The organism is Arthrobacter sp. CMU6, assembly GCF_059090205.1.
In genome coordinates this window covers 57,672-115,342 of sequence record NZ_JBNHFL010000004.1, presented here as the reverse complement: position 1 = coordinate 115,342, position 57,671 = coordinate 57,672, and the positions used below count along the sequence as shown (strand labels likewise).

At 68.0% G+C, this 57,671-nt stretch carries 49 protein-coding genes and 1 riboswitch (2 of these 50 cut by a window edge); of the genes, 29 read left to right on the top strand and 20 right to left on the bottom strand.

Annotated features, from left to right (window positions below):
• On the bottom strand, positions 1-494 hold the 5' portion of the coding sequence (locus AC5RWD_RS04090) for an O-methyltransferase (RefSeq protein WP_003805138.1). 139 nt of this gene lie to the left of the window's left edge; the window shows 494 of its 633 coding nt (coding positions 1-494); its start codon is at positions 492-494; its stop codon lies beyond the left edge, outside the window.
• A 319-nt stretch (positions 495-813) separates the two neighbouring features.
• On the opposite strand from AC5RWD_RS04090, the gene sigE reads away from it, so the two are divergent.
• From sigE to AC5RWD_RS04075, 3 genes are all read left to right on the top strand, one after another.
• Entirely contained in the window at positions 814-1,431 is a 618-nt protein-coding gene (gene sigE, locus AC5RWD_RS04085; protein WP_494018815.1) for an RNA polymerase sigma factor SigE, read from the top strand.
• An 8-nt stretch (positions 1,432-1,439) separates the two neighbouring features.
• Positions 1,440-2,372 (top strand): anti-sigma factor, encoded by a 933-nt coding sequence (locus tag AC5RWD_RS04080; RefSeq protein ID WP_494018814.1) that lies wholly within the window; start codon positions 1,440-1,442, stop codon positions 2,370-2,372.
• 90 nt (positions 2,373-2,462) lie between these two features.
• The gene (locus AC5RWD_RS04075) at positions 2,463-2,861 is read left to right on the top strand and encodes a twin-arginine translocase TatA/TatE family subunit (RefSeq protein ID WP_306924636.1); all 399 of its coding nucleotides are present in this window, start codon (positions 2,463-2,465) and stop codon (positions 2,859-2,861) included.
• 48 nt (positions 2,862-2,909) lie between these two features.
• On the opposite strand, the gene AC5RWD_RS04070 is transcribed toward AC5RWD_RS04075, so the two are convergent.
• Genes AC5RWD_RS04070 through AC5RWD_RS04060 form a run of 3 tightly spaced genes read right to left on the bottom strand, consistent with a single transcriptional unit; the run spans position 2,910 to position 6,034 of the window.
• Positions 2,910-4,037: an Mrp/NBP35 family ATP-binding protein gene (locus AC5RWD_RS04070; RefSeq protein ID WP_494018813.1), complete on the bottom strand. Its 1,128-nt coding sequence runs from the start codon at positions 4,035-4,037 to the stop codon at positions 2,910-2,912.
• A gap of 10 nt (positions 4,038-4,047) precedes the next feature.
• The gene (locus AC5RWD_RS04065; protein ID WP_494018812.1) at positions 4,048-4,767 is read right to left on the bottom strand and encodes a DUF1003 domain-containing protein; all 720 of its coding nucleotides are present in this window, start codon (positions 4,765-4,767) and stop codon (positions 4,048-4,050) included.
• Positions 4,751-6,034: a magnesium transporter MgtE N-terminal domain-containing protein gene (locus AC5RWD_RS04060; RefSeq protein WP_494018811.1), complete on the bottom strand. Its 1,284-nt coding sequence runs from the start codon at positions 6,032-6,034 to the stop codon at positions 4,751-4,753. The genes AC5RWD_RS04065 and AC5RWD_RS04060 overlap by 17 nt, the downstream gene beginning before the upstream one ends.
• A 77-nt stretch (positions 6,035-6,111) precedes the next feature.
• Here AC5RWD_RS04060 and AC5RWD_RS04055 point away from each other — a divergent pair, with 77 nt between their 5' ends.
• Complete coding sequence (locus tag AC5RWD_RS04055; RefSeq protein ID WP_494018810.1) at positions 6,112-7,059, top strand: YflT domain-containing protein; 948 nt, start codon at positions 6,112-6,114, stop codon at positions 7,057-7,059.
• Positions 7,060-7,126: 67 nt separating this feature from the next.
• Here the strand turns inward: AC5RWD_RS04055 and AC5RWD_RS04050 are convergent, their stop codons facing one another.
• The gene (locus tag AC5RWD_RS04050) at positions 7,127-8,716 is read right to left on the bottom strand and encodes an aminopeptidase P family protein (RefSeq protein ID WP_494018809.1); all 1,590 of its coding nucleotides are present in this window, start codon (positions 8,714-8,716) and stop codon (positions 7,127-7,129) included.
• A gap of 104 nt (positions 8,717-8,820) precedes the next feature.
• Between AC5RWD_RS04050 and AC5RWD_RS04045 the strand changes: the two genes are divergently transcribed.
• Positions 8,821-9,666: a PHP domain-containing protein gene (locus AC5RWD_RS04045; RefSeq protein ID WP_494018808.1), complete on the top strand. Its 846-nt coding sequence runs from the start codon at positions 8,821-8,823 to the stop codon at positions 9,664-9,666.
• 12 nt (positions 9,667-9,678) lie between these two features.
• Here AC5RWD_RS04045 and AC5RWD_RS04040 read toward each other — a convergent pair whose 3' ends face one another.
• From AC5RWD_RS04040 to AC5RWD_RS04030, 3 genes are all read right to left on the bottom strand, one after another.
• A complete protein-coding gene (locus AC5RWD_RS04040) occupies positions 9,679-10,551 on the bottom strand; it encodes a DNA-methyltransferase (RefSeq protein ID WP_494018807.1) in 873 nt (290 codons plus the stop codon).
• A 5-nt stretch (positions 10,552-10,556) separates the two neighbouring features.
• A complete protein-coding gene (locus AC5RWD_RS04035; RefSeq protein ID WP_494018806.1) occupies positions 10,557-12,227 on the bottom strand; it encodes a DEAD/DEAH box helicase in 1,671 nt (556 codons plus the stop codon).
• Between the two features lie 302 nt (positions 12,228-12,529).
• A complete protein-coding gene (locus AC5RWD_RS04030; protein WP_494018805.1) occupies positions 12,530-14,053 on the bottom strand; it encodes an RNB domain-containing ribonuclease in 1,524 nt (507 codons plus the stop codon).
• 41 nt (positions 14,054-14,094) lie between these two features.
• Between AC5RWD_RS04030 and AC5RWD_RS04025 the strand changes: the two genes are divergently transcribed.
• Positions 14,095-14,781 carry a ferritin-like fold-containing protein gene (locus AC5RWD_RS04025; RefSeq protein ID WP_494018804.1) on the top strand — a complete coding sequence of 229 codons (687 nt, stop codon included), beginning with the start codon at positions 14,095-14,097 and terminating at the stop codon, positions 14,779-14,781.
• Between the two features lie 28 nt (positions 14,782-14,809).
• Here the strand turns inward: AC5RWD_RS04025 and thiE are convergent, their stop codons facing one another.
• Positions 14,810-15,511 (bottom strand): thiamine phosphate synthase, encoded by a 702-nt coding sequence (gene thiE / locus AC5RWD_RS04020; RefSeq protein WP_494018803.1) that lies wholly within the window; start codon positions 15,509-15,511, stop codon positions 14,810-14,812.
• Positions 15,512-15,538: 27 nt separating this feature from the next.
• Positions 15,539-15,660, top strand: a riboswitch (TPP riboswitch).
• Between thiE and thiO the strand changes: the two genes are divergently transcribed.
• From thiO to AC5RWD_RS04000, 4 genes are all read left to right on the top strand, one after another.
• Positions 15,653-16,912, top strand: coding sequence for a glycine oxidase ThiO (thiO, locus tag AC5RWD_RS04015; RefSeq protein ID WP_494018802.1), 1,260 nt, complete (start codon positions 15,653-15,655; stop codon positions 16,910-16,912). It overlaps the preceding riboswitch by 8 nt.
• 94 nt (positions 16,913-17,006) lie before the next feature.
• Positions 17,007-17,243, top strand: coding sequence for a sulfur carrier protein ThiS (gene thiS / locus AC5RWD_RS04010; RefSeq protein ID WP_003805112.1), 237 nt, complete (start codon positions 17,007-17,009; stop codon positions 17,241-17,243).
• A gap of 5 nt (positions 17,244-17,248) precedes the next feature.
• Positions 17,249-18,043 carry a thiazole synthase gene (locus AC5RWD_RS04005; RefSeq protein WP_494018801.1) on the top strand — a complete coding sequence of 265 codons (795 nt, stop codon included), beginning with the start codon at positions 17,249-17,251 and terminating at the stop codon, positions 18,041-18,043.
• 62 nt (positions 18,044-18,105) lie between these two features.
• Positions 18,106-18,780, top strand: coding sequence for a 4a-hydroxytetrahydrobiopterin dehydratase (locus tag AC5RWD_RS04000; RefSeq protein ID WP_494018800.1), 675 nt, complete (start codon positions 18,106-18,108; stop codon positions 18,778-18,780).
• Positions 18,781-18,832: 52 nt separating this feature from the next.
• On the opposite strand, the gene AC5RWD_RS03995 is transcribed toward AC5RWD_RS04000, so the two are convergent.
• The 3 genes from AC5RWD_RS03995 to AC5RWD_RS03985 are packed head-to-tail and all read right to left on the bottom strand — an operon-like array spanning position 18,833 to position 20,093.
• Positions 18,833-19,135: a hypothetical protein gene (locus AC5RWD_RS03995; RefSeq protein ID WP_494018799.1), complete on the bottom strand. Its 303-nt coding sequence runs from the start codon at positions 19,133-19,135 to the stop codon at positions 18,833-18,835.
• 8 nt (positions 19,136-19,143) lie between these two features.
• On the bottom strand, positions 19,144-19,368 hold the full coding sequence (locus AC5RWD_RS03990; protein ID WP_076801574.1) for a DUF3107 domain-containing protein: 225 nt from the start codon (positions 19,366-19,368) through the stop codon (positions 19,144-19,146).
• Between the two features lie 56 nt (positions 19,369-19,424).
• Positions 19,425-20,093, bottom strand: coding sequence for a TetR/AcrR family transcriptional regulator (locus AC5RWD_RS03985; protein ID WP_494018798.1), 669 nt, complete (start codon positions 20,091-20,093; stop codon positions 19,425-19,427).
• A gap of 84 nt (positions 20,094-20,177) precedes the next feature.
• Between AC5RWD_RS03985 and moeB the strand changes: the two genes are divergently transcribed.
• Positions 20,178-21,377 carry a molybdopterin-synthase adenylyltransferase MoeB gene (gene moeB / locus AC5RWD_RS03980; RefSeq protein ID WP_494018797.1) on the top strand — a complete coding sequence of 400 codons (1,200 nt, stop codon included), beginning with the start codon at positions 20,178-20,180 and terminating at the stop codon, positions 21,375-21,377.
• A gap of 120 nt (positions 21,378-21,497) precedes the next feature.
• Here the strand turns inward: moeB and AC5RWD_RS03975 are convergent, their stop codons facing one another.
• Entirely contained in the window at positions 21,498-22,181 is a 684-nt protein-coding gene (locus AC5RWD_RS03975; protein ID WP_494018796.1) for a hypothetical protein, read from the bottom strand.
• A gap of 95 nt (positions 22,182-22,276) precedes the next feature.
• A complete protein-coding gene (locus tag AC5RWD_RS03970) occupies positions 22,277-23,644 on the bottom strand; it encodes a glutamyl-tRNA reductase (protein WP_494018795.1) in 1,368 nt (455 codons plus the stop codon).
• A 158-nt stretch (positions 23,645-23,802) separates the two neighbouring features.
• Here AC5RWD_RS03970 and hemE point away from each other — a divergent pair, with 158 nt between their 5' ends.
• From hemE to hemL, 10 genes are all read left to right on the top strand, one after another.
• Positions 23,803-24,897 carry a uroporphyrinogen decarboxylase gene (gene hemE, locus AC5RWD_RS03965; protein ID WP_494018794.1) on the top strand — a complete coding sequence of 365 codons (1,095 nt, stop codon included), beginning with the start codon at positions 23,803-23,805 and terminating at the stop codon, positions 24,895-24,897.
• 5 nt (positions 24,898-24,902) lie between these two features.
• The gene (hemG, locus tag AC5RWD_RS03960) at positions 24,903-26,387 is read left to right on the top strand and encodes a protoporphyrinogen oxidase (protein WP_494018793.1); all 1,485 of its coding nucleotides are present in this window, start codon (positions 24,903-24,905) and stop codon (positions 26,385-26,387) included.
• Between the two features lie 120 nt (positions 26,388-26,507).
• A complete protein-coding gene (locus AC5RWD_RS03955) occupies positions 26,508-27,710 on the top strand; it encodes a hypothetical protein (protein WP_494018792.1) in 1,203 nt (400 codons plus the stop codon).
• 74 nt (positions 27,711-27,784) lie between these two features.
• Positions 27,785-28,486 (top strand): hydrogen peroxide-dependent heme synthase, encoded by a 702-nt coding sequence (gene hemQ, locus AC5RWD_RS03950; RefSeq protein WP_494018791.1) that lies wholly within the window; start codon positions 27,785-27,787, stop codon positions 28,484-28,486.
• Complete coding sequence (locus AC5RWD_RS03945; protein ID WP_494018790.1) at positions 28,483-29,718, top strand: ferrochelatase; 1,236 nt, start codon at positions 28,483-28,485, stop codon at positions 29,716-29,718. The genes hemQ and AC5RWD_RS03945 overlap by 4 nt, the downstream gene beginning before the upstream one ends.
• On the top strand, positions 29,715-30,713 hold the full coding sequence (hemC, locus tag AC5RWD_RS03940; RefSeq protein WP_494018789.1) for a hydroxymethylbilane synthase: 999 nt from the start codon (positions 29,715-29,717) through the stop codon (positions 30,711-30,713). Before AC5RWD_RS03945 ends, hemC begins: the two co-directional genes overlap by 4 nt.
• Before the next feature lie 17 nt (positions 30,714-30,730).
• On the top strand, positions 30,731-31,612 hold the full coding sequence (locus AC5RWD_RS03935) for a uroporphyrinogen-III synthase (protein WP_494018788.1): 882 nt from the start codon (positions 30,731-30,733) through the stop codon (positions 31,610-31,612).
• Positions 31,613-31,654: 42 nt separating this feature from the next.
• Positions 31,655-32,635: a porphobilinogen synthase gene (gene hemB / locus AC5RWD_RS03930; RefSeq protein ID WP_494018787.1), complete on the top strand. Its 981-nt coding sequence runs from the start codon at positions 31,655-31,657 to the stop codon at positions 32,633-32,635.
• Positions 32,635-33,735, top strand: coding sequence for an LLM class flavin-dependent oxidoreductase (locus AC5RWD_RS03925; RefSeq protein ID WP_494018786.1), 1,101 nt, complete (start codon positions 32,635-32,637; stop codon positions 33,733-33,735). The genes hemB and AC5RWD_RS03925 overlap by 1 nt, the downstream gene beginning before the upstream one ends.
• Positions 33,736-33,748: 13 nt before the next feature.
• A complete protein-coding gene (gene hemL / locus AC5RWD_RS03920; protein ID WP_494018785.1) occupies positions 33,749-35,080 on the top strand; it encodes a glutamate-1-semialdehyde 2,1-aminomutase in 1,332 nt (443 codons plus the stop codon).
• A gap of 86 nt (positions 35,081-35,166) precedes the next feature.
• Here hemL and AC5RWD_RS03915 read toward each other — a convergent pair whose 3' ends face one another.
• From AC5RWD_RS03915 to AC5RWD_RS03900, 4 genes are all read right to left on the bottom strand, one after another.
• Positions 35,167-36,012 carry a MetQ/NlpA family ABC transporter substrate-binding protein gene (locus AC5RWD_RS03915; protein ID WP_494018784.1) on the bottom strand — a complete coding sequence of 282 codons (846 nt, stop codon included), beginning with the start codon at positions 36,010-36,012 and terminating at the stop codon, positions 35,167-35,169.
• Positions 36,013-36,109: 97 nt separating this feature from the next.
• Positions 36,110-36,781 (bottom strand): methionine ABC transporter permease, encoded by a 672-nt coding sequence (locus AC5RWD_RS03910; protein WP_102971944.1) that lies wholly within the window; start codon positions 36,779-36,781, stop codon positions 36,110-36,112.
• Positions 36,778-37,848: a methionine ABC transporter ATP-binding protein gene (locus tag AC5RWD_RS03905; protein ID WP_494018783.1), complete on the bottom strand. Its 1,071-nt coding sequence runs from the start codon at positions 37,846-37,848 to the stop codon at positions 36,778-36,780. The genes AC5RWD_RS03910 and AC5RWD_RS03905 overlap by 4 nt, the downstream gene beginning before the upstream one ends.
• Before the next feature lie 299 nt (positions 37,849-38,147).
• Positions 38,148-38,858, bottom strand: a complete 711-nt coding sequence (locus tag AC5RWD_RS03900; protein ID WP_353712632.1) for a 3'-5' exonuclease — start codon at positions 38,856-38,858, stop codon at positions 38,148-38,150.
• Between the two features lie 143 nt (positions 38,859-39,001).
• Here AC5RWD_RS03900 and AC5RWD_RS03895 point away from each other — a divergent pair, with 143 nt between their 5' ends.
• The 3 genes from AC5RWD_RS03895 to AC5RWD_RS03885 all read left to right on the top strand — a co-directional run bounded on the left by AC5RWD_RS03895 (position 39,002) and on the right by AC5RWD_RS03885 (position 46,268).
• Positions 39,002-39,418, top strand: a complete 417-nt coding sequence (locus AC5RWD_RS03895) for an MGMT family protein (protein WP_494018782.1) — start codon at positions 39,002-39,004, stop codon at positions 39,416-39,418.
• 107 nt (positions 39,419-39,525) lie between these two features.
• On the top strand, positions 39,526-42,822 hold the full coding sequence (locus AC5RWD_RS03890; RefSeq protein WP_494018900.1) for an ATP-dependent helicase: 3,297 nt from the start codon (positions 39,526-39,528) through the stop codon (positions 42,820-42,822).
• A complete protein-coding gene (locus AC5RWD_RS03885; RefSeq protein WP_494018781.1) occupies positions 42,819-46,268 on the top strand; it encodes an ATP-dependent helicase in 3,450 nt (1,149 codons plus the stop codon). The genes AC5RWD_RS03890 and AC5RWD_RS03885 overlap by 4 nt, the downstream gene beginning before the upstream one ends.
• Before the next feature lie 97 nt (positions 46,269-46,365).
• Here AC5RWD_RS03885 and AC5RWD_RS03880 read toward each other — a convergent pair whose 3' ends face one another.
• Positions 46,366-47,724, bottom strand: a complete 1,359-nt coding sequence (locus AC5RWD_RS03880) for a macrolide 2'-phosphotransferase (RefSeq protein ID WP_494018780.1) — start codon at positions 47,722-47,724, stop codon at positions 46,366-46,368.
• A 164-nt stretch (positions 47,725-47,888) separates the two neighbouring features.
• Between AC5RWD_RS03880 and nudC the strand changes: the two genes are divergently transcribed.
• From nudC to AC5RWD_RS03865, 3 genes are all read left to right on the top strand, one after another.
• Positions 47,889-48,941: an NAD(+) diphosphatase gene (gene nudC / locus AC5RWD_RS03875; protein WP_494018779.1), complete on the top strand. Its 1,053-nt coding sequence runs from the start codon at positions 47,889-47,891 to the stop codon at positions 48,939-48,941.
• An 85-nt stretch (positions 48,942-49,026) separates the two neighbouring features.
• A complete protein-coding gene (locus AC5RWD_RS03870; protein WP_494018778.1) occupies positions 49,027-51,159 on the top strand; it encodes an ATP-dependent DNA helicase UvrD2 in 2,133 nt (710 codons plus the stop codon).
• Entirely contained in the window at positions 51,159-51,761 is a 603-nt protein-coding gene (locus AC5RWD_RS03865; RefSeq protein WP_494018777.1) for a M48 metallopeptidase family protein, read from the top strand. Before AC5RWD_RS03870 ends, AC5RWD_RS03865 begins: the two co-directional genes overlap by 1 nt.
• A 63-nt stretch (positions 51,762-51,824) precedes the next feature.
• Here the strand turns inward: AC5RWD_RS03865 and AC5RWD_RS03860 are convergent, their stop codons facing one another.
• Positions 51,825-53,306 carry a zinc-dependent metalloprotease gene (locus AC5RWD_RS03860; RefSeq protein ID WP_494018776.1) on the bottom strand — a complete coding sequence of 494 codons (1,482 nt, stop codon included), beginning with the start codon at positions 53,304-53,306 and terminating at the stop codon, positions 51,825-51,827.
• Between the two features lie 221 nt (positions 53,307-53,527).
• Here AC5RWD_RS03860 and AC5RWD_RS03855 point away from each other — a divergent pair, with 221 nt between their 5' ends.
• Together AC5RWD_RS03855 and AC5RWD_RS03850 are read left to right on the top strand one after the other, a co-directional pair.
• A complete protein-coding gene (locus AC5RWD_RS03855; protein ID WP_494018775.1) occupies positions 53,528-54,688 on the top strand; it encodes a YlbL family protein in 1,161 nt (386 codons plus the stop codon).
• Between the two features lie 129 nt (positions 54,689-54,817).
• Positions 54,818-57,671, top strand: partial view of a UPF0182 family membrane protein gene (locus AC5RWD_RS03850; protein ID WP_494018774.1) — the 5' portion only. 137 nt of this gene lie beyond the right edge of the window; the window shows 2,854 of its 2,991 coding nt (coding positions 1-2,854); its start codon is at positions 54,818-54,820; the stop codon falls past the right edge of the window.

Below are 57,671 nucleotides of genomic sequence, written 5' to 3'. Positions count from 1 at the left end.
TCCTTGTCCAGGGCGTCATTGACGATCAGCAGGCCGCCGGTCTTGAGCAGGCGTACGGCCTGCTCCACGTAGCGGGGAAAGTTGGGCTTGTCGCCGTCGATGAACACGAGGTCATAGGCGGCGTCGGTGAGCCTCGGCAGGACATCGCCGGCACGGCCGGAGATGGTGCGGGTGCGGTTGGCCGGACTGCCGGCCTCCTGGAACGCCTCCCGCGCGGCCTTCAGATGCTCCACGTCCACATCGATCGTGGTGAGCACGGCCTGCGGGCCGAGGCCGCGGAGCAGGCAGACGCCCGAAACGCCGGCGCCGGTACCGATCTCGACGGCGGTCTGCGCCTTGGAGGCCGCGGCCAGTACAGTCAGCACGGCGCCAACGCCACGGCCAATGGGCGTTACACCAAGCTCGAACGAACGCTCCCGGGCGCGCAGCAAGACCTCATCCTCGGCAGGCAGATCTTCTGCATAGGACCAGCTCGTGGACTTATCGGCGCTCATGGATTTCGCTTTCTGGGCGGCAGGGGGCATGTCATTACAGCGTACTTGGTTGGACGGTCCCCGAGCGGCACGTGACAGCGGGGGACGCCTGTGATGGCGCATACTTTCACGCTGCGCGGTGAATGGCGAAGAAAATCCTCGGAACCCAGGCGCGAAAACCCGGCAAACAGTTGCGCTTTTAGCAAAGAGGGGCTCCGCAGTCAGGAAATTCCCAGCCAACTTTGACATGATAATAATCCGCTCATCCAAGTGGTGATCGGCGCCGAACCAATGATGTAAAGCACGTCAGGCGTTATTACATCCACGAGGGGAGTGGACGATGTCAGCATCCGTTGCGGCACCTGTCCCTGCAACTGAAGAGCAAGCTGCCGAGTGGGCGATGCCCACGTGGGAAGAAGTGGTCACCAACCACTCCGCCAAGGTGTACCGGCTCGCCTACCGCCTTACCGGCAACAAATACGACGCCGAGGACCTCACCCAGGAGGTGTTCGTCCGCGTCTTCCGTTCCCTGGAGAACTTCAAGCCCGGAACCCTGGATGGCTGGCTGCACCGGATCACCACCAACCTCTTCCTGGACCAGGCGCGGCGCAAGAGCCGCATCCGCTTTGACGCGCTCGCCGAGGACGCCGAATCACGGCTGCCCGGCCGGGAACCCGGCCCCGAGCAAAGCTTCGAACTCAACAACCTGGACCTCGACGTCCAGGCCGCCCTCGAGGAACTCCCGCCGGACTTCCGCGCCGCCGTCGTCCTGTGCGACCTTGAGGGACTGTCGTACGACGAGGTCGCCGAGGCCCTTGGCGTGAAGCTGGGCACGGTGCGTTCACGGATCCACCGCGGCCGGACCATGCTGCGTGAAAAGCTTGCCCACCGGGATCCGCGCCCGCAGCAGGCGCGCAAGCCGCGGCTGAAAATGCCCCGCATCGCCGGCATTCTCTGATCGGCGACATGCGTCAGCTACATCGCTTGCTGGAGGGGCTCAGGACCAAGACAGGGTTTCCGCCGCTTGCCGGCGGCCGGCACCGGCAGACGACGGACCATATCCGCGCGTGCGCCGAATGCGCCAGTGCACTGCACCGGCAGCGCCAGTACATTGAGCGGCTCCGTACTGCAGCAGTCCCGGCCGCCAGTGAGGAACTGACAGCGAGGCTCCTGCTCCGCACCCAGCAGCTGGCCATGGCCCCTGCCCCCGTTTCCCGGCCCAGCCGGGTGATGCTCGCGGGGCTGGCCGGCGGGGTGGCCGTCGTGGCGGCAGGGGCAGTCGCCGCCGGGGCTTACACGGTTGCGGGCGAACCCAGGCAGTACGCAGCGGGCACGGCCGCGCTCTACGGCCAGTCCGGGCATTCCCCGGGAACAGACAGCCGCCTGGCCGCGCTGCGGTCCTCCGGCTGGACCTGCCCTGAACTGCGCGCCATGGGCTTCCACCTTGTTTCCGCCAGTACTACGGTGCTGGCAGGCCGCCCTACCGTGGAACTGCGCCTCACGGACGGGCAGCACACGGCACGGATTCTGGAACAGCACCAGGGCTCGCCGGCAGCACCCTGGCCGGTCAACCCGCTCACCGGGCATCCGGCCGGCAGCGACGGATACGTTGCCGCTGAGCTGCCGGGAACGACGGCGGACGGCCAGGTATGGGTCAAGGCGGGACCGCCGTGGAGCGCGATTTACCAGACGCCGCGGAGCACCTTCACCTACGTATCGGACCTGCCCGCCACCTCGGCTGACGACGCCGTGGCGATGCTCGCAGGGGCTGGAAGTGCGGCGGGTCCAGGCATTGCGGCAGGAACGGACGCGGCCGGCGGAAGTGCCTCGACACAGGAGACTGTCGTCGACCGGGTGGAACGCGGCCTCCGCAAAATAGCCCGCCAGATGGGGCTTTGAGACGCATCCCCGTACGTGCAGCATGCCTTCAGGGGACGCTGGCCGGGCCGAAATCGTCACTGCCTCCCCGGAGAGGGTAATCTTCCTAAAGTGTTTGGAATCAACGGCCCGGAGTTTATCCTTCTGCTGCTCATCGGCATTCTGGTGATCGGCCCCCAGCGGCTGCCCGAATACACCCAGAAGCTGGCAAACCTGGTCCGTGAAGTGCGCCGGATGGCCTCCGGCGCGCGGGAACAGATCAAGGAAGAAGTCGGCATCGACATCGATGACGTCGACTGGAAGAAATATGACCCCCGCCAGTACGATCCGCGCCGCATCATCAAGGAAGCGCTCCTCGAGGACGACACCAAGCCGGTCAGCTCCGGCGGTCCTGCGGCCGTAGCCGCAGCGGCATCAGCCGCCGCGTCCCACAACGAGGAACGGCCGGCACGCATCATCGAAAGCCTGGGCGTGGGCGAGCGGGCACCCTTCGATTCCGAGGCCACGTAGCGGGTTTCCGACACGCAACGGGCCTGCGCAGTCAGCGGTCCGGCCCAGTCAGCGGGGCTGGACGTCCAGCTTCATCCCTGCCAGTCCCCGCGGCCTGGCCGCGAGCTTCCCCGCGATGCCGGACAGCGCCGCCGCTGCAGGCGTGTCCGGGCCCCCCAGGACAATGGGCATGCCTGAGTCGCCGCCTTCGCGCAGGAGAATGTCCAGCGGAATCTGGCCCAGCAGTGGCACGTCGGTGCCGGTCGACGCGCTGAGCCTTTCGGCGAGCACCTCCCCGCCGCCGGTGCCGAACAGCTCCATCCGGCCGCCGTCGGGCATTTCCAGGAACGACATGTTCTCGATGACCCCGGCCACCGTCTGTCCGGTCTGGGTGGCGATGGCGCCGGCACGCTCGGCGACGTCGGCCGCGGCGGCCTGGGGGGTGGTGACCACCAGGATCTCGGCCTTGGGCAGCAGCTGCGCTACCGAGATGGCGATGTCGCCGGTGCCCGGCGGCAGGTCCAGGAACAGCGCATCCAGGTCGCCGAAGTAGACGTCGGTGAGGAACTGCTCGAGGGCCCGGTGCAGCATGGGTCCGCGCCAGGCCACGGGCTGGTTTCCGGTAACGAACATGCCGATGGAAATAACCTTCACGCCGTAGGCCACCGGCGGCAGGATCATGTCGTCCACACGGGTGGGCGCCTGGGTGATTCCCATTAGGGCCGGCACCGAGAAGCCGTACACGTCCGCGTCCACGATCCCCACGCGCAGCCCCTGCGCCGCGAGGGAACAGGCGAGGTTGACCGTCACCGAGGACTTTCCCACACCGCCCTTGCCGCTGGCCACCGCGAAGACCTTGGTGAGGGACCCTGGCTGGTTGAACGGAATGCCCCGTTCGCCGCCGGGCCCGCGCAGCTGCTCCTTCAGCGCATCGCGCTGCGCCTGGGTCATGACCTTCAGGTCCACCTCGACGGCGGTCACGCCGGGAACATCCAGCAGCGCTGCCTCGGAGTCCCTCGTGATTGTGTCGCGGAGCGGGCAGCCGGCAATGGTGAGCAGCACCGCCAGGCGGACGGTCCCGTCGTCGGAGATCTCCACAGAGTCCACCATGCCAAGTTCGGTGATGGGGCGGCGGAGTTCCGGGTCGATGACGGTTGCCAGGGCAGCGTTGACTGCCTGCTCGAGGGTGGTGCTCATGCCGTGGTGCTCAGCTTTCGGGGGTGGTGGGTCGGTGGGCTGCCCGGCCCTGGCGCGTTTTTTCGGACTTGACCTTGGGGATCTGCTGCGTGCGGGGATTGCGTTGCTTCTCCCGCTTCTCCTTCAGCTTTTCCCGGACCAGTTCGCGCGGCGACTCATGGCTTCCGGGCCCGGACGGCTCGTGCGTGCGGAGCTCCTCCTGGGCTTCCAGCAGGTCCTCCAGCAGGCTGCGCAGTTCCGCCCGGACGTAGTCGCGGGTGGCCACTTCACGCAGTGCGATACGCAGCGAGGCCAGTTCCCGGGTGAGGTATTCGGTGTCCGAGAGGTTGCGCTCCGCCCGCTGGCGGTCCTGCTGGAGCGACACGCGGTCGCGGTCGTCCTGGCGGTTCTGCGCGAGCAGCAGCAGCGGCGCGGCGTAGGACGCCTGCAGGGACAGCATCAGCGTCAGGAGCGTGAAGCCGAGTTCGACCCGGTCGAACTGCCAGGCGGTGGGGGCGAAGGTGTTCCAGGCCAGCCAGAATACACAGAACACGGTCATGTAGAGCAGGAACTGCGGCGTGCCCATGAAACGGGCGAAGCCCTCCGTCGCGTGGCCGAACGCGTCGGGGTTCGGCGAAAACTTGGGGAGGATTCTCTGGCGGCCGCTCAGCGGCGTGTCCAGGCTTCCCTGGCCTGCCGGCTTTCCGCCCGGGCGGGTTCCCTTTGCCGTGTTCTCAGCCAATGCGGCCACCAAGCTTCCTGACCGGGGCTTCGCCGTCATTCGCCCGCCAGTCATCAGGCAGCAGATGGTCCAGGACGTCATCCACCGTTACGGCGCCCACCAGGCGGCCAGCCTGGTTGACCACCGGCAGCGAGTTCAGGTTGTACGTGGCCAGCGTGCGGGCCACTTCGCTGATGTGCGCCAGGTCCGAGAGGGGCTCGAGGTTCTTGTCCACGAGGTTGCCCAGCGACTCGAACGGCGGGAAGCGCAGCAGCTGCTGGATGTGCACCACGCCGAGGAACCGGCCGGTGGGCGTTTCCAGCGGAGGGCGGGCAATGAAGATGGACGAGGCGAGGGCAGGGGAGAGTTCCTCGCGGCGGACGTGGGCGAGTGCTTCTGCGACCGTCGCTTCAGGCGGGAGGATCACGGGCACGGGGGTCATGAGGCCGCCGGCGGTGTCTTCGTCGTATTCGAGGAGGCGCCTGACGTCCTCGGCGCCCTCGGGTTCCATCAGCTGAAGGAGTTCCTCCGCCTGGGCGGTCGGGAGCTCGCCGAGGAGGTCGGCGGCATCGTCCGGGTCCATCTCCTCCAGGACGTCCGCGGCGCGCTGGACGTCGAGGGCGGAGAGGATTTCCACCTGGTCGTCCTCGGGCAGCTCCTGAAGGACGTCCGCGAGCCGCTCGTCCTGCAGTTCGCTCGCCACTTCAAAGCGCCGTTTGTCGCTCATTTCCTGCAGCGCCTCCGCGAAGTCCGCGGGCTTGAGGTCCTCGTGGTTCGCCACGAACTGGGTGGCTGCCTGCGGTTCTGTCTTCGCTCCCTGGTGCGCGTCGGACCAGTCGATGATCATCGTTTCGTTGCGGCGCAGCCTGCTCAGGGGTGCCAGGGAATGTCCCCGCCGGACGAACAGCTTGCTCACGAACCAGTCGCCCGAGCGGTGCTGGTCCATGGCGATGTCCTCGATGGTGGCGTCGCCGCTGCCGTCGGTCAGGGTCACCCGACGGTCGAACATTTCGGCCACCACCAGGGTCTCTGCCCCGCGCTGTTCGAAGCGCCGCAGGTTGACCAGCCCGGTGCAGATGATCTGCGTCTGGTCAATGGAGGTGATCCGGGTCATCGGGACGAATACGCGCTTCTTGCCGGGAACCTCGACGACGATGCCCACTACGTGCGGGGCGCCCCGGGTTCCACGGGAGAGCACGACGACGTCACGCAACCGTCCCAGACGGTCGCCCAGAGGGTCGAAGACGTCCAGTCCGAGAAGGCGCGCAACAAAGACGCGGGTAGGATTCGTGCTCACCTCTACAGGCTACCGAGTCTGCTCTCTTTTAGCTGAATTTTCAGCTTTCACCCACCCTTATGGGCAAGAATGGGGGTATGGCTAACATTTTTGGTGCTCCGAAGGCTGCGCCCAACGGCTCGGACGAGTCGAAGACTGTCCCCAGCGGGGATACCGTCGGCTCGTATACCTCCTACCTGGACGCCCAGAAGGCCGTTGACTACCTCGCTGACCAGCAGTTCCCGGTGCACCTGGTGTCCATCGTAGGGAACGACCTCAAGATGGTGGAACGCGTGACAGGGCGCCTCAGCTACCCGCGGGTGGCGCTCTCGGGCGCCCTGAGCGGCATGTGGTTCGGCCTGTTCGTCGGCGTCATGCTGTCCTTCTTCACACCCGCCGGCGGGACGTTCTCCATCATCAGCTCCGTGCTGATGGGCGCGGCGTTCTTCATGCTGTTCGGGATCGTCACCTACGCCATGCAGCGCGGCAAGCGCGACTTCACGTCCACCAGCCAGGTGGTTGCCACCAGTTACGACGTCATCGTGGCGCTCGAGGCGGCCCACGAGGCACGGCGGCTGCTTCAGCAGCTTCCGATGACGCCGTCCGACGCCACTGCGGGTGCGCGTCCGCAGCCGCACCCCCAGCACGACTACCAGAACCAGCCCTACCAGCAGCCGGGCCGGCACCAGGGGCCGCCGCAGGGCCCGTCCCAGGGCCAGGCGCCGCAGCGGCCTGCGGGCTGGAACGATCCCTACGGCCAGCGCGGCCAGGACGCCAACGGGCAGTACGGCACAGGTCCGCAGGGCCAGGGCGGCCAGCCGTACGGCGCGGAGCAGCCGCACGGTTCCGGCCAGCAGGCCGGCGTCAACCAGCAGGGGCAGCAGTACGGCGCCAGCCAGCAGGGGCAGGGCACGGAAGGCGCGCAGCCAGCAGGTCAGCGCCCGGCGTCCGTCCGCTACCCGGACCTGCCGGACGGTCGCCCGCAGTATGGCGTACGGGTGGATCCGAACCAGGCTGACCAGGGCCGGGACGGACAGCAGCAGTAGCAAGAGACAGCAAAAAGGGACGGCCACCGGATCACCGGTGGCCGTCCCTTTTTGCGGTACAGGACTCTTAACCCTTGGCGTCGATCTCCTGGTAGATGCCGGCCATCCAGGCCTCGACGTCGCCCGCGCTGCGGGGCAGCGCCGCGCTGAGGTTCACGGGGCCCTCGGCAGTCATCAGGATGTCGTCCTCGATGCGCACGCCAATGCCCCGGTACTCCTCCGGAATGGCGAGGTCCTCCTGCTTGAAGTACAGGCCCGGTTCGATGGTGAAGACCATTCCCTCGTGCAGCACGCCGTCCAGGTACAGTTCGCGCTTGGCCTGGGCGCAGTCGTGGACGTCGAGGCCGAGGTGGTGGCTGGTGCCGTGCGGCATCCAGCGCCGGTGCTGCTGGCCGTCCTCGCCGAGGGCCTCCTCGACGGAAACCGGGAGCAGGCCCCATTCGGCAAGGCGCTCCGCGAGGACAGTGGTTGCGGCGGTGTGGACGTCGCGGAACTTCACGCCGATCTGGGCGGCCGCGAAGCCGGCGTCGGCTGCGTCGAGGACGGCTTGGTAGATCTTGCGCTGCACGTCCGAGAACCTGCCGTTGGCCGGGAGCGTGCGGGTGACGTCCGCGGTGTAGAGCGAATCCGCCTCAACGCCGGCGTCCAGCAGGAGGAGTTCGCCGGCGTTGACCTTGCCGGTGTTGCGGGTCCAGTGCAGCACGGTGGCGTTGTTGCCGGCGGCGGCAATGGTGTCATAGCCAAGTTCGTTGCCTGCCTCCCGGGCGCGGGCGAAGAAGGCGCCTTCCACGACGCGCTCACCGCGTTCGTGCGTCAGGGCGCGGGGCAGCGCCTTGACCACTTCGGTGAAGCCCTCTACCGTCGCGGCCACGGCGATCTTCATCTGCTCGATTTCCCACTCGTCCTTGGTCAGGCGCAGTTCGGAGAGTGCTTCGGAGAGCTTATCGTCGAGGGCGTCCAGCACGCCTAGGTCCAGGTTGTCCGGGTCCTTTGCTGTGTTGTAGCGGGCGGTGTCCACGAGCGCGTCGATGTTTTCGTCCACCTTGCGCACCAGGCGGATGGAGACGCCGCCGATTTCGGGGGCGCCGACGTTCTTGGTGACGGCCACCTCGAGTTCATCGATGTGGGCTGTGGGGATTCCGAGCCGTGCCTCAAACTCGGCCAGCGTGGGCCGGGGCCCGATCCAGAACTCTCCCGACCGCGCGTCGGCGTAGAACTGTTCGGTGTCCCGTCCGGCCAGCGGCCGGAAGTAGAGCGTGGCGCGGTGGCTGCCGCCGTCGTCGCCCTTTCCCTCCTCAACAGGTTCGAAGATGAGCACGGCGTCGGGCTCATGGTCCAGCCCGAGGCCGGTGAGGTGGGCGAAGCCGGAGTGCGGCCGGAAGCGGTAGTCGCAGTCGTTGGACCGGACCTTCAGGGCGCCGGCCGGAAACACCAGGCGTTCACCCTTGAACTGGTCGGAGATGGCCCGCCGCCTCTTCGCGGCGTGGCTGGCGACGGCGTCCCGTTCAGGGGTCACCTGCGGGGCGGGCGCCCAGTTGCTGGCCATGAAGGCCTTGAAAGCCGCGGAACTGGGCCGCTGGGAGCGGTTGTTGACGCGCTCTTCCAGGGGCTGGGAAGCTGTGTTTTCACCGTTGTGGGTGTTGTCTGCAGAGTTCACCGTCCCATCGTCTCACCAGCCGAGCGGCTTAGGCCAACACCGGCACGGGCGGGAGAATCATCCCATCCAGGCCATAGAGGCGCGCCATCTACTAGGCTGGGCTGGTGAGGATCGATCTGCACGCCCACTCGAATGTTTCCGACGGCACGGAAACCCCTGCTGAGGTCATGGCCGCTGCGGCGGCGGCAGGGCTGAATGTCATTGCGCTGACGGACCACGACTCCACGGACGGCTGGGAGGAAGCGTCCCGGGCGGCGATAGACAATGGAGTGGCAGTGGTGCCCGGCATGGAGATTTCCTGCCGGACGGAGCACGGGATCAGCGTCCACCTCCTGAGCTACCTGCACGACCCCACGCATCCCGGCCTGCTCGAGGAAATCACGAAGGCCAGGGAAGCCCGCCTCACGCGGGCCGAACGCATGGTCACGCTGCTGGCCGAGGATTACCCCCTGAGCTGGGACGACGTGATCCACCATGTGGCGCCGGGCGCCACGCTGGGAAGGCCGCACATCGCAGACGCCCTGGTGGCGGCGGGCGTGGTGGCGGACCGTTCCGAGGCCTTCACCTCGATCCTGACTTCCCACTCCCGCTACTTCGTCCAGCACTACGCGCCGGAGCCGGCCCTCGCCGTCGAACTGGTCCGTGCCGCGGGCGGCGTTCCTGTCTTTGCCCACCCCGTCGCCTCCGCGCGGGGACGCATCGTGGGTGAAAGTACGTACCACAACATGATCGACGCCGGCCTGGCCGGGCTGGAGGTCAACCACCGGGACAATCCGGAAGAGGGCCGGGAATTCCTGCGGAGGCTTGCCGCCCAGCACGGGCTCCTGGTGACCGGGTCCTCGGACTATCACGGCCTGGGCAAGCCGAACCGGCTGGGCGAGAACCTGACCGCGCCGGACGTGTTCGAGCGGATCGAGGAGCTGGCCACGGGCACCGCCGTCGTGCGCTAGATCCCCGGATAACTACGCGGGCGGGCAGGACGCGATTTCGGCGTGCGCGCCGAGCCGCTTGACCATGACGTCGATGGCCGGCTGGTTCTGGTCCACGCAGACGAACCGGCGGCCCATCTTGGCCGCCACAGCTCCCAGAGTTCCGGAACCGGCGAAGAAATCGAGGCACCAGTCGCCCGGACGGCTCGACGCCGCCACCACCCGTCGCACCAGGCCCTCGGGCTTCTGCGTGGGGTAGCCGGTCTTTTCCTTGCCCGTGGGGGAGACGATGGTGTGCCACCAGACATCCGTGGGCAGCTTGCCCAGCTCACGTTTGGCCGGAGTCACGAGGCCCGGTGCCATGTAGGGCTCCCGGTCCACTTCGGCGCTGTTGAAGTGGTACTTGGCCGGGTTTTTGACGTAGACGAGAATGTTGTCGTGCTTGGTGGGCCAGCGGTTTTTGGCGCGCGCACCGTAGTCGTAGGCCCAGATGATCTCGTTGAGGAAGCACTCACGGCCAAAGATAGCGTCGAGCATGACCTTGGCGTAGTGCACCTCGCGGTAGTCAAGGTGCAGGTACAGCGTGCCGTCGTCGGCCAGGAGCCGCCAGGCCTCCACCAGGCGCGGCTCGAGGAAGGACCAGTAGTCGCTGAAGGCGTCGTCATACCGGTGCAGAGCGCCCTTGATCGTGTCGTAGGAGCGGCCCTTAAAGCCCACCCGGTCGCCGTCGCCGTCGGCATTGAGCACCATCCGTGTTTCCTGGCGCTGCTGGGCCCGGCCGGTGTTGAAGGGCGGGTCCACGTAAATGAGTGTGAAGGCGCCGTCCGGCAGCGTGGGGAGGAAGTCCGCGTTATCCGCGTGCACCACCAGGTTGCTGCCGTCCGGCGCCCAGACAGGTTCAGTCATTGAGGCTATGGGGCCTCGGTGCCCGGCTGTGAGCCGGTTGCTGCAGATTCACTGCTGGAGACCACTTCGCCGTTGCGGCGGCGCGTGCGGGTGCGGTTGCGGCGCGGGCGCGGCGGCTGCTCGCCGTCAACGGTGGCCGTTGCCGTGGCAGCGGGGCCGGTCCCGGCATCCGTGCCGGAGTCGGAAGAACGACGGCGGCGCTCGCCTGAACGGCTGCCTGCGTCACTGCCGCGGCGGCTGCCTTCCCTGCTGCCGGAACGGCTGGCGTCGCGGCCGCCGGAGCGGCTGTTCTTCTTGCCGGTCTCGCCCAGGTCCTCCAGGACCTCGGCGTCCACGCCGGCGAGGGTGCGCTTGCTGCGCGGCAGCCGGCCCTTGGTCCCTTCCGGGATGTCCAGGTCGTCGTACAGGTGCGGTGACGAGGAGTACGTTTCGACCGGCTCCGGAACGCTCAGGCCCAGCGCCTTGTTGATGAGTCCCCAGCGCGGCATGTCGTCCCAGTCAACAAAGGTCACGGCGGTGCCCTTATTGCCGGCGCGGCCGGTGCGGCCCACGCGGTGCAGGTAGATCTTCTCGTCCTCGACGCACTGGTAATTGATGACGTGCGTGACGTCGTCGACGTCGATGCCGCGGGCGGCGACGTCGGTGGCCACCAGGACATCCACCTTATTGTTGCGGAACGCGCGGAGGGCCTGCTCGCGGGCGCCCTGGCCCAGGTCGCCGTGGATGGCGGCGGCGGCAAAGCCGCGGTCGACGAGTTCCTCGGCAACCTTGGCGGCCGTGCGCTTGGTCTTGGTGAAGATGATGGTGCGGCCGCGGCCGCGGGCCTGCAGGATGCGGGCAACCACCTCGGTCTTGTCCATGCTGTGGGCACGGTAGATGAGCTGGCGGATGTCACGCTTGGTGAGGCCTTCGTCATCCGGGTCGGCGGCGCGGATGTGGGTGGGCTGCGTCATGTACCGGCGGGCCATCGCGATGACCGGCCCGGGCATGGTGGCGGAGAACAGGAGGGTCTGGCGGACTGCCGGCGTGCCGGCGATGAGGGTTTCGACGTCGGGCAGGAAGCCGAGGTCCAGCATCTCGTCGGCCTCATCTAGGACCACGATCTTCACATTCTTCAGCACGAGGTGCTTCTGCTTGTAGAGGTCGATGAGGCGGCCGGGGGTGCCGACAACCACTTCCACGCCCTTCTGCAGCGCCTCGATCTGCGGCTCGTACGCGCGGCCGCCGTAGATCGTGGCGATGCGGGCGTTGCGCTTGCGTGATGCGGTCTGCAGGTCGTTGGCCACCTGGACGGCGAGTTCGCGGGTCGGCACGATCACCATCGCCTGCGGCGCGCCGGGGGCAGGCAGCTTGCCGAAGCCCGGGTCATCCTGGCCCACCACGCGCTGCAGTGCGGGTATGCCGAAGCCGAGGGTCTTGCCGGTGCCGGTCTTGGCCTGGCCGATGATGTCGTGGCCGGACAGCGCCACGGGCAGGGTCATCGCCTGGATGGGGAAGGGGTGGGTGATGCCAGCGTCGGCGAGGGACTCGACGATGTCCGCGCGTACGTTGTAGTCCGCGAAGGACTTTTCGGCTATTTCGTGCGGCTTCTCGTCCGAGATGATGGTCTCTTCCGGCTCGATGGTCTCGGTGCCGGTGTCATCGGAGAGAAGCTGGTGGGTATGCAATTCACTCACAGGGGAGTTTCCTTATTCATTTAGGCGTTGGCGCCGCCTGCTCAACGGGGCGGGCACGGGGGCCGTTCCGGAGCACGCTCAGGCGCGCAAGCAATTCCAGTGGAAGCCGATCGCGGGCTATCTAATTGCCGGCACTGGGGACCGGCGGGTGTGACTCAAGATCGCGTAGGGGCGGGCTTGTTGAATTCAAATCAAGGAAATCAACGACCGGGCATCCATTACTACCCACCCAGTCTACTGGCAAACCCGTGAATTCCTTGACTCGCGCCGCCGCGGTGGCCCGTGGTGCGCGGAGGAGCGGATCAGTCGACGAGTTCGAGGCGGATCTCCCTGGTGGTGATATCCGAGGAGAGGAGCCGGACGCGGACCCTGGTGCCGGGCTCCATTTCGCCCTCACATCTGGCCGTCACGGCCGGTTCGGCGATCTGGACCACGCCAGAGGGGCCCGAACCGTTGGCTCCCTTGCCGTTCAGGCCTTTACCGCTGCTGTTATTCCCGTTTCCGTTGCCTGCGCCGTTCCCGTAGCCGTTTTTGGCCGGCTTCGACCCGGAGATCACCACGGCATCGAACTCCTGTCCGATGTGGTTGATCAGCAGCGCGGCTTCCACGGTGTCCAGGGCGAGGCGTTCCATCCTTGCCGCCAGCTGGTCCGAATACGCCATGATTTCGGGCAGCGAGGGGAGCGCCTCCCGGGCCCAGGCCGGCACCGGCCGGTCGTTGCTCAATGCCTCACAGATGACCAGGACAAACCGGTCCACGAGCCGGCGCAGCGGTGCAGTGGTGTGGGCGTACGCCGTGCCGATGGCTGACTGGACGGCGTCCTCCGGGACGGTGCCGTCGAAATGCGTGTACGCGGCGCCACGGAAGAGCATGCCGGCCGAATGGAGGATGGCCAATTGCCCGTGGTCGGTGGGATCCAGGGTGCGCAGGTACTCGCCGTAGCTTTCCTGCCCGTCCCACGGCTTGCCCAGCGCGGCTGTTTGGCGCTTGAAATGGCTGAGCGAGCGTTCATCCGGGGCAGGCATGGTGCGCAGGATCCCCACCTTGCCTTTGAGCATCAGCGAAGCGGCGGCCATCCCGGTCATGAGCGAAATCTGGGCGTTCCAGTCCTCCACCGGAAGCTGGGGGACCGCCACAATCTGGTAGCCGCCGTCGGGAAGCTGGACAATCTCCTGCTCCGGCATGTTCAGGCTGGCCCCACCGCGGGCCCGTTCCAGGTCAACGCGCTTGCGCCCCACCTCGCGCAACAGCTGCAGCATCGGAGGGGCTGTGCCGGCATCCAGGTCTGCCTGGACACCCCTGTAGTTGAGCTTGGCCCGGCTGCGCACGGCGGCCCGGCGCACCACCACGGATGCCACCTCGGCGGCGGCGTCGAGCTCGAACTCCCAGACGAAGGCGGAGCACAGCTGTCCGGCCAGCAGGCTGCCGGCGTTCTCGCTGATCACCTCCGGATGCAGCGGTATCCGGCCGTCCGGCGCGTAGAACGTCTGCCCGCGGCGGCGGGTCTCGGCGTCGAGCGCGCCGCCTGGCTGCACGAAGGACGGAACGTCGGCTATCGCGTAAAGGATCCGGTAGCCCTCGCCGCGGCGTTCGATGAACAGTGCCTGGTCCAGGTCGGTGGACGACGGCGGATCGATGGTCAGGAAGTCCACTCCGGTCAGGTCCAGGTCCGGAAACTGCCGGTCCGCCACGGCGGCTTCGGCTTCCTTGAGCACATCCTCGGGGAACTCGCCCGGAAGCTCCAGTTCCGTCCGCAGCGCGCTCAGGGCGTCCGCGAGCGCGTTGGTCTGCTCGTGGACGCTGGGCGACAGACGATGATGTGACACGAAAATCAGGTTAGCCCGAATTGCGCCGTTAGTCTTGGATTATGGGCACATCCTCGGCTGACACCGCTCGCTACGACCGCTTCGTTGCAGACCTGTTCGGCGTGATGGCATACGGCGAATTGTCCGCGTTCGAACGGCTCTCCTCCGACGCCCGCTACTCACCCACGCTGCATGACCGGGCCGTGATTGGCAGGATCGCGGTCATTGAATTCCAGCACTACGAACTGGTGAGCGCCAAGCTGGCGGAGATGGGCGTCGACGTCGAAAATGCGATGCTGCCGTTCCAATCGGCCGTGGACCACTTCCACGAACGGACCCGTCCGGCCGACTGGTACGAATCCCTGATGAAGGCCTATGTGGTGGACACCGTCTCCGCCGATTTCTACCGCGCGGTGGCCCGGTTCGTGGACCCCGGAACGCGAGAGCTCATCCAGCAGATCCAGTCCTCGGAAGAAGCCACGGGCGTCCTCCGGGACCGGCTCAGGGGAGCGCTGGCTGACGACCCCCGGCTCGCGTCCAGGCTTGCGCTGTGGGGCCGCCGGCTCCTCGGCGAAGCGATCACGCAGGCCCAGCGCGTGGGCCACGAACACGCGTTTCTTAGCGAGCTGTTCGTCGAAGCGGAACCCGGCGCCACGGACGCCACCGCGCGCGAGTTGGTGCGGGGCATCACTGCCGAAGTCGCGGAAAACCACTCCCGGCGGATGGTCCAGCTGGGCCTGAGCGGGTAGCTCTCCGGTCTCCCCGGACCGGTCCCGCCTAGGAGACGGCTGCCGGCGCCGTTGCGTCGAGGGCGTCGAGCAGTTCCGCCGCGGCGGCTGCCGGGTCTGCCGCATCGGTGATGGCGCGGACCACGACGATCCGGGTGGCGCCGGCCGCCAGGACCTGCTCCACGTTGGTGCGGTCGATCCCGCCGATCGCGAACCAAGGCAGCAGCAGGCCGCCGACCCGTTCCTCGTCCGCTGTGCGGACCGCCTCCGCCGCGTAGCGGACCAGGTCGAGTCCGACGGCGGCGCGCCCGGGTTTGGTGGGGGTGGCCCACAGCGGACCCACGCAGAAATAGTCCAGGCCGCTGCGCCCGTGCGCGGCACCGATCGCGGCATCCACCTGGTCCGTGCTGTGGGTGGACAGTCCGATCACGGTGGAATCGTGCAGCAGCTTCCGGGCGGCGCGGAGCGGCAGGTCCTTCTGGCCGATGTGGAACACCGGCGCGCCGGCGATGGACGCGATGTCGGCGCGGTCGTTCACGGCCCAGAGCCGGCCGTGCCTGCGGGCGGCAGCGTGGACGGTTTCCAGCAGCTCCAGTTCCTCGGCCGCCTCGATGTTCTTGTCGCGCAACTGGATGATGTCCACGCCGCCGGCAAACGCCGCGTCCACAAAGTCTGCAAAGTCCCCGCGGTCCTTGCGGGCGTCGGTGCAGAGGTACAGGCGGGCGGCGGTGTGGGCAGAGTGCTGGGTCATGGCAACCACCTTAGTTCCTCTAAACTGGGCAGGTACCGCGGGAGCCCGTTACTGCTGTCATAAAAGGCGCAGGGCTGAGAGGGCGTCAGAGCCGACCGCTTGACCTGATCCGGTTAGTACCGGCGTAGGGAAGGAATTAGCGTGAACCCTGGAACAAGTGGCCCGGAATGTGCCACCCCAAGCCTTGAGGCAGATGTTGCCGTCATCGGCGGCGGCGTGGTGGGCCATGGCATCGCCTGGGAGGCGCGGCGCTCCGGCCGCTCGGTGCTGCTGATAGACGAGGCCCCCGGCAGCGGTGCAAGCTGGGCTGCGGCCGGCATGCTCGCCCCGGTCAGCGAACTGCACTACCAGGAGGAAGGGCTCCTGGAACTGATGCTGGAGTCCTCGGCCAGATGGCCGGAGTTTGCCGCCACCCTCACCGCCGGCGAAGACGCCGGGTATCTGACGACGCCGACCCTTGCAGTGGGTGTCGATCCTGCCGATCGCCGCGCCCTCATGGACCTGCGGGACGTGCAGCGGACCCACGGCCTGGACGTTGAACCGCTGACCATCCGCGAGGCACGGTCCCGGGAGCCGCTGCTCAGCCCCGGGATCTCCTGCGCGCTGGACATCCCGGCGGACCACCAGGTAGATCCGCGGAAGCTCATCCGGGCGATCGCTGCCGGCCTGGCCGGCCACGGCCAGAAGCTTGCGGCCGGAAAGGGCTACGCGGTGCAGGAGCACGCCGCCGGACTGCTCTGGGACGGCGGGCGGGTCTGCGGAGTCCGGCTGGCCGGCGGCCGGTCCGTCAGGGCAGCCGAGACGGTGGTGGCCAGCGGTCTCGCCGCAGCGCAGTTGCAGGACCTCCCGGAAGGCCTGCAGCTGCCGCTGCGCCCGGTCTACGGAGACATCCTCAGGCTCAGGGTTCCCGCGCACCTGCAGCCCCTGCTCACCGCCACAGTCCGCGGCATGGTGCGGGGCGTTCCGGTCTACATCGTGCCCCGCCAGGACGGGACCGTGGTGATTGGCGCCACCCAGCGCGAGGACGGGGTACCGGGCACCAGCGCAGGCGGCGTCTACCAGCTGCTGCGCGACGCACAGGCCCTGCTGCCGGCCGTCGCCGAGCTCGAGCTCCTTGAAGCCACCGCGCGGGCGCGGCCCGGCACACCGGACAACGCGCCGCTGCTCGGCCGGGTGCCGGACCGCGGGCAGGGGCAGGGGGCGGATGTGGCCGGCCTCATCGTCGCCACGGGCTTCTTCCGCCACGGCGTCCTGCTGACCCCGGCGGCCGCAGTGATCTGCCGCCAGCTCATGGACGGCGTTCCGGATCCGCGCTGGGCCGCGTTCCGGCCGGGCAGGTTTTCCGCCGGGACCGCGGAGCCGGTGGGAGCGGCCGCTTCCCTCAGCCCAGCTCCCGGCTGACCGCTGCCCCAACTCATTACCGCAATGAATGACCTTCCAGCAGCGGGCACTGCCACATGACCCGCGTCACATTTGACCCGAACAAGGAACCAGCATGAACATCACTCTGAACGGTATCGAACAGGAAGTAGGCGAGGGCGCCTCGGTCACCTCGCTCGTCAGCCAGGTCACGGGGCGCCGCCTGTCCGCCAACGGGCAGGCCGCCGACGGCCAGCGACTGGGTGTGGCGGTGGCGCGCAATGCAGCCGTCGTGCCGCGCAGCCAGTGGCACAGCACCGCCCTCGCCGAGGGCGATGAGATCGAACTAGTCACGGCAGTCCAAGGAGGATGAGCACGATGGCAGAAACACTGATTGAAACAGCAGACAGCCTTGTCATTGACGGGGTGGAGCTGACCTCGCGGCTCATCATGGGCACCGGAGGCGCACCGAGCCTGGACGGTCTCGGCTCAGCGCTGGTCGCGTCCGGCACCCAGCTGACCACCGTTGCGATGCGGCGTTATTCGCCTGCCGAAACTGGCTCACTCTTCCAGCTGCTGGTGGACCACAACATCCGCGTGCTCCCCAACACCGCCGGCTGCTTCACGGCACGGGAAGCCGTCATGACGGCTGAGCTGGCCCGTGAGGCGCTCGAGACCGACTGGGTCAAGCTCGAGGTCATCGCGGACGAGCACACGCTGCTGCCTGACGCCGTGGAGCTGGTGGACGCCACCGAGCAGCTGGTCAACCGCGGCTTCAAGGTTTTTGCCTACACCAACGACGACCCCGTCCTGGCGCTCCGGCTCGAAAACCTGGGAGCCTCGGCCGTCATGCCGCTGGGGGCGCCGATCGGCACGGGCCTGGGCATCCTCAATCCGCACAACATCGAGCTGATCGTGTCGAGGGCATCCGTTCCCGTGGTCCTGGACGCGGGGATCGGCACCGCCTCCGACGCTGCACTGGCCATGGAGCTGGGCTGCGACGCCGTGCTGCTGGCCACCGCGGTGACCCGCGCCCAGAACCCCGCGCTCATGGCCAAGGCCTTCAAACACGCCGTCATCGCCGGTAGGCTGGCCCGTGCGGCCGGGCGGATCCCGCGCCGTGAGCATGCCCTGGCGTCGTCGGCCATGGAGGGCCGGGCGGAGTTCCTCTAGTCCGGCCGCCTCTGCCGGCCCGGTGCTCGGCAGGCTCAACAGGTCCTGCCTAGGAGTGCGCCGTGGCCGCCAGGGACGACATCCTCACCCGACCCCAGATCGACGAAGCGCTAGCCGGGCTGCCCGACTGGCGCTACCGGCTGGGCGGCCTGGTCACCGTCTATAAGACGCCGACGGCGGCGGCCGCGCTGGAGCTGATTGCCGCCGTCGGGCGTTTGGCTGAGGAGACGGACCACCATCCGGACCTGGACTGGCGCTATAACCGGGTATTCATCCGGTTCAGTTCCCACGATGCCGGGGGCGAGGTGACCCCGCGGGACACCCGCGCCGCGGCCTCGGTCAGCGACGCCGCGTCGGAGGCAGGCGCCGAGGCCCAGCCCGGCCTGTACCGGTCGGTGGACATCGGCATCGACACGGCTGACGCGGCGGCGATTTCCGAGGTCTGGCGCGTCGCGCTCGGGTACCGGAAGGGCCGGTTCGGGGACCTCGTGGACCCGTACGGACGAGGTCCGGGCGTGTGGTTCCAGGAAACCCCCACCCCGGACGACAACCGCCTGCACCTGGACATTTACCGCTCGAAGGCCGAGTCGGCATCCGCCCTGGAGAAGACGGCGGCCACCGGGGCCTTAATGAACAGCGACCACGCACCCAAGTGGGTGGTGGTCACTGATGCCCAGGGAAACCGGCTCTGCCTGTGCACCGAGGAAGGCCAGGGGCCGGACCTGGCCGGATCCTGACACTGCAGGATCCGGCACTGGACGGATCCCGGCGTTGACGGTTTCGGGGCGGTTAGATTTTCAGCGCTGCCGTCAGCCGCTGGGTGTCCTGCTTGGCGCGGCTCCGGCCCAGATAGACCGCCACTGCCAGGGCGGCAGCCGTCCCGGCCACCATGGGAAGGACCCACGGAAGCCACGTCAGGCCCGGCCGGTAGCCAAGCCCCGCCCAGATGCAGATGATCCACGCCAGCATGCCCACCACCGCCGCGGTGCCGGCCGGCAGCAGGATGCCGTACTTGGTGTGGTGCCGGTCGTTGGCCCAGACGATGAAGCCGGCAGCAACAGTCACCAGGAGCACGATCACGAGGGACAGCACGGCTTGGCCTACAGTGCGCCGAAGCCGACCCGGCGCACTTCCTCTGCGCCGATTTCGACGTAGCCAAGGACATTGGCCGGGACGATGATCTGACGGCCCTTTTCGTCGTTCAGGCGCAGCTCGCTGCCCTTGGCGATGGCCTCGGCCACGACCTTGGCCACAGCGTCAGCATCCTGAGCCGATTCCAGCACAATTTCGCGGCCGACGTTCTGAATGCCGATCTTTACTTCCACAGCAAGGCCTCCCAGCCAGTCAAGGTTGAAATTTCAAAGGTAGTTTCAGTTGTAGTCTAGGTCTCTTTGGGGAAGCGAGAGATTCCGCGCCAAGCTAAACGGTAAATCAGGTCGCTGGCCACATCCAGGTCGAGGTTCCCGTCCGTTTCCAGCCAGTACCGTGCGCTGACCTGGGCCATGCCCGCAAGTCCGCGCCCCAGCAGCTGGGCCTCCAGCAGGGGCAGCTTGGTGTCCTCCGCGATGACCTGCGCAATGGCGTTGGCGAACGTCTTGTTGAATGTCTCCAGGCGCGAGCTGACGTCGGCGTCGTTGATCAGGTCGGACTCAAAGACCAGCCGGTGCGCCTGGTCGTCGCTGTCGATGAAGCGGTAGTAGGCGCGCATGACGGCCTGCACGCGCTCCTTGTTGTCCGAGGTGGAGTTCAGGGCGCCCAGCATGAGCTCGGTCAGCGCCTCGAGGTGGCTGTCCAGCAGGGCAAGGTACAGCTCCCGCTTCGACGGGAAGTGCTGGTAGAGCACCGGCTTGCTGACGTGGGCCGTTTCCGCGATCTCGTCCATGGCGGCCCCGTGGTAGCCGTTGGCGACGAAAACCTCCTGGGCTGCGGCCAGCAGCTGGGCCCGGCGCTCGTCGCGCGGCAGCCTGGCGGAGCGCTGTCCGGGGGCGCGGGCCGGGCCGGCATTGGATTGCGCGGCCTGAGTTCGATCAACCGGTGCATGATGAACCACTGTTGGCCTTCTTTCCTTTGCAGTTAACTTCACTTTACCCGGGGGTAATATGACCGCGCGGTATCTTCAGGCATACATTGAAGTATGGCTTCTCCGTCCACGGCAAATACAGTCCGCACGCTCCCGGGCCCCCTCGTCGATCCCGCGCCCGGGCTTTCCACCGAAGAGGTGGAGCGGTATTCCAGGCACCTCATCATTCCCGAAATCGGCGCGCTCGGCCAAAGGCGGCTGAAGAACGCGCGCGTGCTGGTCATCGGCGCGGGTGGCCTGGGTGCGCCGGCGCTGCTTTACCTCGCCGCGGCGGGCGTGGGCACCCTCGGGATCATCGACGACGACGCCGTGGACCTGAGCAACCTGCAGCGGCAGATCATTCACGGCGTCAGCGACGTTGGCCGTCCCAAGATCGAATCCGCCCGGGACGCCATCGCGGAACTGAATCCGCTGGTGGAGGTCCGCCTGCACAACGTCAGGCTCGATGCGTCCAACGCCCTGGAGCTGTTCGCCGGCTACGACCTCATCCTGGACGGGGCGGACAACTTCGCCACGCGCTACCTGGTCAACGACGCCGCCGCCATCCTCGGCAAGCCGTACGTGTGGGGATCGATCTTCCGCTTCGACGGCCAGGTCAGCGTGTTCTGGGAGCAGCACGGCCCCACCTACCGGGACCTCTACCCGGAGGCCCCGCCTGCCGGCTCCGTGCCGTCGTGCGGTGAAGGCGGCGTGTTCGGGATGCTGTGCGCGGCTGTGGGGTCGCTCATGGTGACGGAGGCCGTCAAGCTGATCACCGGCGTCGGACGTTCCCTCCTGGGCCGGGTGGCGCTGTACGACGCCCTGGGCGGCAGCTGGCGCGAGATCAGGGTATCCAAAGACCCCGATGCCCCGCGGATCACGGAACTCACCGACTACGAGGCCTTCTGCGGCGTCGCCCCGGCGGAAACAACCGACACCGAGCACACCGTGACTGCTACGCAGCTGGCAACAATGCTGGCCTCGCGGCAGGCAGGGCTGAAGGACTTCGAGCTTGTGGACGTGCGTGAGGCGGGGGAGTACGACATTGTCCGGATCGATGGCTCCGTGCTGATCCCGCAGGGGCGCATCCTGTCCGGCGAGGCCTGGGGCGAGCTGCCGCAGGACAAGGACATCGTGTTCCACTGCAAGGCCGGGACACGGTCGGCAGCCGTGCTGGCCGCGGCCCGGAAGGCCGGCTACCAGCGCGTCAGTCATCTCGACGGCGGCATCCTCGCCTGGGTGCGGGACGTGGAGCCGCAGAAACCCGTCTACTGAGCCCCGCAGCGCTGCCGGGTATCCGGGACCTTGCCGGTGATCCAGTCCAGCAGGTCCACGGAAGAAGCTGGCCCACTGGCACGGGAAGGTAGCCGTCATTGATGTGAAGGTCCAGGGGACTCATGAGGGGACTGTGGCAACGGTGAGGAGCGGCAGGGCGAGGGCCTGGGCGGTGTCATCCAGGCCGGTGTACTCGATCTCCATGGCGACGGAATCGTGCGGAGCGAGGTAGCTGATCCAGACGCGCTCGGTGGCGCCGGCGGCGATCGTGCCCGGGCCGCGGTCGGCGTCCTGCGGTGCCACGGTGATGCCGGACGGCAGCAGCTTGAGGCGCAGCTGGCCGGGGCTGAACAGGACCGGCTCGGGGCGGACATTGGTGAGCGCCACTTCGAGCACCACGACGTCGCCCCAGGTGAAGTTCCCGGGCTGCGGCCAGTCGGAGTCCAGAAGGGGGTCGCCGTGGTGGTCATCCACAGCGGTGCCCCGCCGGCTGGAAACGCGCTGCATTCCGGTCTTGCCTGCCGCGGTGGCCCTGCGCGTGCCGTCCGTGACCTGCGATATGGCCGAGGCGAGCGGTGTGGCAGCAGGCTGTCCCTGCGCATCAAGCCTGGCGAGGCGCCCGGCGTCGACGAGCGACAGCGTGCCGAACGCCGTGGAGACCCCCGCTCTGCCGCCGGGTCTGCTGCGGGAGACCACGCCGTAGGTCCCGCCGCCGGCCAGGAGGAGTGCTCCGCCTCCCACGATGAGTCCGAATTGCCGGCGGCTCAGGGGCGGAACGGCAGGTGCCGGTGACGAAAAGTTCATGGTAGCTCCCCAATATGGTGTTCACGGGCAGCTTCAATGCTGCGCGGGGAACCTATGGAAAGCTTGTGGGGACCGGTTTGTCAGAACATATGCCGTTAGGCGGTGTTCCTGCGTTCGCCGTTTTCCGGCAGGCTGGCGGCGCCCTGCGGGGGGCCCGCCGTGAGGCCGCTGTGGTCTACGGGGCACTCAGCCTTGGACGCGGCGGCCGGCTGCTCCACCGTGATGCCGTACAGGGTTTCCAGTGCTGCGACGTAGTCGTCTTGCTGGCCGTTGGACGCCAGCTCGCGGGCGCGGACGGTGGGGACGTGGAGCAGCTGCTTCACCATGCGGCGCAGCGCGAACTCCACCTCTTCGGCAGCGGCGGTACAGCCGTGGCGGGCCCGCACCTTTTCCATTTCCGCATCGAGCACGTTCATGGTGTGGCGGCGGAGGGCAACGATGGCCGAGTCCACGGACCGCGCTTCGCGCTCCTGCTCAAAAGCCTGGGCGGCGCCGGTAACCATGCTGCTGGCCTGGGCGAGCGATTCCGCCTGCTCCTGGGGTGCTGCGAGCCGCACGGACTCCAGCGTCAGCAGCTCCACGCCGTCGAGCTCGCCCACGGCGGGATCAAAATCGTGGGTGAGCGCCAGGTCGATGGCGATCAGCGGCTGCTGGGATCCGGCACGGACCTGGGCGAGCTCGGCGGCTTCCACCCTCGTGTCCGAGCCGCTGCAGCCGATCATGACGTCGGCGGCGGCCACGGCGGCGTGCAGGGTGTCGCCGTCGAGGGCGGTCCCGCCGCGGGTGGCCACGAAGGTGGCCGCGCGCCCTGATGACGAGAACACCGAGATGTCGCGGCAACCGCGTTCGCGAAGGAGGGCCATGGTGGCGCCGGCGTAGGCGCCGGTGCCGAACACCACGACCTTCTTCTTCGACCAGTCGGTCTCTTCAGAGAGGTCCATGGCGAGGTCCAGTGCCACCGAGACGATGGACAGGCCGCGGGAGCCGAGCGCTGTCTGCGCGCCGACGTCCTTGGCGGTCTTCGAAGCGGCCTGGAACAGACGGACCAGACCGGCGCTGGCCGTGCCCTCCTGCTGGGCGGTGATCAGGGCCCGGCGCACCTGCCCGGCAATTTCACGCTCGCCAACCACAGCGGAATCGAGTCCGGAGCTCACGGCGAAGAGGTGCTGGCTGACATCGGGGCCGGTGTGCGTGCTGAACGACCGGGACACGAGCTGCTCGCTCAGACCGCTGGTTTCGCTGATCTGGCCCACGAGGGCGGCGCGTGCGGCCTCCACGTCGTCGGCATGCGGCGCCTCGCCGTAGATTTCATAGCGGTTGCAGGTGGCAAGGACAACCGCACCCTTGACCGCCGGCGAACCGGCGAGGGCGGACGTGGCAATGCCAGAAGAACCGTTGCTCAGCTGAGCAACGGTTTCGAGGTCGATGTCGGCGTGTGTAGCCACCAATGAGAAAAGAACCACAGCAGGACAATCATAGCTTTTTCGCACCCGCGTAGAACAACCCTTCAAACGGATAGGCGGTGTCCGGGCCTGTGATTCCTGCCACGGCCGGATAGACCGGCCGCGGGATGACAGGCTGTCGTTATCTTTTGGGGGCGATTTTGGGCACAATCAAAGGCATGACTTCTAGCGCCCTAACACCCGCCGGTACCGGACTCGACGCAGGCCATCCGCTTCGCGACGGACGCACTGCAGACTCTCCGCTCATCACGGCGTACCGCGGCGGCAAGCCCAGCCGCCGCCCGGTGTGGTTCATGCGCCAGGCGGGGCGTTCCCTGCCGGAGTACCTGAAGGTCCGCGAGGGCGTTGCCATGCTGGACTCCTGCCTCCGGCCCGACCTTGCCTCCGAAATCACCCTGCAGCCGGTGCGCCGGCATGACGTGGACGCGGGCATCTTCTTCTCCGACATTGTCATTCCGCTTAAGCTTGCCGGCGTCGGGGTGGACATCGTGCCTGGTGTGGGGCCGGTCCTGGACCAGCCCGTGCGGACCGCCGCCGACGTCGCCGCCCTGCCCCGCCTCACCGAGGAGTCGCTGGAACCCATCCGGGAGGCCGTCCGGCTGACGGTGGATCAGCTCGGCAAGACCCCGCTCATCGGCTTCGCGGGCGCACCCTTCACGCTGGCCGCGTACATGGTGGAGGGCAGGCCCTCCCGCGACCACCTCGGTCCGCGCACCATGATGCACGCCGACCCCGAGACGTGGACGGCGCTGGCGAACTGGGCCGCCGACGCCTCCGGCCTGTTCCTGCGCGCCCAGCTGGAGGCTGGCGCGTCGGCCGGGCAGCTGTTTGATTCGTGGGCCGGGTCCCTGGGGCTGGCTGACTACACCCGCTTCGTCGCCGCGGCCTCGTCCCGCGCCCTGGACCACGTCCGCGACCTTGGCGCGCCGCTGGTCCACTTCGGCACGGGCACCTCCGAGCTTCTGGTGGCCATGCGCGACGTCGGTGTTGACGTCGTCGGCGTGGACTACCGGCTGCCGCTGGAGGAAGCCAACCGCAGGCTGGGCGGCACCGTCCCGCTGCAGGGCAACATCGATCCTGCACTGCTGTCGGCTCCGTGGGAGGTCCTTGAAGCGCACGTCCGCGAGGTCATCGCATCGGGCGCTGCCGCCCCCGGCCATGTGCTGAACCTCGGCCACGGCGTCCCCCCGGAAACGGACCCGGATGTCCTGACGCGCGTCGTCGAACTCATCCACTCCATCTCTCCGGAGTAAGGGCCGTGGCTGCGGGCAGTCATCCGGCTGCCGGACGCACGGCGCTGGTGGTCGGCGGCGGCATCTCCGGGCTCCTGGCTGCCCGCGAACTGGCACGGGCGGGGCTGAACACCACGGTGCTGGAAGCTTCAGACGCCTGGGGCGGCTGCGTGGGCCGCCACAACTTGGCCGGGCTGACCCTGGACAGCGGGGCCGAGTCGTTCGCCACCCGGTCCACCGCCGTGGCCGACCTGGCCGCTGAACTCGGGCTGGGCGGACACATCGTTGCCCCGCGCCCCGGCGGCGCCTGGGTGCAGTTGCCGGACGGTCCCCGCGAACTTCCCAAGACCGGCGTGCTGGGCATCCCGGCCAATCCCTGGGACCCGGAGGTCCGCCGCTCGCTCGGCCTGGGCGGCTCCCTGCGCGCCTCGCTGGACAAGCTGCTGCCCGCCTCCGTGGGAACCACCGCCGAGGTCTCCAGCGTCTCCGCGCTGGTGCGGGCACGGATGGGGCGCCGTGTCCTGGAACGGCTCGTGGAACCCGTGGTGGGCGGCGTGCATTCGGCTGACCCGGGCCTGCTCGACGTCGACATGGTGGCTCCCGGGCTGCGCGCGGGAATTACCCGGCACGGCTCACTGGCGGCGGCTGTGGCCGCCCAGCGCAAGGGAGCCGGGACACAGGCCACGACAACGCGGGGCGCGCCAACCCAGGGTAAACCGGCCAAGGCAGGCTCCGCCGTCGCCGGCCTGAAGGGCGGCATGCATACCCTCGTCACGGAGCTCGTGGCGGACCTGAGGGCACGCGGCGTGCAGCTGGTGCCGCGGACCGCGGCGACCGCCGTTGCGCGGACCCCTGATGGCTGGGGGATAACGGCGGGGGCTGACAGTTACAAGGCCGACACCTTGGTAGTCGCACTGGACGGCCCGTCGGCAGTACGGCTCCTCACGGCGGCGGTCCCTGCCCTGGCCGGGCGTGAACCCGGCCCCGGACCTGTGGTCAAGCTTGTGACACTTGTTGTTGATCTCCCCGCTTTGGACCGGCGGCCGCGTGGCACCGGAATCCTCGTGGCACCCCAAACCCAGGGAATCCAAGCGAAGGCCCTCACCCACGCCACCGGCAAATGGGAGTGGCTGGCGGAAGCGGCCGGACGCGGCAGGCACGTGCTGCGGCTTTCGTATGGACGCAGCGAAGGGGCATCAGGCGCCTCGGCGGCAGCTGTACCGGGACCGGAAGCGGCATCGGACGAGGAGCTCCTTGACATGGCTTTGCGGGATGCGTCAGCGCTGCTGACTGTTCCCGTCACGCGGGATGCGCTGGTGGACTGGGACGTTGTCAGCTGGGCCGGAGCATTGCCGTTTGCCGCGGTGGGGCACCGGCAGCGGGTGGCGGACGTCCGGCAGGTCTGCGCAGGCATCGACAGGCTGCTGATGGTCGGCGGCTGGCTGGCCGGCAACGGGCTCGCGGCAGTGGTGGCGGACACGAAAAAGCAACTCGCCGCTTTCCTGGCATAGCCCGTCAGGGAAGGTGTCGCGGGTTTCGGGGAGGCAGTGTCCCTGCCCGCCCGCGATACCTTCTGGCCGGCATGCCCGCAAGTTTTTCTCCGCGCGAAAATGTGTTTAGGGTCGATGACTATGGTCAATCAGAAGTCCGATGGTTTTCGTTCGCTGACTGGTTTCCATGGGGGTCTTCGGCGTGGCACGGCAGCAGCTGCGCTCGGAGCGGTACTGGTCTTGTCCGCAGGCGTTCCTGCATCCAACGCTGCCGCGTCCGAACTGCCCGCATCCGACCTGCTGACGGATCCCGGCCAGGGCGCCACCGCCGCCGATACGGGGCTGGACGCCACCGTTGACGCCGCCGGCCTTGAAGCCTGGGCGGCGGCCGCGCTGTCCCGCCACGGCAAGAGCGAAGGCACCGCCAACCACGGAAAGTCCAACAGCGGAAAGTCGGACAGCGGAAAGTCCAACAACGGCAAATCGGGCGAAAGTAAATCGGGCGACGGCAAGTCGAACGAAGGGAAGTCGGACGGCCGCCGGGCGCCCGCACCCTCCGAGCCCTCGCCATCGGAGTCGCTGCCGCCGTCACTTGCGCCCCTGGTTCCGGCGCCGGCCCCCTCGGTGACCCTTACAGCCAGCCCGACGCCCGAGCCGTCGATAACCGCTTCGGCCACCCCGACGAAGCCGGCTCCGGCACCGTCCGATCCCGGCCACACCTATCCTGGTTACACAAGCCCTGCACCATCGCCCGCTCCGACCTCCTCGGAAGCGGCATCGCCCTCCCGGCCGGCCAGGCCATCAGGTTCTCCGGTTGCCCCGGCACCTTCCGAAGCACAGCCCTCCGGCACGCCGTCACAATCCGGCAGCTGGCCGGGATCGACGGCAGGAACCGCCGGCTCTTCCCCGGCAGGGCAGGCTCCGAGCGGGCAGGCTCGGGCCGGCCAGTCGCCGGCCGGTTCAGCGCCCGGAACGGCGGGATCCGCCGCGCCGGCCGCCGGCGGCTCCCAGGGCGGTGCGGCCAACAGCTCCCCAGCGACCACCGAAAGCCCGTCCGCCGACGCCAGCCCGTTCGGGGACATCACCGGCCTGGCCGGCGGATCAGGCGCGCGGGGACGGTCGGCTGCGGGTGTCACCGGCGGAGTCTGGGGTTCGGCGCAGTTTGCGGGACCGAACAACATGGCCACGATCGGCTCGCCCTACTCCCGCGTACCGGCCGAGAGCGCCGTCATGGGCATTTCGCGGAGCGGGACCATCGAGCCGCAGGTGTGGTGGGGAGCCGGGCTGCTGGCGCTTGCCGGGGCGGCTGGTGTTGCGGCGGTCCGGATCCGGCGGGCGCTGTGAAATTAGCCACTTCTACGCGACGTAGAAGTTGAGTTTTTCGACTTAGGCCGCATGGAAGGGGCAGGATAGTAACCATGAGCCACACTCCTGCCGAATCTGTCACCAAAACCGAAGACTCAGCCGAGCAGTTCTTCACCCTCTGGACCGTTTTCAAGCGTACCGCCGAGGTCCTCCGCAGCGCCGATGCTGCCGAGGATTTCGATGCCCTGGTGGCGCGCCTGGCCCAGGGAGGGGTGACCCACCGCGGAAGCTACGACGTATCCGCCATGCGCGCCGACGCCGACGTCATGGTCTGGCTCCACGGCCCCAAGCCCGAGGCGCTGCAGCAGGCCATCCGTGACATCCGCCGCAGCAAGCTCTTCGCGGGGACCGAACTCGTGTGGTCCGCCATGGGCGTGCACCGTGAGGCGGAGTTCGCCAAGAACCACACCCCGGCCTTTTCCCGCGGCGTGGAGCCGGCCGAATGGCTGTGCGTGTACCCGTTTGTCCGCTCCTACGAGTGGTACCTGCTTCCGGAGAATGAGCGCGGCAAGATGCTGCGCGACCACGGCCTGCTGGGCCGCGACTTCCCCCAGGTCATTTCCAACACGGTCTCCTCGTTTGCCCTCGGGGACTGGGAATGGATCCTTGGCCTCGAAGCGCCCGAGCTCGTGGACCTCGTTGACCTGATGCGCCACCTGCGTTCCACCGAAGCACGCAACCACGTCCGCGAAGAGATCCCGTTCTACACCGGCCGGCGGATCAGCTCCGGCGAGATCGCCGAGGTTCTCGCATGAGTCCGTTGGACCCGCAGGAAGGCGCCGTGAATCCTGTCACCGAAGCCGGCCGGATGGCCCCCAAGGAATACGACGGCATCCTCCTCGCCTCGTTCGGCGGCCCCGAAGGCCAGGATGACGTGATTCCGTTCCTCCGCAACGTCACCCGCGGCCGGGGGATCCCCGACGAGCGCCTGGAAGAGGTATCCCACCACTACCGCGCCAACGGCGGCATCAGCCCGATCAACCAGCAGAACCGCGAGCTGAAGGCCGCCCTCGAAGCCGAACTGGCAACGCGGGGCATCGACCTGCCCGTGCTGTGGGGCAACCGCAACTGGGACCCGTACATCCCGCAGACCCTCCAGGACGCGTACGACGCCGGCCACCGCCGCCTGCTCATGCTCACCACGAGCGCGTACTCCTGCTACTCCAGCTGCCGCCAGTACCGCGAGGACATCGGCATGGCCCTGACCGAAACCGGGCTCGACGGCAGGCTGGAAGTGGACAAGGTGCGCCAGTACTTCGACCACCCCGGCTTCGTGGAACCCTTCATCGCGGGCACCGCCGAGGGAGTTGCCGAGGTTCGCGCCCAGCTGGCGGCCGCCGGCAAGCCGGACGCCCCCATCCACGTTCTCTTTGCCACCCACTCCATCCCCACCCGGGATGCCGTGGCGGCGGGCCGTTCCGAGGACGAGCCCCGTGAGTTTGCGGAGGATTCCGCCTACGTGGCCCAGCACCTCGCCAACGGCGCGGAGATCATGCGCCGCGTGGAAGCCGATTCCGGCCTGTCCGTGCCGTGGTCCCTTGTCTACCAGTCCCGGTCCGGCGCTCCGCATATCCCGTGGCTCGAGCCGGACATCAACGATGCCATCGAGGACCTCGCCAAGCAGGGTGTCGCGGGTATTGTGATCGTGCCCCTGGGCTTCGTCAGCGACCACATGGAGGTGGTCTGGGACCTCGATACCGAAGCGCTGCAGACCTGCCAGGACCTGGGCCTCGCCGCCACGCGCGTGCCCACGCCGGGGACGCACCGCCGCTTTGTCGAGGGGCTCGTGGACCTGATCTGCGAACGAACCGTAGCCAACAACATCGCGGACCGCCAGGCAGTCACCGGCCTCGGCCCCTGGTACGACGTATGCCGTCCCGGCTGCTGCGAAAACTTCCGCGGCGAAAAGCCCACCATCGCCGGGGCCGACACCACCGTGGGCCAGGGGCATGACCCCTACCCGGCCGCCGGGCGGGACGCACAGTGACAGTACGGATCGGCACCAGGGCGAGCAAGCTCGCCCTGACCCAGACGCAGCAGACGGCCGACCGGCTGGCCGCCGTCGGAGGTTTCGACGTCGAACTGGTCCATGTCAGGACCGACGGCGACGTCCTCACCGGATCGTTGTCCCAGATGGGCGGCACCGGCGTCTTCGTGGCCGCGCTGCGCGACGCGCTGCTGCGGAACGAGTGCGACGTCGCCGTCCACTCCCTCAAGGACCTGCCTACGGGTTCCGCCCCGGGCCTGGCGCTGGCCGCAACCCCGCCCCGGGTGGACGTTCGCGACGTCCTCTGCGCCCGGGACGGCCTCAAGCTGGCCGACCTGCCCAGGGGCGCCCGCGTCGGGACCGGCTCTCCCCGCCGGGCAGCGCAGCTGCGCGCCGTCCGCCCCGACCTGGACATCGTGGACATCCGCGGCAACGTCGACACCCGGCTGGGCCGCGTGCCCGGCCTGCCGGGCAATGCCACCGACGCCGTGGTTGACGGGAAGTCGTGCGACCTCGACGCCGTCATCCTCGCCGCAGCCGGACTGGAACGGATCGGCCGCCTGGACACCGTCACCGAATTCCTGGAGACGGACGTCATGCTCCCGGCAGCCGGCCAGGGGTCGCTGGCCATCGAGTGCCGCACCGCCGAGGCGCCCCGCCGGGCCGGGTCCACCGAGGGGTCGCAGGGCGTGCTCGCCCAGGCGTTGGCCGCCCTGGACGATGCCGACACCAGGCTTGCGGTTACGGCCGAACGTGCACTGCTTGCCCGGCTCGAGGCAGGCTGCGCCGCCCCCGTGGGCGCCTACGCGTACCGCAAGGGCAGCATGCTCCACCTGGAAGCTGTGGTCTGCGCCGTGGACGGCACCGCCTCGGTGCGGGACAAGCGGGCCACGGACGGACTCACCGAGGTCGGTGCCACCCTGCTCGGAATCGAACTGGCAGAGGTCCTGCTGGCAGCGGGGGCTGCGGACATCGCGGACCTGACGGCGTCCTGACCGCCGACGGCCACCGGATGGGAACGACGAGCGGGGAGAACCGGGCTGGCGGGCGCCCCCTGGAAGGGTGCCGCGTCCTGGTGACGCGAAGCCCCGAGCGGTCCGGACCCCTCGCCGAGGCTCTGCGGCTGGCCGGCGCCGTTCCCCTCCTGTTGCCGCTGACGGCCGCTGAACGCGCCCCGGACCAGGCTGCGCTCGACGATGCCTTCGCGGCACTGGGCGCCGGCCGCTTTGAGTGGCTCGTGGTCAGCAGTGCCACCACCGTCCTGGCGCTGCAGGAAAAGGCTGCAGAGCGCGCCGTGGCACTGGGCGACTGGCTTCCGGCCGGAACGCGCGTCGCCGCCGTCGGCCCCGCCAGCCGGAGGGCGCTTGAGGCTGCTGGGATTGCGGTGCACTTTGAGCCGGAGCAGGACCATTCAGCGGCCGGGATCGTCAACGGGTGGCCCGGCGGCCCCGCCGACGTGCTGCTGCCGCAGGCCGACATCGCCGCGCCTGCGCTGGCCCGCGGACTTGAGGCGAAGGGTGCCCGGGTCCGTACTGTGGTGGCGTATTCCACGGTGGACTTCCCGGCCCAGCCGGGGCGCCGCCTCGGGCAGACCATTGGGGGCCCTGGCCAGCCCGATGGCGAAAAAACGGCCGCCGCGCTCCCGCTGCTTACACCCGCCGAAGCGAAAGCCGAGGTCGACGGCGGCGTCCTGGCCGCCGTCGTCGCCGCCTCACCCAGCGCGGTGCGGCGCATCGGCGCCACCCTGGCGCCCCTCGGCTCCTGCCGCCTGGTGGCCATCGGCCCGTCAACAGCAGCCGAGGCGGAAGCGCAGGGGCTCACCGTGGCGGCCACGGCCCGCGAGGCCACGCCCGAAGGTCTCGTGGCGGCTGTCATCCGGGCGCTTGCCCCCTAAACATCCACTCATCTACAGCAGGCCCACAGTGAAGGACAGGACATGAGCTTTCCGCACCACCGCCCCCGGCGGCTCCGCACCACCCCCGCCATGCGCAGGCTCACGGCCGAGCACCGCCTAGCCCCGGCGGATCTGATCCTTCCCGCGTTCATCCGCGAGGGGCTCTCGGAGCCCAACCCGATTGCCTCCATGCCCGGCGTCGTGCAGCACACCACTGAAACCCTCAAGCGGGCTGCCGCCGAAGCCGTGGAACTGGGTGTCGGCGGCATCATGCTGTTCGGCATTCCCGAGACCCGGGACGCGGAGGGCACGGCGTCGCTGGACCCGGACGGGGTGCTCAACAAGGCCATCCGGGACGTGCGGACGGAAGTGGGGGACAGCCTCGTGGTGATGAGCGACGTCTGCCTCGACGAATTCACCGACCACGGCCACTGCGGCGTCCTGGACAGCGACGGCTACGTGGACAACGACGCCACGCTGGAGATCTACGCAAAGATGGCTGTGGCCCAGGCCGACGCCGGCGCCCACGTGCTGGGCCCGTCCGGCATGATGGACGGACAGATCGGCGTGATCCGCCAGGCCTTGGAGGACGCCGGCCACGTGAACACCGCCGTGCTGGCCTACGCCGCGAAGTACGCGTCGGCGTTCTACGGCCCGTTCCGGGAAGCGGTGGACTCGCAGCTGAAGGGCGACCGCAGGACGTACCAGATGGACGCCGCCAACCGCCGCGAGGCCATCCAGGAGGTGGAACTGGACCTTGCCGAGGGTGCTGACATGGTGATGGTCAAACCGGCCATGAGCTACCTCGACATCCTGGCGGACGTCGCCGCGATGAGCCCCGTGCCGGTCGCGGCCTACCAGATCTCCGGCGAGTACGCCATGATCGAGGCCGCCGCTGGCAACGGCTGGATCGACCGGCGGGCGGCCATCACCGAATCAGTCCTCGGCATCCGCCGCGCCGGGGCAGACATGGTCCTCACCTATTGGGCCAGCGAAATCGCCGGCTGGCTCAGGGAATCCTGATGCAGGGGGCGGCTCCGGGCCAGAGCACAGGACCCACCGCTCCGGTGGGGCCAGGACAGATCCTGCTGGGCCTGAACACGTTCGGGGACGTCGGTCTGGACGGTGACGGCGAGCCCAAGCCGCACGCCCAGGTGCTGCGGGAGCTGCTGGACCAGGCGGTCCTCGCTGATGCCGTCGGGCTTCATGCCTTCGGTGTGGGGGAGCACCACCGCCGCGACTTTGCGGTCTCCGCCCCCGAGGTGTTCCTGGCAGCCGCCGCGGCGAGGACCACCCGGATCCGGCTCGGTTCGGCCGTGACCGTCCTGAGTTCGGACGACCCCATCCGCGTGTTCCAACGCTTCTCCACCGTGGACGCCCTCTCCGGCGGCCGCGCCGAGGTGATGCTGGGCCGCGGCTCGTTCATCGAGTCCTTTCCGCTGTTCGGGCTGGACCTGGCGGACTACGAGGTGCTGTTCGAGGAGAAGCTCGAGCTCTTCGACAGGGTGCGGGTGCAAAAGCCGGTCCATTGGGAGGGCCGGACCAGGCCCGCGCTGGCCGGGCTGAGCGTCTATCCACCGCTGGAGCACCACCTGCTGCCGGCCTGGATCGGCGTGGGCGGCACCCCGGAGTCCGTCCTGCGCTGCGCGGAGTACGGCTACCCGATCATCTTCGCCATCATCGGCGGCCAGCCGCGCGCGTTCGGTCCTCTGGTGGACCTGTACCGCGACGCGATGGCCAAGTATGGCCAGCCCATGCAGCAGATCGCCACCCACTCGCCCGGTCACGTCGCTGAAACCGACGAGGCGGCCCGTGAGGAGCTGTTTCCGCACTGGCTTGCCCAGCGGAACAGGATCGGCGCCGAACGGGGCTGGGGCCCGGGAAACCGCCGTGAGTTCGACGCCATGTGCGGCCCCGAGGGTGCCCTGTACGTCGGCTCGCCTGAGACGGTGGCGCAGAAGATCGCGCTGCTCAAGCGGAACCTCGGCGTCGACCGCTTCGACCTGAAATACGGCAACGGCACGCTGCCGCACGAATCCATGATGCGCTGCATCGAACTCTTCGGCACCGTGGTGGCACCGCGGGTGGCCGAACTCCTGTCCGGTGACACTCCCGCAGACTGAAAGAATGGGAACCATGACTTCCAGCATCCCTCGCAACGAGGAACTCTTCGACCGAGCCCGCCAGCTGATGCCCGGCGGGGTGAACTCCCCGGTCCGCGCCTTCGGTTCCGTTGGCGGCACACCACGCTTCATGGTCGCGGCCAAGGGCCCCTACCTGACCGACGCCGACGGCAAGGACTACGTGGACCTGGTCTGCTCCTGGGGCCCGGCCCTGCTGGGGCACGCCCACCCGGCCGTTCTGGACGCGGTGCACGCCGCCGTGGACCGCGGCCTCTCCTTCGGTGCCTCAACCCCCGATGAGGCCAACCTCGCGGCCATCGTCAAGGAACGCGTGTCCGCCGTCGAACGGCTGCGCATGGTGTCCACCGGCACGGAAGCCACCATGACGGCGATCCGGCTGGCCCGTGGCTTCACCGGCCGCAACCTGGTGATCAAGTTTGCCGGCTGCTACCACGGGCACCTCGACGGGCTGCTCGCGTCCGCCGGCTCCGGCGTGGCCACCCTTGCGCTGCCCGGTTCGGCAGGCGTCACGGCCGCCACCGCCGCCGAGACCCTGGTGCTGCCGTACAACGACCTCGGCGCCGTCGAGGCAGCCTTCGCTGAACACGGGCCCAACATCGCCGCCGTCATCACCGAGGCGGCGCCTGCCAACATGGGCGTGGTCACCCCCGGCGAAGGCTTCAATGCCGGCCTCTCACGGATCACCGCCGCCCACGGCGCGCTGCTGATCGTCGACGAGGTCCTGACCGGCTTCCGCACCGGCTACTCGGGCTACTGGGGCCTCACCGGCGGCGCCGCCGACGCCACCGAGAAGTGGACTCCCGACCTCCTGACGTTCGGCAAGGTGATCGGCGGGGGCATGCCGACGGCGGCCCTCGGCGGACGAGCCGACGTCATGGACCACCTCGCGCCGCTGGGTCCCGTCTACCAGGCGGGCACGCTGTCCGGCAACCCGGTGGCCATGGCGGCCGGTGTCGCCACCCTGACCCACGCCACCCGGGAGGTCTACGACTTTGTGGACGCCCGGTCCCTGGAACTGTCCGGCGCACTGTCCGCCGCCCTGGCTGCGGCCGGCGTGGACCACTCCATCCAGCGCGCCGGCAACCTGTTCTCGGTGGCCTTCGGCACGTCCGAGCAGGGGGTCCACAACTACAGCGACGCCCTGAAGCAGGAGTCGTTCCGCTACGCGCCGTTCTTCCACTCCATGCTGGAATCGGGCGTCTACCTGCCGCCGTCCGTCTTCGAGGCCTGGTTCCTGTCCGCGGCGCACGATGACGCCGCGATGAACCGGATCTTCGAGGCACTGCCGGCCGCCGCGGAGGCAGCCGCCGCAGCGAAGGCCTGAACCGCCGTCGGACTTTCCAACAAAAAACTCTGGCACCCGCCGCGGCGGGTGCCAGAGTTTTTTTGCTGTCCGGTGTTCCGGTTTGCCTAGAAGGCTACGGTCACGTCGCCGTTGGGCCATTCCTTCTCGATGAAGGCCTTGACCTCGGGGGAGTGCAGGAGCTCGTCCAGCTTCTTGATGCGGGGATCGTCCTTGGACTCCGAGCGCCAGGCCAGGAAGTTGGCGTAGGGGTTGTTCTCGGTGGACTCCACGGCCAGCGCATCGGTGGTGCTAAGTCCGGCCTTGAGGATGAAGTTGCCGTTGATCAGGGCCAGGTCCACGGAGGGATCCTTCAGGTCGTTGATCAGCAGTTCAGGCTGGTTCTCGGAGAACTTCAGCTTCTTCGGGTTCTGGGCGTCAGTCAGGCCGATGACGGAGGAGTCATCCTTGATGTCCTTGACGAGGCCGGCCTTTTCCAACACCCGGAGCGCCCGGACCTGGTTGGAGGGATCGTTGGTGATGGCGATTTTGGCGCCGTCCTTGATCTCGCTGATGTTCTTGACCTTCTCGGAGAAGGCGGCGTACGGCTCGATGTGGATGCCGGCGCCGTGGCCAAAGTCGTAGCCCTTGGTCTTGACCTGGTCCTCGAACCACGGCAGATGCTGGTAGTAATTGGCGTCCAGCGAGCCGTCGCTCAGTGCGGTGTTCGGCGTCTGGTAGTCCTCGATCTCCTTGATGTCCAGCTTCAGGCCGGCCTTCGGGGCGAGGTCCTGGTTGAGGAATTCAAGGATCTTGGCCTGCGGAACGGGGCTGGCGCCCACCGTGAGGGTGACGGGCTTGGCCGGGTCAAGGGCCTGGGTGGACTCGGCGCTGGGGGCGGGGGACCCGCCGCACCCGGCCAGTGCCAGGGCCGCGGCGATGCCGGTGGCGAGGAGGGTGAGTGATTTACGCATGGGATGCGTTCCTTTCGAAATAGCCTGGATTCCGACGGCGGTGCCGGGGAGATCCTGTTCAGGTGCAGTGGGCGGCTACCCGCTGCAGTGAAGATTTTTAGCGGTGGTCCAGGCTGCGGGAGATCCATTCGCCCGTGAGCTGGATGAGCTGGACCAGGACGATGATCAGCACGATGGTGACGATCATGACCGTGACGTCGAAGCGCTGGAAGCCGTAGTTGTAGGCGAGCTTCCCGAGGCCGCCGCCTCCGACGAGGCCGGCCATGGCGCTGTAGCCCACCAGGGTCACCACAGTGGTGGTCGCGGCAGCCACGAGCGCGGGCAGGGACTCGGGCAGCATCACCTTGCTGATGACCTGCATCCGTGTGGAGCCCATCACCTGTGCGGCGTCGATCTTTCCGTGGTGGACGTCGCGCAGACAGGCCTCCACCAGGCGGGCGAAGAACGGGATGGTTCCGATGGACAGTGATACGGAGGCAGCCACCGGACCCAGGCTGGTTCCCACGAGGAGCCGGGCGAGCGGGATCAGTGCCACCATCAGGATCGCGAACGGGATGGAGCGGGTGATGTTGACGACGATGTCGCTGACGATCCGGTTGACCACCGGCATGGGACGCAGCCCGCCGGGAACGGTGACGTGCAGGAAGACGCCCAGCGGCAGTCCGACCAGCACGGTGAAGAACGCAGAGATACCCACCATCTGGAGGGTCTCGACAATGGCCTCCGGCAGTGCCTTGGCCAGGACAGGGTTGCTGAAGATCTCGTTCACTTGACGTCTCCCGTCTCGGCGGCGAAGTCGGTGTCCGCCGGGGCGAATTCAGACAGTTCCGCGTCGTCGGCGGCGGAACCGGCCAGCTTGGCGCTGATGCCGCGCGCGCGGAGGTAGCCCAGGACGGCGTCGTAGTCAGCGTTGTCGGCCAGCTGGACCCGCAGGTGGCCGAACTGCTGGCCGCCGAGTGTCTCGACACTGCCGGCAAGGACGTTCAGGTCAATGTCGAAATGCCGTGCCACTCCTGTGAGCACGGGCTCCTTGGCGCCTTCGCCGGAGAAAAGGATCTCCAGTACAGGCCCGGCCTGGAGCGCGCCCTTGATCGGTTCCGACGCCGGCAGCGGCAGAAGTGCCCGCGCCAGTTTGCTGTCGAGGTCCGATGCCACCTCGGCGAGGGGACCGGACTCGATGACCCGGCCCTTGGACAGGAGGGACACGGACCCGCAGACGCGCTTCACCACATGCATCTCATGGGTGATGATGAGCACAGTGAGTTGCAGGCGGCGGGTCAGGTCCTGGATCAGGTCGAGGATTTCGTCGGTGGTGGCAGGGTCCAGTGCGGAGGTGGGCTCATCACACAGCAGGACATCCGGGTCCGATGCCAAGGCGCGGGCGATGCCGACGCGCTGGCGCTGTCCGCCGGAAAGCTGGGAGGGGTAGGCATTCTCGAAGCCTTCGAGGCCCACAAGTTTCAGCAACTCGGCGACCCTGGTCCGGATCCTGTCCTTCGGCGCCTTCACCAGTTCCAGGGGATGGGCGACATTTCCGGCGGCCGTTCGCGAATCCATGAGGTTCGCGTGCTGGAAAACCATGCCGATACGGCGGCGGGCGGCGCGGATTTCCGAGTCCCTGACGGAGCTCAGTTCGGTACCGTCGATGTTGACCGACCCCGACGTCGGGCGGTCCAGCAGCGTCAGGCAGCGCACCAGGGTGGACTTGCCTGCGCCGGAGTGGCCGATGATGCCGTGGATGGAGCCTTTGGGGACAGAAAGGGAAACCCCGTCAAGGGCCACGACTTCCTTTTTTCCCTGACGGTAGACCTTGCGCAGGTCGGTGACTGTGATCATTTATCCTCAGGAGGTAGGACTTGGGCAGGGCATAGCACAAGCACGGTTCTGAACTAAATTATGTCAGCGCAGGGAAATGGCAGCCACTTCCGAACATCGTTCGGCATTCGCCCGGCAAGGCCGCAGGGTTGACTGTTCCTAAGCGCTTCGGCCCGTGTGATTGGTGGCTGCCTAGGGGCTTCCTGAATCAGGATGGCGGCAGGATCCCGCTGCGGGCTTTTGCCGGGAGCTGTGATCTCGGTCCCAGTGAGTTCCGTTATGTTCCCGCCGAGCTGCCCTGGTTTTGTTGCCGGCCGGACCTAGAAGCCGCCGCGGCTGGCGTCCTCAGGAGGCAGCACCGGCCAGTCGCCCTCGATGACGGCGGCGGGCTTGGTCTTGCGGAGGTACTGCTGGAAGTCGGCGGCCTGGCTGACGGCCCAGTCCACCTGAAGCTGGTGCAACTGGCTGGCCGGCATGCTCAGTTTGGGGAATTTGCCGGCCATGGCATCGAGCATGCGCAGCGTCGCCAGGGCATCCGCGGCCGATGTGTGGGCGTTTTCCAGCTCCACGCCGTACTCCTCGCACAGGGCGGTCAGCGTCCGCTTGCCCTTGCGGTAGCGGTCCACCTGCTTGTTCATGATGTACGGGTCCAGGACGGGGAACCGGCTCAGCTGCGGCACGCCGTAGCGGGCCGACTCGGCGGCCAGGACGGTGAAGTCGTAGCTGGCGTTGAAGGCGATCACCGGTACGCCGTCGTCGAAGAGCCCCTGGAGCACGGCAGCGACTTCCCTGGTGACCTCGGCCGCAGGCCGGCCGTGGCTGCGCGCGTGTTCTGTGGTGATCCCGTGGACATCGCTCGCCTCCGCCGGGATCTCAACCCCCGGATCGGCCAGCCACTCATGCTCGCGGATCACGTTCCCGGAGCTGTCCACCACGGTGACTGAGGCCGTCACGATCCGGGCGGCACGGGAGTTCCGGCCCGTGGTTTCGAGGTCGAAGGCGGCCCGGGGGAGAGTGTTCCAAGTGCTCATGGCTCCAAATTACCCGGCGGCACCGACAGTAAAGGTGCTTGCCCGCCGCGTGTCCGGCATGGTGTGGCAAGACACGGTGTGGGAAGACGCACACGGCACTCATCCTGACCGCTGATGACGCGCGCCGCCGATACTCTGAAGGCATGCGGGCGGAGTACGTGGAGGCGGTTTTGGCGGTGGTTGACCTCATCCCGGCCGGCTCGGCGGTGGCCTATGGCGACGTCGCTGAGCTTCTTGGTGCCGGAGGGCCGCGGCAGGTGGGGTCCGTGCTGAGCCACTACGGCAGCGGCGTCCCGTGGTGGCGGGTGCTGCGGGCCAGCGGGCTGGCGCCGGACGGCCACGAGTCCGAGGCGCTGAACCACTACCTGCAGGAGGGCACGCCCCTGCGCGGGGACCACCGCGGGTTTGCGAGGACGGGCGAGGGGCGGTGGCGGGTGGATCTGAGCGCTGCGCGGTGGGCGCCGTCCGACGCCGAATTTGACGCCCTGGACCTGATCGCCGAGCGGCTGGAAGCGTCGCTGCGAAAATTGTCAGTCCCGGATGATGGAATGTCCGTGTGACCGCAACACTCGACCAGACCTCCGCCGGCCAGGCGTCCGTACTTACCTCGGAACGCGACTCCGCGGGCGCTTTCTCCGCCGCCCCGTATCCGTCTGCCGGTCTTCGGTTGCTGCCTCCCCGGCAGGTGCACTCCCGTGTTCCGGTCCTCACGGCGGACCAGCTGGCCGCCGTCGAAGTGCCGCCGGGAGCCGGCCCCGTACTGGTCCCCGGAGCGCCCGGCACCGGGAAATCCACCGTGCTCATCGAGGCGGCAATCCGCCGGGTGGAGGCGGAAGGGGTGGACCCCGAACGGATCCTCATCCTCGCCCCCGGACGGCTTGCCGCGGACACCCTCCGGGACCGGTTTACCGCCAGGCTGAACCGGAGCCTGAGTACCACGCCGGCCCGTACCTGGGCCGCCTATGCCTTTGACCTCATCCGCCGCGCCAAGGCGGAGGGGCTCCTTCCGCTGTCGAAGGCCCCGCGGCTCCTGTCGGGCCCCGAGCAGGATCTCATCATCAAGGAACTGCTGGAGGGCCACGACCTGCCGGGCCTCGGGCTGCCCTGGCCGGATGACCTCACGGCAGCCCTGCCCACGCGCGGGTTCCGGCACGAGGTCCGCCAGCTCTTCGACCGCATCACGGAGGCGGGCCGCACCGCCGAGGACCTCGCCGGCCTGGGCCACTCCTGCGGGCGGCCGGACTGGATTGCCGCTGCGGCATTGTATGCCGAGTACCGCGACGTCCTTGACCTGCGCATGCCGGAGGCCTTCGATCCGGCGGGCATCATCACCGCTGCCCGCCAGCTCTTTCAGGATTTCCCGAACTTCCTGGCGGCGGAGCGCGACCGTCTCCAGCTGATCCTGGTGGACGATATCCAGGAGGCCAACCCCGCCGTCTTCGAACTCCTGGCCGATGTGGCCGCCGGCAAGGATGTCTACGTGACGTCCGCACCGGACACGGTGGTGCAGGGGTTCCGCGGAGCGCGGCCGGATCTCGTGGCTGAACTCCCGGGCCTGCTGGGCGGCGAGGAACGGGCAGTCGTGGAGAAGCCGCTGTCCCGTGCCCACCGCCATCAGCCGGCTGTGGCCCAGGCCTGGCAGGGGGTGGCGGACCGGATTTCCCTCCGGTCCGGCGGCCAGCTCGCCCGCCGCCTGGATCCGGTTGATTCCGGTCCTGCGCGTGGTGCCGCGGGCCCCGGTGACGCTGCTTCGGCGGATACAGGCACCGGTGTCTCTGCCCGGCCGGCAGGCGGCACCGTGGAAGCGCACCTACTGCCCTCGGCGGTGCATGAGTTGCGGTACGTCGCCCAAAGGATCCTCGAAGCACACCTCAGGGACGGGCGTCCGCTCGAGGACATCGCCGTCATTGTCCGGAACGGCGGCCAGCTGAGCCAGCTGCAGCGCTACCTCTCCGGCCAGGGAATTCCGGTGCGGATTCCGGTGGCCGAGTCCGCCGTGCGCGATGAGGTGGCCGTCCGTCCGCTGCTCGACGCCTACGCGGTGGCCCTGGATCCCGCGGTCCTCACACCGGAATCCGCGGTGTCCCTGCTGACATCCCGGATCGGCGGTGCAACGTCCCTCGAACTGCGCCGGCTCCGCCAGTCGCTCCGGCGGGAGGAGCTGCTGGGCGGCGGCGGGCGCTCCAGCGATTCCCTGCTCGTGGAGGCGCTCCTTGAGCCCGGCGCGCTCGGCTCTCTGGGTATCGAAGGCCGGTCGGCGCGAAGGGTCGCCCGGATGATTCAGGCCGGGCGGAAGGCCGTTGCCGAACCCGGCGCCAACGCCGAGACAGTGTTGTGGGCCCTCTGGCACTCCACCGGGCTCGCGGCGGCATGGACGTCCGCTGCCCTGGCCGGCGGACTCGTCGGAGCACGGGCGGACCGTGACCTGGACGCCATGATGGCGCTGTTCCACACGGCCGAGCGCTACGTGGACCAGATGCCCGGGTCCGGCCCGGAACAGTTCCTTGAATACCTGCTGAACCAGGAACTGCCCATGGACACCCTGGCGGCGCGGGCCCAGGTTGACGACGCCGTGGAGCTCATGACGCCCGCCAGCGCCGCCGGCCGGGAATGGCCGTTCGTCATCGTCGCCGGCCTGCAGGAAGGCGTCTGGCCCAACACCCGCCTCCGCGGCGAGCTTCTGGGCAGCACACTGTTCGCGGACGCCGTCGAACACGGAGTGGAGTATGCACTCCAGCTCGGTCCGCTGAGCCGGCTCCGGGAGATCCGTTACGACGAACTCCGCAGCTTTTCCACGGCGGTGTCCCGGGCAAAGGACGTGCTGCTGTGCACCGCCGTGTCCTCGGAGGATGAACAGCCCTCCTCCTTCCTTGATTACGTCGCGCCGCTGCTGCCTGGCCAGGAGGGGCGGGGCTACACCCCCGTGGAACGGCCCCTGACGCTGCGCGCGCTCGTGGCCGAGCTCCGCCAGTACGCCCAGCTGGACGGCCGGTCGGCCGCCGAGGCGGACGAGGCCGTGCGTGTCCTGGCCCGCCTTGCCACGGCTGAGCCTTCTGTGCCCGGAGCCCATCCGGACACATGGTGGGGGCTGGCCCCGCTGACGTCCGTGGACCGTGTTGTGCCACCGGGCGGCACCGTCTATGTTTCGCCGTCCAAAGTGGAGTCGGTGCAGAAATCCCCGCTGGACTGGTTCATCCAGGCCGCCGGAGGCGAAGCTGCCACTGACTTCGCCCGCAGCCTCGGAACACTGGTGCACGCCATCGCCCAGGATCTCCCCGACGCCAGCGGAGCTGAATACCTCGCCGAACTTGTCCGGCGTTGGCCGGCCCTGGGCATGAAGGACAACTGGGAAGGCAAGCTGGACTTCCGCAGGGCGGAAGCCATGGTCCGGAAACTGGCGCAGTACATCCTGGTCATGCGCAGCGAGGGCCGGCGCCTTGCAGGGGTCGAACAGGACTTTGAGGTGCTCCTGCCCGAGCCCGCTGCTGTTCCCCGAGAAGATGTTCCCGCCGATGAGGGTCCCCGGTCAGCGGTCCTGCGCGGGCAGGTGGACCGGCTGGAGATCGATGCCGAGGGACGGCTGGTGATCGTTGACCTCAAGACGGGCAAGCGGCAGCCGGGCAAGGCCGAACTGGGCAGGCACCCGCAGCTGGGGGCCTATCAGGCGGCCGTGCTTGCCGGGGGCTTTGACACCGCCGAAGCTGCCGGCGCCAAGCCGCAGCCCGGCGGTGCCGTGCTGGCCCAGCTGGGCACAACCACCAAGACCCCGGGTATCCAGCACCAGGACCCGCTGGACCCGGGGGACAACTGGGCGATGGAAATGGTGAACGACGCCGCCGCGGTGATGTCCGGCCACGAATTCGAGGCACGGCACGATCCCGCCAAAGCCGGTTTCGGCGGCCACGGCTGCCGGCTGCCGGAGGTATGTCCGCTGTGTGCGCGGGGAAAGCAGGTTACCGAATGAGCCGGACGGCAGAGCTGCCCGAGCCCAGGTTCAGTCCCGAAGAACTGTCCGTTCTGTTGGGTGAGAAAAACCTGCCGACGGCGGAACAGTCCGCCATCATCTCCTCGCCGCTTGCGCCCCGGCTGGTGATCGCCGGCGCAGGCTCGGGCAAGACGGCCACCATGGCAGACCGTGTCGTCTGGCTGGTCGCGAACCGCTGGGTCAAGCCGGAGGAGGTCCTCGGCGTCACCTTCACCCGAAAGGCCGCCGGTGAACTGGCCAGCCGCATCCGCGCCAAACTCAGTGCGCTGCAGCGGACGGCCAGCGGTGATGCCGGTGGTGCCGTGGCCGGGGCGCTGCTCAGCGCCGACGCCCTGGAGCCGAAGGTTTCCACCTACCACTCCTTTGCCAGCGGGATCGTCTCCGACTATGGACTGCGGCTGGGGATCGAGCGGGATGTCGTGCTGCTGGGCGGCGCACAGGCCTGGCAGCTGGCCAGTGAGGTGGTTGAGGCGTTCGACGGCGAGTACTCGCATTTCAGGGTGGCCAAGTCCACGCTCGTCAAAGCCGTCATCCAGCTTGCGGGGGAGTGCGCGGAGCACCTCCAGGACCCGGACGGTGTCCAGGGCTGGCTCATGCAGCGGCTCGCCGAATTCGAGGCCCTGCCGTATGTGGACGGGGCCAAGAAGAACCCCAGCCAGGCCGCCGGCGAACTCGGAGCCATGCTCCGGACGCGGGCCAGTGTGGCTGAACTCGTGGGGCGGTACGCGGACGCCAAAAGGGCACGCGGAGCGCTGGACTTCGGTGACCTCGTGGCGCTCGCAGCACGCGTGGCCCGCGAGGTGCCCCTGGCCGCCGAGATGGAGCGGCAGCGCTACAAGGTGGTGCTGCTGGACGAGTTCCAGGACACTTCACACGCCCAGCTGGTGCTTTTCTCCAGGCTCTTCGGGGACGGCCACGCCGTCACCGCCGTCGGTGATCCGAACCAGTCCATTTACGGCTTCCGCGGGGCGTCCGCCGGACAGCTGTTCCACTTTGTCAATGAGTTTCCGGTCTGCGGGGACGGCCAGGCAGGGACGGTGTCCCGGCGTCCCGCGCCCGTTTCGTACCTGACCACTGCCTGGCGGAACGGCCGCAACATTCTGGCCGCGGCCAACCTCATCTCGGCACCGCTCAGCGCCGCCGCGGCCCAGGCCGGCCCCGCGGGCCAGCGGTCCTCCGGTGCGGCCGTGGAGGTGCCTGCGCTCCAGCCGAGCCCGGCCGCAGTGCAGGGCCGCGTGGTGCTGGGCCGTTTTGCCACCGATGAAGATGAAGCAGCGGCGATCGCCAGGGATCTGCTGAGGTTCCGGGCCACGGACTTCGACGGCTCCTCCCCGGAACCGCGCGTCCAGCCTGCCATGGCCGTCCTGTGCCGCAGGCGCGCGCAAATGGAATGCCTCCGCAAGGAGTTCGAGGCCACGGGGATCCCGTACGAGATCGTCGGCCTGGGTGGGCTGCTGGACACCCCCGAAATCGTGGACCTTGTCTCCACGCTGCGGGTCCTGGCAGATCCGGGCCGGTCGGATTCGCTGATGCGGCTCCTGGCCGGTGCACGGTGGAGGATCGGCCCCGCCGACCTCATGGCGTTCCGGGACTGGTCCGCGTTTCTGGCCAGACGCCGCGGCATGGCCGAAAGCGGCCGGGGACCGGGCGTGAACGATCAGTCGGGTGACGAGGATCCGGAGGCTGCCGACGTCGTCATTGAGGGCGACATCACCGACGCCGCAAGCCTCGTCGAAGCCCTGGACTGGCTGCCCAACGAAGGGTGGACGTCCACGCACGGACGAAGCCTGACCCCTGCCGCCCGCGAACGGCTGCAGCGCCTGGGCACGGAACTGCGGCAGCTCCGGGCGCTGATGGGCGAGGACCTCACCACCCTGCTGGGCGAGGTGGAGCGGGCCATGCTGCTGGACATCGAGGTTGCCGCGAGGCCCGGATTCAGCATCCACCAGGCGCGGCGGAACCTGGACGCGTTCCAGGACGCGGCTGCCGGATTCCTGCAGACATCGCACCGGGTGGACGTGCTGGCCTTCCTTTCATGGCTCGAGGCCGCAGCATCGGAGGAGGGCGGCCTGGATGTGCCGCCCCCGGACGTCAACCACGAGGCCGTGCAGCTCCTGACGGTGCACGCCTCGAAGGGTCTCGAATGGGACGTCGTGTTCGTGCCGGGGCTGAACTCGGGCGCGTTCCCCAGCAGCCGTGACTCCAGGTGGAGCAGCGGTTCCGCGGCCCTGCCCTGGCCCCTCCGGGGTGACCGTGCCGATCTTCCGCAGTGGGATCTGGACCAGCCGGACCAAAAGGGGTGGCTGGACGCCGAGAAGGTGTTCAAGGGAGAAGTCCAGGCCCACGGTGAGGCTGAGGAACGGAGACTGGCCTACGTTGCCTACACCCGGGCAAAGCACGTGCTCTGGGTTTCCAGCGGAGCGTGGGTCGGCGGACGCGGCGGCATGGCGGAGATGTCGCCGTTCCTGGCTGAGCTGGCGCCGCTGGCAGAACAGAAAACAGCGGAAATCCACCCTGGCTCCGTCGCTGAGGAATCGCTGCCCCAGGAGAGTCCCCTGACCCGGGAGCTGGAGGTGGCGGCCTGGCCATATGATCCGCTGGAGGGTCCGGTGGACCCCCGCAGCGGCAACCGGATTCGGCTTGTGCCAGGGCGCAGGGCGGCCATGGACCGTGCCGCCGAACGGCTGCTCACCGAGATCGCTGCTGTCGAAACTGGTGCGCCGGGGATCCCCGAGGGCCAGGCGCTACGCCCCCAGGCGGCGAACTGGGCGCGCGAGGCCACCCTCCTTCTGGAACGCCGCGCCAGGCGGGCCCGTAGCCGCGACGTGCATCTGCCCGGACATATCTCAGCGTCCACTCTCGTGGACCTGGGGGAGGACGCCGAGGCCGTGGTCCAGCGGCTCAGGAGGCCGGTCCCGCGGGAGCCGGGCATGTCCGCGCGCAAGGGCACCGCTTTCCATGCCTGGGTGGAGGAGTACTTCGGAACGGCAGGAATGCTGGATCTTGGCGAAGCGCCCGGCTCCGACAACCATATTGACGAGGCCTACGGTCTCGACGACATGGTCGCTACCTTCAAGGACTCACGCTGGGCCCACCGGTCGCCCGCGTACGTGGAGGTCCCCGTGGAGACCCGCGTCGGTGATGTGGTTGTCCGCGGCCGCATCGACGCAGTGTTCCGGGATGCCGACGGCGGTTGGGACCTCGTGGACTGGAAGACCGGCCGCCGGCCGTCGGCAGGGCAACTGAAGACCAAGAGCGTCCAGTTGGCCGTGTACCGGCTGGCCTGGGCCCGGCTTAAGGGGGTTCCCCTGGAGGAGGTCCGGGCCGCCTTCTTCTACGTCGCGGACAACCACGTTGTACGCCCGCACGACCTCGCCTCGGGCGACGAACTGGAAGGGATCGTGGCCGCCGCCCTCGCCGGTTAGGGAGACTGTCCCGTTACGGAGACTGTCAGGTCAGGAAGACTATCGGGTTGGGCGGGAGATGGTGGCGAGGAAGGCCGGCCGGTTGGATCCGGCGGAGTCAGGTCGCCTTGGCGTCGACTACCGTCAGGGCAACGGTGGAGGTGTCGGCGCCTGAGGGCTTCGCGGCCGGGGTATCTTCCTGTGCCTCTGCCCGGTCCTGTGCCCCGTGCTCTGCGCCGTCCTGTGTCCCGTCCGCTTCGGCGTCGTCGCGTGCGCCGGCATTCTCCGCCGCGTCATCGTCCACCGCCCCCGGCGAGGAATCCTGCCCCGTCGGCTGGTCTGCATCCGCACCGGAGTCCATACCGTCCGCCGGGATGGGCGTCACCTCGACCGGGAGGGGCTGCACGTCGACCGGAATCGGCGTGACATGCACAGCCGGCATGGCCTCGGAAACGTCGGTGCCTGCCGGCGCGTCGATAAGACCGGGTGAGGCCGGTGCCTGGCCGGTTGGCGGGAAGTCGGGCTGGGCCGGCGGCAGGGGTTCAACGCTGATGGGCTGGCCGCCGTATTCGGCGATGTCATCGGCCAGCGTGGAAAGCATGCCCTCGGCCTCGGCGATCATTTCTGCGTCGCCCGCGGCGATTCCCTTGACGAGGTACTGGGCCAGGGCAAATTCGGCCGAGAGTGCGGCGCGGCGCAGCAGGTGGCTGTCCGGGGCGTCGCGGCGCTTCGCGGTGTAGTGCTTGACCACGGCGTCGACGAATTCGTGCTCATTGGATGCCACGAGCCAGGCGAGGTCGTCGGCGGGGTCGCCGATGCGCAGGTCGGTCCAGCCGGTGACGGCCGTGACGCGGTGGTCCTCGACCAGCAGGTTGTCCTCGTGCAGGTCACCGTGCACCACACAGGGATAGAACCGCCACAGCGAGACATCTTCCATGGCGTGCTCCCAGCGCCGGAGCAGGAGGGCCGGAATCTTACCCGTGGTGGCGGCCTGGTCCAGCTCGTTGAGCCTGCGCTGGCGAAACTCGTTTGGCGTGTAGCTGGGCAGGTCGGCGTTGCTCACCAGCGCGCGGGGCAGGTCGTGAATGGCCGCCAGGGCCGTCCCGATCTCCTGCGCCAGCTCCTGCGGACCCGCCGTCAGCTCTTCGACGGTTCGCGTGGCGCCATGCAGGTGGGAGTAGACGAAGGTGGTCAGGTTCTGTTGCCGCACGGTCCCCGCCACGGTGGGCATGAGGAACGGCAGTTCGGCCCGGATGGCGGGCGCGAAGGCGCGCAGCACCAGGAACTCGGTCTCCAGCCTGGTGCTTGCTTCCGCATGCCGGGGTGAGCGGACACGCCAGCGCTTGCCTTCGGCATCAAGAAGGAGGGCCGAATCAAAGTCTGCCGGGTCATCCGGGGCAGAGCTCACAGCAGTCGGGCTCAGTCCGGGGACTGCCGCGGTGGCCACAGCTGCCAGTTCGATTGGTTCTCTTCTCACGGTTCCACGGTAGATTGAGCGGCGTCCAAGACAATGATGTGTCGCGGCGAGTCTCCAGATCCGCCCAAATAAGGGATCGCCGGGGACGTCAAGACGCACTGTCCGGGCCTGCCGGATGCACTGCCGAAATGTAAATTGTCACTGCGAGTCAGTACGGTGGATACATGAGTCATGCGGAGGCCGCTGTGCCGGTCGGTCAAGCGGCGGGCACCGTCCCGGAACATCTGTTGCCGGCAGGCCAACTGCCGGCCAACCATCTCTTCGACACCGTGCTGCCGGTTCGGCCCGCAATGGTCAACAGGGGGTCGGTTGAACGGATGAGGCCCGGCCTCATTCCTGACCTGCTGGCAGCGGGAACCGCCAAAGCCATGCTCCTGTCCGGCCGGCATGCGCTGGTCCACGGGGACGCGCTCGTCCTGGCAGAGGCCGGACCGTTGCTGGACCGGCTCGAGAAGTCTGCGTCCGGCCCGGCCCACATCATCTATCTCGGCGCGGCTCTCGGTTCCGGGGACCTTCCCGCAGGAACCGGCGTCCTGCTTTTCATCCTGCCGGAACCGGTGGATCCCGGTCCGGCCGGCTTGCCCGCCGGGGCCACCTGGGAAGGCTTCCGCGACGTCGCCGCGCAACTGGATGCGACGCACACCGCACTGTTCGTTGAAGCCAGTGCCATCGCCAACTGGCACGCCACCCACACCCACTGTCCGCGGTGCGGCACCGTAACAAACGTGGAGGCAAGCGGATGGGTGCGGCGGTGCCCGGCTGACAACTCCGAACACTACCCGCGCACGGACCCGGCCATTATCGTCACGGTGGTCGGCCCGGACGGCCGAGTCCTGCTCGGCGGCGGCGGTCCGCTGGACGCAAAGAACTACTCCACGCTGGCAGGTTTCGTCGAGCCCGGGGAATCCCTCGAACAGGCCGTGGTCCGGGAAATCCAGGAAGAGGTGGGCGTGCGGGTCAAGGCGTGCCAGTACCTGGGCTCCCAGTCGTGGCCGTTCCCGGCGTCCCTCATGCTTGGCTTTACAGCCGTCACCGACGACACCGAAGCAAAGCCCGACGGCGTCGAAGTCACCAGGGCGCGCTGGTTCAGCCGGGAAGAAGTGCAGGAAGCCGTGCTCAGCGGGGAAATCGTGATTTCCACCAGGCTCTCCATCGCCAGGTCCCTCATCGAGCACTGGTACGGCGGCGTGATCCAGGACCGTCCGGCCGACGACTAACCGGCTCGCCGGCCGGCAACACACCCACCGTCCACGCCTTCATGGCGGAGCAGCCCATCCATCCCCGTACAGCAAGCAGCAAGAAGTGACGACAGAAAATCCTGATGGCAACGCCTCCCTCGAGGACCGCATCCTTGGCGGCCTCGACGCGGAGCAGCGGGAAGTGGCAACCACCCTGACCGGGCCGCTCTGCGTGCTCGCCGGAGCCGGCACCGGCAAGACCCGGGCCATCACCCACCGGATCGCCTACGGCGTGCACTCAGGGGTCTACAGCCCGCAGCGGCTGCTGGCAGTGACGTTCACGGCGCGCGCGGCAGCGGAAATGCGCAGCCGGCTCCGCGATCTCGGGGTCGGGAATGTCCAGGCCAGGACGTTCCACGCGGCCGCACTGCGGCAGCTGCAGTTTTTCTGGCCGCAGGCGGTGGGCGGGACGCTGCCCAACCTCTTGGACCACAAGGCGCAGATGATCGCCGAGGCCGCCCGCCGGCTTCGGCTGAGCACGGACCGCGCCTCCATCCGCGACCTGGCGTCCGAAATCGAGTGGGCCAAGGTGTCCATGCTCACGCCCGCCAACTACCTGGAAAACGCACAGGACAGGGGCGCGCCTGGGGGCTTTGACCTCACGGCCGTGGCCCGGGTGTTCCAGGCCTACGAGGACGTCAAGACCGACCGCAACGTCATCGACTTCGAGGACGTCCTCCTGATTACCGTGGGCATCCTGCAGGAAGACCCCAAGGTGGCGGCGACGGTACGGGAACAGTACCGGCACTTCGTGGTGGACGAATACCAGGACGTGTCCCCGCTGCAGCAGCGCCTCCTGGAACTCTGGCTAGGCGGCCGCAATGAACTGTGCGTCGTGGGTGACGCCAGCCAGACCATCTACTCGTTCACGGGAGCATCCCCGAAGCACCTGCTCGGCTTCAAGGCCCAGTACCCGGACGCGAACGTGGTCAAGCTGGTCCGGGACTACCGGTCCACTCCGCAGGTGGTCAAGCTGGCCAACGACCTGCTCGCCTCGCGCCGGAGCGGCGGACCCGCGGCCGACGCCGCATGGGCCGCGCCGCTGAAGCTGGTGGCCCAGCGGAACCCGGGACCGCAGCCGCAATTCACCGAATGCACCGACGACGAAGCCGAGGCGGCAACGGTCGCGGGCAAGATTCGCACCCTCCTCGACGACGGCGTGCCGGCGAGCGAAATCGCTGTCCTGTTCCGCACCAACGGCCAGTCGGAGGCCTACGAACAGGCGCTGGCGTCGGCCGGGATCGGCTACCAGCTGCGCGGCGGCGAGCGGTTCTTTGCCCGGAAGGAAGTCCGCGACGCGATCCTGCAGCTCCGGGCAGCCACCCGTGCCGCGGCCGAGTCCGACCCCCAGCCCCTCGGCCAGCTGGTGCGCGACATCGTCGCCTCGCTTGGTTACACGGACACCGCCCCGCACAGCGGCGGTGCGCTGCGGGAACGCTGGGAGTCCCTGGCCGCGCTGGTCGCTCTGGCAGACGAGCTGGCGCAGAACCGGGGGACGCAGTTCGGCCTTGCTGATTTCGTCAACGAGCTTCAGGAGCGCTCCGTCGCCCAGCATGCCCCGACCGTCCAGGGGGTCACGCTGGCGTCCCTGCACGCGGCGAAGGGCCTTGAATGGGATGCGGTGTTCCTCGTGGGGATGAGCGAAGGGCTGATGCCCATCTCCTTCGCGGATTCTCCCGCCGCGGTGGATGAAGAACGCCGGCTGCTGTACGTCGGCATCACCCGCGCCCGCGAGCACCTGTCCCTTTCCTGGTCCACCGCCCGGACTCCCGGCGGGCGCGCCAACCGGAAGCCGTCGCGCTTCCTTGACGGGCTGCGCCCGGACTCGGTGGCCAGCTCGGCCACCCGGGGGAGAGGAGTTGCACCGCGCCGCAAGGCTGCAGCCCCCGCTTCCTGCCGCGTCTGCGGCAGCATGCTGGCCAGCGGAGCCGAGCGGAAGGTGGGACGCTGCAGCCAGTGCCCGCCCAGCTATGAAGAGCAGACGTTCAACGCACTTCGTGAGTGGCGCAAGGAGGTCGCGCATTCCGCCGACGTCCCGGCCTTCGTGGTTTTCACCGATGCAACCCTCACCGCCATCGCCGAGGCCCGGCCGTCCTCACTTGAGGAACTGGCCGGCCTCGCGGGCGTTGGCCCGTCCAAACTGGAGCGGTACGGCGAGGCGGTCCTCGCGGTGCTGACGGAAAGCAGCACGTTCTAATGGCCGGAAAACTTGAGACCCGCACGCCTTTGACCACCCACGACGGCGCGCCCGTGGAGGTCCGCCGTTCCGCGCGGCGTCGCCGCACGGTGGCGGCCTTCTGGGAGAACGGCACCGCTGTCATCGCAATCCCCGCCCACTTCAGCAGGGCGCAGGAAGCGGACTGGGTTCACCGGATGCTGGAGAAGCTCCGCACCCAGGGGGAGAAGCGTTCCAGCGGTGCGGGGCGGCGGCCTTCCTCGGACGCGGCGCTGGCCGCGCACGCTGCACAGCTCTCGGCCCGGTACCTTGGCGGCAGGTCCGCCCCGACGTCGGTCCGGTGGGTCAGCAACCAGAACTCCCGCTGGGGTTCAGCCACCCCCTCGGACGGGTCCATCCGGCTTTCAGACAAGCTCCGGCCCATGCCGCAGTGGGTCATCGACTATGTGCTCCTGCATGAACTCGCACACCTGCTGGTGGCAGGTCATAATGCGGCGTTCTGGAAACTGCTGGAGGCGTATCCCGAAACGGAACGTGCCAAGGCCTTTCTGGAGGGCGTGTCGTTTGCCACGTCGCGCGGCCTCGCGGCCGGCGAAACAGGACAAGCGGAACCGGCCCTCTAACGACCGCTGGTTGAGCTTAACGACCGCTGGTTGAGCTTACCGAAGCTCAACCAGCGGGTACGCCTAGCTTTTCGGAGTGCCGCCCTCGTCGCCGTCGGGCTTTTCGCCCTCGCCGGTGCCGACGTCGGGCTTGCCGCTGTCGGGCCTGCCGCCTTCGCCCTTCCCGCCGTCGGTCTGTTCGCCGTCGGTGTCGGCGGGGCTGTCAAAGCCGCCGTTCAGGAGCTTCTGGAGGGCGTCGTCCACTTCGCTGTCACTGGCCTCGGCCAGCTTGCGGCGTTCGCTGAATCCCTTGGGATCGTCAAGATCCTTGGCAGTGGGAAGCAGGTCGGGATGCTTCCAGATGGCGTCGCGGCCGTCGATACCGCGCTCGGCCTTGAGCGACGCCCACAAAGTGGCGGCTTCGCGGAGGCGGCGAGGCCGCAGCTCCAGTCCGACGAGGGAAGCGAACGCATGTTCCGCAGGACCGCCGGTGGCCCGGCGGCGGCGGACCGTTTCGCGAAGCGCCGCAGCAGAGGGAAGCACCTTTTCCGTGGCGGCAGCGGTGAGCTCGTCCACCCACCCCTCAACCAGGGCCAGCGCAGTTTCCAGCTTCTGCAGGGCCTGGTCCTGTTCCGGCGTGCGCTGCGGCATGAAGACGCCCTGCGAGAGGGCCTCCTGGATTCCCTCCGGGTTGCTGGGGTCAAGGTCCCGGGCCAGCTCCTCGATCCGCGACGTGTCGATGTGAATGCCGCGGGCGTAGGCCTCAATGGCGCCGAGCAGGTGCCCGCGCAGCCACGGAACCTGCACGAACAGGCGGGCATGGGCCGCCTCGCGGACGGCGAGGAAGAGCCGGATGTCGTTTTCGGGAAGGCTGAGCCCCTCGCCGAACTTCGCCACGTTGCCGGGAAGCAGCGCCATTTCCAGATCGGCCAGCGGAACGCCGATGTCCGTGGAACTGACCACGTCGGTGGAGAGAGCTCCGATGGCCTGGCCCAGTTGCATGCCGAAGATGGCGCCGCCCACGTTCTGCAGCATGGACGAGGCGCCGCCCATCATCGACTTCATCTCCTCCGGCATCTGCTCCGTCATGGCGGTGGAGAGGGCGTTGGCCACGCTGTTGGCCACAGGCTCCGTCAGCCGCTTCCAGGTGCCGAGTGTCTCCTCCACCCATTCGGCGCGGGACCACGCCTTGCCGATGAGGCCGGTCGCGGGCAGGTCCGTGACCTGGTCCAGCCACAGTTCGGCAAGCCGCAGCGCCTCATCAACTTCGCGTGACTGCGCGGACGTGACAGAGGGGTCCGCGCTTCCGGCGGCCACACGGCGGGCGTTGTCATGGGCAAGCTTCCAGTTGACGGGGCCCTCCGAGGGCGCGCTCATCATGGCCTGCACCTGGGAGAACATCTGCGCGAGCAGGTTCGGATCGTTGGGCAGTCCGGCGGCTTTGGCCAGTTCTGCGGGGTCAATGTCACCCAGGCCCTTGCCGCCCATGAGGTTCTGCAGCATCTCCGCCAGCGGATCCTTTGGATTGTCGTCGCCGTTGGACGGATTGAGTGGATTGGAGGTCATGATCCCGCCGATCGTCGGTGTGACTATTAATCAACTTCACGCTACCCCTGTGCGGGAGCGGCTGTCTGCCGAAAGCAGTTACGTTCGCTGTAGGCAAAGAGCTAACGGCAGGCCGGGACGCGTAGTGTTAGAAGCCGGAACGTATGTAGGCTGCGCCCGGCCGTCCGCCGGGCTGCGGCCGCGGTGCAGCGCTGAATGACGCGGTGCGGAGAGGTCCTTCAGTGACGATTACCAAGGGCGGCCAGCCCGCAGAGGAGTCCCCGGCGCCTGCCGCCGGTGGCGGGAATCCCGATGGAACCGGGGAAGCCCGCCGGTCCCGGCGTGCCCGGGGCAGGGATCCACGCATCTCCGCGATGACGCTGTCCGGGCTTCTTGCGCTCGGGCTGGGCGTGACGGCCGCCGTCCTGCCGGTCCCGTATGTGGTGGAATCGCCCGGGCCCACGTTCAACACGCTGGGCACGGAAAATTCGAAGCCCGTGATCAGCGTTTCCGGCCGCGACACGTTCCCGGCCAAGGGGAACCTCGATCTCACCACCGTCTATGTCGACGGCGGCCCCAACGGTCCCGTGAGCGTCTTTGAGGCGTTCTCGGCGTGGCTTGACGGTTCCAGGGCGGTGTACCCCGAGGAACTGATCTTCCCGACCGGCGTCACCAAGGAGGAATCGCAGCAGGAGAGCGCCGTGGCCATGGCCACGTCGCAGGAGAACGCCGTGGCGGCGGCCCTGAAGGGGCTCGATATTCCATACGGGCAGAAGCTCGAAGTGGCTGACCTGTCCGAGGGGTCGGCCGCGCAGGGAAAGTTGCAAAAGGGTGACGTGTTCACCTCCATCAACGCCAAACCTGTCACGTCACTGGAGGTGATCCAGGAAGAACTGGCCGCCGGAAAGGGCAAGCCCGCCGTCGTCGTCGTAAGCCGGGACGGCAAGCAGGTGACCCAAACGGTGACGCCGGTGAAAAACCCGTCCGGACGGTACATCCTTGGCGTCCTGCTGCAGTACCGCTTCACCTTCCCGTTCGACGTGAAGATCTCGCTGGACAAGGTGGGCGGCCCCAGCGCCGGGATGATGTTCGCCCTGGGAATCATGGACACCCTGACGCCCGGGGATCTCACCGGCGGAAAACACATCGCCGGGACCGGCACCATCAGCCCCGACGGCATCGTGGGCCCGATCGGCGGCATCGCGGTGAAAATGCACGGTGCCCGGGCCGACGGCGCCTCCATGTTCCTGGCTCCTGCTGCGAACTGCGCCGAGGTTGTGGGGCACATTCCGGACGGCCTGCAGGTGGTCAAGGTGGAGAACCTGGACGAAGCAAAGTCCGCCGTGAAGCTGGCCGCCAAGGGTGCCGACACATCGGGACTTCCGGGCTGCACCAACAACTAGACTAAATCGAGGAACTAAGGCTCCGGCCCGCTCGTGGCACTAATTGACAGCCGGTGCCGGCGCTATGCAGGCCCATTCCTGAAAACTTAAAATTAAGACCAGCAACTGACACAGCTATGAGGTACGAGTTTGTCCCGTCCTGCCAGCCCCACCCCGCCCGGAAAACTCCAGACAAGGCGCGGTGCGTTGACGCCCACGCTCATCGTTGTTGCGCTGGTTGTTGTCGGGTTCATCTTCTTCGCCAACGTATGGACGGACGTCCTGTGGTACCAGCAGCTTGGCTACTTCGAGGTGTTCCTGACTGAGAACCTGGCGAGGATCGGCATTTTCGCCGCCGGTTTCCTCATCATGTTCGCGGCAGTGTTTTACGCGATCCGCATCGCCTACCACGCCCGCCCGGTATACGCGCCGGACTCCGAGATCCGGGACAACCTCAACCGCTACCAGGCGCAGCTGGAACCAGTACGCCGGGTGGTCATGATCGGGCTGCCAGTGCTGTTCGGTCTCTTCGCCGGCAGCGCCGCCTCCAGCCAGTGGCAGAAGGTCATGCTGTTCTTCAACCAGGAGTCCTTCGGCCAGAAGGATCCGGAGTTCGGGCTGGACATCGGCTTTTACCTGATGACACTGCCGTTCCTGGGCTTCGTCACCGGGTTCCTGATCAGCGTGGCAATCGTGGCCGGCATCGCGGGCATACTCACGCACTACCTCTATGGCAGCATCAGGATCATGGAACGCGGCATCTTCACCAGCCGTGCCGCGCAGATCCACCTCGCCGTCACCGGCGCCTCATTCCTGATCCTGCTGGGCATCAACTTCTGGCTGGACCGGTACTCCGCACTGCAGAACAGCGGCGGACGCTGGGCGGGCGCCCTGTACACCGACGTCAACGCCGTCATTCCCACGAAGGCGATCCTGGCCGTGGCAGCGGCCCTCGTCGCCATCCTGTTCATCGTCGCAGCCATCATCGGCAAATGGCGGCTTCCGGTCATCGGCACGGCGATGCTGGTCATCACCTCCATCCTGGCCGGCGGCGTCTACCCGTGGGTCATCCAGCAGTTCCAGGTCCGCCCGTCCGAGCAGACCCTGGAACGGAAGTACATCGAGCGCAACATCGGCATGACGCGGGCAGCCTACGGCCTGGACCAGGTGAAGGTGGAGCGGTACAACGCCACCACCACCACGACCGCCGGCGCTCTTGCCCCGGACGCGCAAACCACTGCCAACATCCGGCTCCTGGATCCGAACCTGATCTCGGACGCGTTCTCGCAGCTTGAACAGTTCCGCCCGTACTACCAGTTCCCCAAGGCGCTCAACGTCGACCGGTACATGGTGGACGGCAAGATGCAGGACACCGTCATCGCGGTGCGCGAGCTGAACCCGGACGGGCTCAGCGCGGACCAGCAGTCCTGGCTGAACCGGCACATTGTGTACACCCACGGCTATGGTGTGGTGGCCGCGAAGGGCAACAAGTTCACGGCCGACGGAAAGCCGGAGTTCCTGCAGTCCGGCATCCCGTCCACCGGCGTCCTCGGCAACGACCAGACCTACGAGCCCCGCATCTACTTCGGCGAAGACTCCCCGGACTACTCGATCGTGGGTGCCCCGGAAGGCGCATCGCCCCGCGAACAGGACCGTCCGGCTTCCAGGGAAGGCGGCGAGACACAGTACACGTTCACCGGCAACGGCGGCCCGAACGTTGGCAGCTTCTTCAACAAGGTCCTGTACTCGATCAAGTTCCAGTCCTCGGACCTGCTTCTGTCCGACGGCGTGAACGAGGCCTCCCAGATCCTGTACGAACGCAACCCGCGGGAACGCGTACAGAAGGTGGCGCCGTACCTGACGGTCGACGGCAACGCCTACCCCGCCGTGGTTGACGGCCGCGTCAAGTGGATCGTGGACGGTTACACCACGAGCCAGTACTACCCGTACTCGCAGCAGGAGCAGCTCTCCGACGCCACCACCGACTCGCAGACCACTGCCGGACGCAACGTGGCGCTGCCCAACAGCTCCGTCAACTACATCCGCAACTCGGTCAAGGCCACTGTGGACGCCTACGACGGTTCCGTCACGCTGTACGCCTGGGATGACCAGGATCCCCTCCTGAAGGCCTGGCAGAAGGTGTTCCCTTCCACCCTGAAGCCCTACTCGGAGATGTCCGCAGCAGTCATGAGCCACGTCCGCTACCCGGAGGACCTGTTCAAGGTCCAGCGTGAGCTGCTGGGCCGCTACCACGTGACGGACCCCGTGAGCTTCTACAAGAATGACGACGCCTGGAGCGTTCCGAACGATCCCACGGTGTCCCAGGAGGTCAAGCAGCCGCCGTTCTACATGTCGCTGCAGATGCCGGACCAGAAGGCCCCTGCGTTCCAGCTGACCTCCTCCTACATTCCGCAGGTGGTCAACAACAACGCCCGCAACGTCCTTTACGGCTTCCTCGCCGCCGATTCCGACGCCGGTTCGAAGAAGGGCGTGAAGGCGGACAGCTACGGCCAGTTGCGGCTGCTGCAAGTTCCGCCGGAAGCCCAGGTGCCCGGCCCCGGCCAGGCGCAAAACAAATTCAACTCGGACCCCACGGTCTCCCAGGCCCTGAACCTGCTGCGGCAGGGTGCCTCGGATGTGCTCAACGGCAACCTGCTGACGCTTCCCGCCGGCCGCGGAATGCTCTATATCCAGCCGGTATACCTGCGGTCCACGGGCGAGACGTCCTACCCGACGCTGCAGCGCGTGCTTGTGGCGTTCGGTGACAAGATCGGCTTCGCGCCCACATTGGATGCGGCGCTGAACCAGTTGTTCGGCGGTGATTCCGGAGCCCAGGCCGGAGACGCGAATAACGGCAAGGCTCCGACGTCGCCGGGCGGCAGCGGGACCACTCCGCCGCCAACGGGCGCGGCAGATGCCAGGGCGACACTGAAGGCGGCCCTGGACGAGGCCAATGCGGCCATCAAGGCGGGCCAGGAAGCGCTGGCGAAGGGCGACTTCGCGG

Excerpts from the sequence above, each read along its gene's own strand:
- AC5RWD_RS04055 (WP_494018810.1), top strand. The coding sequence starts at position 6,112 with ATGGCTAACATTTTTGGTGCTCCGAAGGCTGCGCCCAACGGCTCGGAC.
- AC5RWD_RS04040 (WP_494018807.1), bottom strand. The coding sequence starts at position 10,551 with ATGACTGAACCTGTCTGGGCGCCGGACGGCAGCAACCTGGTGGTGCAC.
- AC5RWD_RS03905 (WP_494018783.1), bottom strand. The coding sequence starts at position 37,848 with ATGATCACAGTCACCGACCTGCGCAAGGTCTACCGTCAGGGAAAAAAG.
- thiE (WP_494018803.1), bottom strand. The coding sequence starts at position 15,511 with ATGACCCAGCACTCTGCCCACACCGCCGCCCGCCTGTACCTCTGCACC.
- AC5RWD_RS03975 (WP_494018796.1), bottom strand. The coding sequence starts at position 22,181 with ATGAACTTTTCGTCACCGGCACCTGCCGTTCCGCCCCTGAGCCGCCGG.
- hemB (WP_494018787.1), top strand. The coding sequence starts at position 31,655 with ATGAGCTTTCCGCACCACCGCCCCCGGCGGCTCCGCACCACCCCCGCC.
- AC5RWD_RS03915 (WP_494018784.1), bottom strand. The coding sequence starts at position 36,012 with ATGCGTAAATCACTCACCCTCCTCGCCACCGGCATCGCCGCGGCCCTG.
- AC5RWD_RS03885 (WP_494018781.1), top strand. The coding sequence starts at position 42,819 with ATGAGCCGGACGGCAGAGCTGCCCGAGCCCAGGTTCAGTCCCGAAGAA.
- hemE (WP_494018794.1), top strand. The coding sequence starts at position 23,803 with ATGACTTCTAGCGCCCTAACACCCGCCGGTACCGGACTCGACGCAGGC.
- AC5RWD_RS03900 (WP_353712632.1), bottom strand. The coding sequence starts at position 38,858 with ATGAGCACTTGGAACACTCTCCCCCGGGCCGCCTTCGACCTCGAAACC.
- AC5RWD_RS03925 (WP_494018786.1), top strand. The coding sequence starts at position 32,635 with ATGCAGGGGGCGGCTCCGGGCCAGAGCACAGGACCCACCGCTCCGGTG.
- AC5RWD_RS03865 (WP_494018777.1), top strand. The coding sequence starts at position 51,159 with ATGGCCGGAAAACTTGAGACCCGCACGCCTTTGACCACCCACGACGGC.
- thiS (WP_003805112.1), top strand. The coding sequence starts at position 17,007 with ATGAACATCACTCTGAACGGTATCGAACAGGAAGTAGGCGAGGGCGCC.
- sigE (WP_494018815.1), top strand. The coding sequence starts at position 814 with ATGTCAGCATCCGTTGCGGCACCTGTCCCTGCAACTGAAGAGCAAGCT.
- AC5RWD_RS03935 (WP_494018788.1), top strand. The coding sequence starts at position 30,731 with ATGGGAACGACGAGCGGGGAGAACCGGGCTGGCGGGCGCCCCCTGGAA.
- AC5RWD_RS04080 (WP_494018814.1), top strand. The coding sequence starts at position 1,440 with ATGCGTCAGCTACATCGCTTGCTGGAGGGGCTCAGGACCAAGACAGGG.
- hemL (WP_494018785.1), top strand. The coding sequence starts at position 33,749 with ATGACTTCCAGCATCCCTCGCAACGAGGAACTCTTCGACCGAGCCCGC.
- AC5RWD_RS04005 (WP_494018801.1), top strand. The coding sequence starts at position 17,249 with ATGGCAGAAACACTGATTGAAACAGCAGACAGCCTTGTCATTGACGGG.
- AC5RWD_RS03895 (WP_494018782.1), top strand. The coding sequence starts at position 39,002 with ATGCGGGCGGAGTACGTGGAGGCGGTTTTGGCGGTGGTTGACCTCATC.
- AC5RWD_RS03860 (WP_494018776.1), bottom strand. The coding sequence starts at position 53,306 with ATGACCTCCAATCCACTCAATCCGTCCAACGGCGACGACAATCCAAAG.
- AC5RWD_RS03945 (WP_494018790.1), top strand. The coding sequence starts at position 28,483 with ATGAGTCCGTTGGACCCGCAGGAAGGCGCCGTGAATCCTGTCACCGAA.
- AC5RWD_RS04070 (WP_494018813.1), bottom strand. The coding sequence starts at position 4,037 with ATGAGCACCACCCTCGAGCAGGCAGTCAACGCTGCCCTGGCAACCGTC.
- AC5RWD_RS03955 (WP_494018792.1), top strand. The coding sequence starts at position 26,508 with ATGGTCAATCAGAAGTCCGATGGTTTTCGTTCGCTGACTGGTTTCCAT.
- moeB (WP_494018797.1), top strand. The coding sequence starts at position 20,178 with ATGGCTTCTCCGTCCACGGCAAATACAGTCCGCACGCTCCCGGGCCCC.
- AC5RWD_RS04025 (WP_494018804.1), top strand. The coding sequence starts at position 14,095 with ATGGGCACATCCTCGGCTGACACCGCTCGCTACGACCGCTTCGTTGCA.
- nudC (WP_494018779.1), top strand. The coding sequence starts at position 47,889 with ATGAGTCATGCGGAGGCCGCTGTGCCGGTCGGTCAAGCGGCGGGCACC.
- hemQ (WP_494018791.1), top strand. The coding sequence starts at position 27,785 with ATGAGCCACACTCCTGCCGAATCTGTCACCAAAACCGAAGACTCAGCC.